The sequence below is a fragment of the Providencia sp. wls1916 genome (genome assembly GCF_009706585.1).
In the GTDB taxonomy this organism is placed as follows: Bacteria; Pseudomonadota; Gammaproteobacteria; order Enterobacterales; family Enterobacteriaceae; genus Providencia; species Providencia lanzhouensis.
In genome coordinates, this window is the sequence record NZ_WLUL01000004.1 from 1 (window position 1) to 57671 (window position 57671).

Annotated in this window: 52 protein-coding genes and 1 tRNA gene (1 of these 53 running past the window's edge); 24 read left to right on the forward strand and 29 right to left on the reverse strand. The window is 40.6% G+C overall.

From position 1 onward, the window contains the following. Window positions 1-504: 504 nt before the first annotated feature. The 4 genes from mdtG (at window position 505) to GKR61_RS01530 (ending at window position 5139) form a co-directional block, all read left to right on the forward strand. On the forward strand, window positions 505-1728 hold the full coding sequence (gene mdtG / locus GKR61_RS01515; protein WP_108479561.1) for a multidrug efflux MFS transporter MdtG: 1224 nt from the start codon (window positions 505-507) through the stop codon (window positions 1726-1728). 378 nt (window positions 1729-2106) lie between these two features. Next, entirely contained in the window at window positions 2107-3639 is a 1533-nt protein-coding gene (locus tag GKR61_RS01520; protein ID WP_036951563.1) for a peptide MFS transporter, read from the forward strand. A gap of 145 nt (window positions 3640-3784) precedes the next feature. Continuing rightward, window positions 3785-4591 (forward strand): PhzF family phenazine biosynthesis protein, encoded by an 807-nt coding sequence (locus GKR61_RS01525; RefSeq protein WP_154600303.1) that lies wholly within the window; start codon window positions 3785-3787, stop codon window positions 4589-4591. Between the two features lie 140 nt (window positions 4592-4731). Beyond that, the gene (locus GKR61_RS01530) at window positions 4732-5139 is read left to right on the forward strand and encodes an acyl-CoA thioesterase (RefSeq protein ID WP_036951567.1); all 408 of its coding nucleotides are present in this window, start codon (window positions 4732-4734) and stop codon (window positions 5137-5139) included. Window positions 5140-5232: 93 nt separating this feature from the next. On the opposite strand, the gene GKR61_RS01535 is transcribed toward GKR61_RS01530, so the two are convergent. Next, window positions 5233-6561 carry an amino acid permease gene (locus tag GKR61_RS01535; RefSeq protein WP_036951569.1) on the reverse strand — a complete coding sequence of 443 codons (1329 nt, stop codon included), beginning with the start codon at window positions 6559-6561 and terminating at the stop codon, window positions 5233-5235. Window positions 6562-7293: 732 nt separating this feature from the next. Here GKR61_RS01535 and GKR61_RS01540 point away from each other — a divergent pair. Both GKR61_RS01540 and GKR61_RS01545 read left to right on the forward strand, forming a co-directional pair. After that, entirely contained in the window at window positions 7294-7896 is a 603-nt protein-coding gene (locus tag GKR61_RS01540; protein WP_132494613.1) for a tetratricopeptide repeat protein, read from the forward strand. Window positions 7897-8107: 211 nt separating this feature from the next. Continuing rightward, window positions 8108-8545 carry a universal stress protein gene (locus tag GKR61_RS01545; RefSeq protein ID WP_036951577.1) on the forward strand — a complete coding sequence of 146 codons (438 nt, stop codon included), beginning with the start codon at window positions 8108-8110 and terminating at the stop codon, window positions 8543-8545. A gap of 224 nt (window positions 8546-8769) precedes the next feature. On the opposite strand, the gene agp is transcribed toward GKR61_RS01545, so the two are convergent. Next, complete coding sequence (agp, locus tag GKR61_RS01550) at window positions 8770-10023, reverse strand: bifunctional glucose-1-phosphatase/inositol phosphatase (protein ID WP_154600304.1); 1254 nt, start codon at window positions 10021-10023, stop codon at window positions 8770-8772. Window positions 10024-10260: 237 nt separating this feature from the next. Here agp and GKR61_RS01555 point away from each other — a divergent pair, with 237 nt between their 5' ends. Further along, on the forward strand, window positions 10261-10698 hold the full coding sequence (locus GKR61_RS01555; protein ID WP_154600305.1) for a GNAT family N-acetyltransferase: 438 nt from the start codon (window positions 10261-10263) through the stop codon (window positions 10696-10698). A gap of 10 nt (window positions 10699-10708) precedes the next feature. Here GKR61_RS01555 and GKR61_RS01560 read toward each other — a convergent pair whose 3' ends face one another. The 6 genes from GKR61_RS01560 to GKR61_RS01585 form a co-directional block, all read right to left on the reverse strand. Beyond that, window positions 10709-11242: a GNAT family N-acetyltransferase gene (locus GKR61_RS01560; RefSeq protein ID WP_230083103.1), complete on the reverse strand. Its 534-nt coding sequence runs from the start codon at window positions 11240-11242 to the stop codon at window positions 10709-10711. Window positions 11243-11375: 133 nt separating this feature from the next. After that, on the reverse strand, window positions 11376-12032 hold the full coding sequence (gene fdnI / locus GKR61_RS01565; protein WP_036951972.1) for a formate dehydrogenase-N subunit gamma: 657 nt from the start codon (window positions 12030-12032) through the stop codon (window positions 11376-11378). Further along, window positions 12025-12912, reverse strand: coding sequence for a formate dehydrogenase subunit beta (gene fdxH, locus GKR61_RS01570; RefSeq protein ID WP_195848371.1), 888 nt, complete (start codon window positions 12910-12912; stop codon window positions 12025-12027). The genes fdnI and fdxH overlap by 8 nt, the downstream gene beginning before the upstream one ends. Window positions 12913-12923: 11 nt before the next feature. Beyond that, complete coding sequence (gene fdnG, locus GKR61_RS01575) at window positions 12924-15971, reverse strand: formate dehydrogenase-N subunit alpha (protein ID WP_154639494.1); 3048 nt, start codon at window positions 15969-15971, stop codon at window positions 12924-12926. Between the two features lie 351 nt (window positions 15972-16322). Continuing rightward, window positions 16323-16646: a YnfA family protein gene (locus tag GKR61_RS01580; protein ID WP_036951590.1), complete on the reverse strand. Its 324-nt coding sequence runs from the start codon at window positions 16644-16646 to the stop codon at window positions 16323-16325. A 62-nt stretch (window positions 16647-16708) separates the two neighbouring features. Then, window positions 16709-16975 carry a DUF2798 domain-containing protein gene (locus tag GKR61_RS01585; RefSeq protein WP_036951591.1) on the reverse strand — a complete coding sequence of 89 codons (267 nt, stop codon included), beginning with the start codon at window positions 16973-16975 and terminating at the stop codon, window positions 16709-16711. 271 nt (window positions 16976-17246) lie between these two features. Here GKR61_RS01585 and GKR61_RS01590 point away from each other — a divergent pair, with 271 nt between their 5' ends. The 3 genes from GKR61_RS01590 to GKR61_RS01600 all read left to right on the forward strand — a co-directional run bounded on the left by GKR61_RS01590 (window position 17247) and on the right by GKR61_RS01600 (window position 19696). Next, window positions 17247-17801, forward strand: coding sequence for a dihydrofolate reductase family protein (locus GKR61_RS01590; protein ID WP_036951593.1), 555 nt, complete (start codon window positions 17247-17249; stop codon window positions 17799-17801). Beyond that, complete coding sequence (locus GKR61_RS01595) at window positions 17801-18394, forward strand: TetR/AcrR family transcriptional regulator (protein ID WP_036951595.1); 594 nt, start codon at window positions 17801-17803, stop codon at window positions 18392-18394. The genes GKR61_RS01590 and GKR61_RS01595 overlap by 1 nt, the downstream gene beginning before the upstream one ends. A 150-nt stretch (window positions 18395-18544) precedes the next feature. Beyond that, window positions 18545-19696 carry a beta-ketoacyl-ACP synthase III gene (locus tag GKR61_RS01600; RefSeq protein WP_036951597.1) on the forward strand — a complete coding sequence of 384 codons (1152 nt, stop codon included), beginning with the start codon at window positions 18545-18547 and terminating at the stop codon, window positions 19694-19696. A 130-nt stretch (window positions 19697-19826) separates the two neighbouring features. Here GKR61_RS01600 and GKR61_RS01605 read toward each other — a convergent pair whose 3' ends face one another. The 3 genes from GKR61_RS01605 to GKR61_RS01615 all read right to left on the reverse strand — a co-directional run bounded on the left by GKR61_RS01605 (window position 19827) and on the right by GKR61_RS01615 (window position 21636). Next, window positions 19827-20255 carry a TOBE domain-containing protein gene (locus tag GKR61_RS01605; RefSeq protein ID WP_036951599.1) on the reverse strand — a complete coding sequence of 143 codons (429 nt, stop codon included), beginning with the start codon at window positions 20253-20255 and terminating at the stop codon, window positions 19827-19829. A 193-nt stretch (window positions 20256-20448) separates the two neighbouring features. Beyond that, on the reverse strand, window positions 20449-21132 hold the full coding sequence (gene can, locus GKR61_RS01610; protein WP_036951600.1) for a carbonate dehydratase: 684 nt from the start codon (window positions 21130-21132) through the stop codon (window positions 20449-20451). A 189-nt stretch (window positions 21133-21321) separates the two neighbouring features. Further along, window positions 21322-21636 (reverse strand): hypothetical protein, encoded by a 315-nt coding sequence (locus GKR61_RS01615; RefSeq protein ID WP_036951602.1) that lies wholly within the window; start codon window positions 21634-21636, stop codon window positions 21322-21324. A gap of 201 nt (window positions 21637-21837) precedes the next feature. Here GKR61_RS01615 and GKR61_RS01620 point away from each other — a divergent pair, with 201 nt between their 5' ends. Then, on the forward strand, window positions 21838-22335 hold the full coding sequence (locus tag GKR61_RS01620) for a hypothetical protein (protein WP_154600309.1): 498 nt from the start codon (window positions 21838-21840) through the stop codon (window positions 22333-22335). 156 nt (window positions 22336-22491) lie between these two features. Here the strand turns inward: GKR61_RS01620 and GKR61_RS01625 are convergent, their stop codons facing one another. The 4 genes from GKR61_RS01625 to GKR61_RS01640 form a co-directional block, all read right to left on the reverse strand. After that, window positions 22492-23907 carry an NAD(P)/FAD-dependent oxidoreductase gene (locus tag GKR61_RS01625; protein WP_036951608.1) on the reverse strand — a complete coding sequence of 472 codons (1416 nt, stop codon included), beginning with the start codon at window positions 23905-23907 and terminating at the stop codon, window positions 22492-22494. A 508-nt stretch (window positions 23908-24415) separates the two neighbouring features. Continuing rightward, complete coding sequence (locus GKR61_RS01630; RefSeq protein WP_154600310.1) at window positions 24416-24901, reverse strand: GNAT family N-acetyltransferase; 486 nt, start codon at window positions 24899-24901, stop codon at window positions 24416-24418. Window positions 24902-24959: 58 nt separating this feature from the next. Then, window positions 24960-25505, reverse strand: a complete 546-nt coding sequence (locus GKR61_RS01635; protein ID WP_036951614.1) for a GNAT family N-acetyltransferase — start codon at window positions 25503-25505, stop codon at window positions 24960-24962. A 357-nt stretch (window positions 25506-25862) separates the two neighbouring features. Continuing rightward, window positions 25863-25950: transfer RNA gene (locus GKR61_RS01640), tRNA-Ser, on the reverse strand. A gap of 194 nt (window positions 25951-26144) precedes the next feature. On the opposite strand from GKR61_RS01640, the gene GKR61_RS01645 reads away from it, so the two are divergent. Then, complete coding sequence (locus GKR61_RS01645) at window positions 26145-26474, forward strand: TusE/DsrC/DsvC family sulfur relay protein (protein WP_036951672.1); 330 nt, start codon at window positions 26145-26147, stop codon at window positions 26472-26474. Window positions 26475-26500: 26 nt separating this feature from the next. Here the strand turns inward: GKR61_RS01645 and GKR61_RS01650 are convergent, their stop codons facing one another. Then, complete coding sequence (locus GKR61_RS01650; protein ID WP_230083104.1) at window positions 26501-26779, reverse strand: acylphosphatase; 279 nt, start codon at window positions 26777-26779, stop codon at window positions 26501-26503. 217 nt (window positions 26780-26996) lie between these two features. Between GKR61_RS01650 and hspQ the strand changes: the two genes are divergently transcribed. Then, a complete protein-coding gene (gene hspQ / locus GKR61_RS01655) occupies window positions 26997-27317 on the forward strand; it encodes a heat shock protein HspQ (RefSeq protein ID WP_006813539.1) in 321 nt (106 codons plus the stop codon). A gap of 75 nt (window positions 27318-27392) precedes the next feature. Here hspQ and GKR61_RS01660 read toward each other — a convergent pair whose 3' ends face one another. Further along, window positions 27393-27806, reverse strand: a complete 414-nt coding sequence (locus tag GKR61_RS01660; protein ID WP_108478988.1) for a CoA-binding protein — start codon at window positions 27804-27806, stop codon at window positions 27393-27395. Between the two features lie 129 nt (window positions 27807-27935). On the opposite strand from GKR61_RS01660, the gene GKR61_RS01665 reads away from it, so the two are divergent. Then, the gene (locus tag GKR61_RS01665) at window positions 27936-28394 is read left to right on the forward strand and encodes a methylglyoxal synthase (RefSeq protein ID WP_036951676.1); all 459 of its coding nucleotides are present in this window, start codon (window positions 27936-27938) and stop codon (window positions 28392-28394) included. Window positions 28395-28496: 102 nt separating this feature from the next. Here the strand turns inward: GKR61_RS01665 and helD are convergent, their stop codons facing one another. Then, a complete protein-coding gene (gene helD, locus GKR61_RS01670) occupies window positions 28497-30551 on the reverse strand; it encodes a DNA helicase IV (protein ID WP_108478889.1) in 2055 nt (684 codons plus the stop codon). Between the two features lie 123 nt (window positions 30552-30674). Here helD and yccS point away from each other — a divergent pair, with 123 nt between their 5' ends. Then, on the forward strand, window positions 30675-32825 hold the full coding sequence (gene yccS, locus GKR61_RS01675) for a YccS family putative transporter (protein ID WP_336426582.1): 2151 nt from the start codon (window positions 30675-30677) through the stop codon (window positions 32823-32825). Between the two features lie 66 nt (window positions 32826-32891). On the opposite strand, the gene GKR61_RS01680 is transcribed toward yccS, so the two are convergent. Beyond that, window positions 32892-33494 (reverse strand): TfoX/Sxy family DNA transformation protein, encoded by a 603-nt coding sequence (locus GKR61_RS01680; RefSeq protein ID WP_036951681.1) that lies wholly within the window; start codon window positions 33492-33494, stop codon window positions 32892-32894. A gap of 268 nt (window positions 33495-33762) precedes the next feature. Here GKR61_RS01680 and sulA point away from each other — a divergent pair, with 268 nt between their 5' ends. Next, the gene (gene sulA / locus GKR61_RS01685) at window positions 33763-34329 is read left to right on the forward strand and encodes an SOS-induced cell division inhibitor SulA (RefSeq protein ID WP_154600313.1); all 567 of its coding nucleotides are present in this window, start codon (window positions 33763-33765) and stop codon (window positions 34327-34329) included. 354 nt (window positions 34330-34683) lie between these two features. Then, window positions 34684-35757 (forward strand): porin OmpA, encoded by a 1074-nt coding sequence (ompA, locus tag GKR61_RS01690; protein ID WP_036951685.1) that lies wholly within the window; start codon window positions 34684-34686, stop codon window positions 35755-35757. Window positions 35758-35874: 117 nt separating this feature from the next. On the opposite strand, the gene matP is transcribed toward ompA, so the two are convergent. Further along, window positions 35875-36336, reverse strand: coding sequence for a macrodomain Ter protein MatP (gene matP, locus GKR61_RS01695; protein ID WP_108478890.1), 462 nt, complete (start codon window positions 36334-36336; stop codon window positions 35875-35877). Between the two features lie 172 nt (window positions 36337-36508). On the opposite strand from matP, the gene GKR61_RS01700 reads away from it, so the two are divergent. From GKR61_RS01700 to fabA, 3 genes are all read left to right on the forward strand, one after another. Then, window positions 36509-36685, forward strand: coding sequence for a GhoT/OrtT family toxin (locus GKR61_RS01700; RefSeq protein ID WP_071992149.1), 177 nt, complete (start codon window positions 36509-36511; stop codon window positions 36683-36685). A 197-nt stretch (window positions 36686-36882) separates the two neighbouring features. Beyond that, on the forward strand, window positions 36883-38619 hold the full coding sequence (locus tag GKR61_RS01705; protein WP_036951690.1) for an AAA family ATPase: 1737 nt from the start codon (window positions 36883-36885) through the stop codon (window positions 38617-38619). Between the two features lie 96 nt (window positions 38620-38715). Then, on the forward strand, window positions 38716-39234 hold the full coding sequence (gene fabA, locus GKR61_RS01710) for a bifunctional 3-hydroxydecanoyl-ACP dehydratase/trans-2-decenoyl-ACP isomerase (protein WP_036951692.1): 519 nt from the start codon (window positions 38716-38718) through the stop codon (window positions 39232-39234). 125 nt (window positions 39235-39359) lie between these two features. On the opposite strand, the gene rmf is transcribed toward fabA, so the two are convergent. The 6 genes from rmf to rlmKL form a co-directional block, all read right to left on the reverse strand. Next, window positions 39360-39530 (reverse strand): ribosome modulation factor, encoded by a 171-nt coding sequence (rmf, locus tag GKR61_RS01715; RefSeq protein WP_036951696.1) that lies wholly within the window; start codon window positions 39528-39530, stop codon window positions 39360-39362. 310 nt (window positions 39531-39840) lie between these two features. Further along, window positions 39841-40395, reverse strand: coding sequence for a membrane integrity-associated transporter subunit PqiC (gene pqiC / locus GKR61_RS01720; protein WP_154600314.1), 555 nt, complete (start codon window positions 40393-40395; stop codon window positions 39841-39843). Continuing rightward, the gene (gene pqiB, locus GKR61_RS01725; protein ID WP_036951701.1) at window positions 40395-42044 is read right to left on the reverse strand and encodes an intermembrane transport protein PqiB; all 1650 of its coding nucleotides are present in this window, start codon (window positions 42042-42044) and stop codon (window positions 40395-40397) included. The genes pqiC and pqiB overlap by 1 nt, the downstream gene beginning before the upstream one ends. Then, window positions 42041-43315, reverse strand: a complete 1275-nt coding sequence (gene pqiA, locus GKR61_RS01730; protein WP_071992150.1) for a membrane integrity-associated transporter subunit PqiA — start codon at window positions 43313-43315, stop codon at window positions 42041-42043. Before pqiA ends, pqiB begins: the two co-directional genes overlap by 4 nt. 34 nt (window positions 43316-43349) lie before the next feature. Further along, window positions 43350-45257 (reverse strand): ABC transporter ATP-binding protein, encoded by a 1908-nt coding sequence (locus GKR61_RS01735; RefSeq protein ID WP_036951705.1) that lies wholly within the window; start codon window positions 45255-45257, stop codon window positions 43350-43352. Window positions 45258-45269: 12 nt separating this feature from the next. Next, complete coding sequence (gene rlmKL, locus GKR61_RS01740) at window positions 45270-47378, reverse strand: bifunctional 23S rRNA (guanine(2069)-N(7))-methyltransferase RlmK/23S rRNA (guanine(2445)-N(2))-methyltransferase RlmL (protein WP_154600316.1); 2109 nt, start codon at window positions 47376-47378, stop codon at window positions 45270-45272. Window positions 47379-47476: 98 nt separating this feature from the next. On the opposite strand from rlmKL, the gene GKR61_RS01745 reads away from it, so the two are divergent. Next, window positions 47477-48598 (forward strand): YcbX family protein, encoded by a 1122-nt coding sequence (locus GKR61_RS01745; RefSeq protein ID WP_036951710.1) that lies wholly within the window; start codon window positions 47477-47479, stop codon window positions 48596-48598. 195 nt (window positions 48599-48793) lie between these two features. Here the strand turns inward: GKR61_RS01745 and GKR61_RS01750 are convergent, their stop codons facing one another. The 3 genes from GKR61_RS01750 to pepN all read right to left on the reverse strand — a co-directional run bounded on the left by GKR61_RS01750 (window position 48794) and on the right by pepN (window position 53577). Beyond that, a complete protein-coding gene (locus tag GKR61_RS01750) occupies window positions 48794-49339 on the reverse strand; it encodes a cell division protein ZapC (RefSeq protein ID WP_154600317.1) in 546 nt (181 codons plus the stop codon). Between the two features lie 303 nt (window positions 49340-49642). Next, a complete protein-coding gene (pyrD, locus tag GKR61_RS01755) occupies window positions 49643-50653 on the reverse strand; it encodes a quinone-dependent dihydroorotate dehydrogenase (RefSeq protein ID WP_154609501.1) in 1011 nt (336 codons plus the stop codon). Between the two features lie 305 nt (window positions 50654-50958). Next, complete coding sequence (gene pepN, locus GKR61_RS01760) at window positions 50959-53577, reverse strand: aminopeptidase N (RefSeq protein WP_154639495.1); 2619 nt, start codon at window positions 53575-53577, stop codon at window positions 50959-50961. A gap of 456 nt (window positions 53578-54033) precedes the next feature. On the opposite strand from pepN, the gene pncB reads away from it, so the two are divergent. The 3 genes from pncB to ompC all read left to right on the forward strand — a co-directional run. After that, entirely contained in the window at window positions 54034-55248 is a 1215-nt protein-coding gene (gene pncB, locus GKR61_RS01765) for a nicotinate phosphoribosyltransferase (protein WP_036951721.1), read from the forward strand. A gap of 234 nt (window positions 55249-55482) precedes the next feature. Beyond that, a complete protein-coding gene (asnS, locus tag GKR61_RS01770; RefSeq protein ID WP_154600320.1) occupies window positions 55483-56883 on the forward strand; it encodes an asparagine--tRNA ligase in 1401 nt (466 codons plus the stop codon). Window positions 56884-57438: 555 nt separating this feature from the next. Then, window positions 57439-57671 carry the 5' portion of a porin OmpC gene (gene ompC, locus GKR61_RS01775; protein ID WP_272537398.1) on the forward strand. It continues 907 nt past the right edge of the window, so the window shows 233 of its 1140 coding nt (coding positions 1-233); it begins with the start codon at window positions 57439-57441; its stop codon lies beyond the right edge, outside the window.

The window sequence follows — 57671 nt, forward strand, 5'->3', positions numbered from 1 at the left end:
GTTATCCCAAAATAGTTCGTGTTGCAGCTAGGCGGCAAATGAGTGGATCCCCAGGAGCATACACAAGTATGTGACTGGGGTGCGCGAATGAAGCCAACAACGCTGCGGCGCGAAGTATGAAGGGAGTGCTCCCAAAATAGTTCGTGTTGTAGCTAGGCGGCAAATGAGTGGATCCCCAGGAGCATACATAAGTATGTGACTGGGGTCCGCGAATGAAGCCAACAACGCTGCGGCGCGAAACATGACGGGAGTGCTCCCAAAATAGTTCGTGTTGTAGCTAGGCGGCAAATGAGTGGATCCCCAGGAGCATACATAAGTATGTGACTGGGGTCCGCGAATGAAGCCAACAACGCTGCGGCGCGAAACATGACGGGAGTGCTCCCAAAATAGTTCGTGTTGTAGCTAGGCGGCAAATGAGTGGATCCCCAGGAGCATACATAAGTATGTGACTAGGGTCCGCGAATGAAGCCAACAACGCTACGGCGCGAAATATGAAGGGAGAACATGAAGAAAAGTACTTACTGGAAAAAAAACCTCTACATCGTCTGGTTCGGCTGCTTTCTAACGGGCGCTGCCTTCAGCTTGATCATGCCTTTTCTTCCTCTGTATATCGAAGAACTTGGTATTACTGACCATGGCTCTTTGAATTTATGGACTGGTGCCGTTTTCAGTATTACCTTCCTATTTTCCGCTATTGCCGCACCTTTTTGGGGGCGCCTTTCTGACCGCCACGGTCGTAAATTAATGTTGCTGCGCTCTGCCCTTGGGATGGCGATTGTCATGGTGCTGATTGGCTTTGCGCAGAATATTTGGCAACTTTTGGCTTTACGGGCGCTTTTAGGCTTACTTGGCGGGTTTGTCCCGAATGCCAATGCGCTAATTGCCACCCAAGTCCCCGTGAATAAAAGTGGTTGGGCGATGGGTGTCTTGGCAACTGGCGCGGTGAGCGGCGCATTGATTGGTCCACTGATTGGTGGATTACTTGCCGACCAATATGGCTTGCGCCCAGTATTCTTTATTACCGCTAGTGTGTTGTTTATCTGCTTTTTTGTGACACTTTTCTACGTCCGTGAGCGTTTTACCCCCGTTTCACGCAAAGATGCTCTGACCGGAAAACAAGTTTTTGCCTCTTTACGTAATAAAAACTTAGTGATCAGCCTATTTTTCACCACCATGATCATCCAAGCATCGATTGGTTCGATTAACCCAGTGATCACCCTGTATGTTCGGGAGCTTTCAGACTCAATTGATAATCTTGCTTTTATCAGTGGGATTATTGCATCCATTCCCGGCGTTGCTGCACTGATTAGCGCCCCTATGCTCGGTAAACTGAGCGATCGCATTGGACCTGACCGTGTTTTATTAGCCGTACTTGCCGCCTCAATTTTTGTTCTATTTCCGATGGGGCTCGTCAGCAGTTATTGGGAATTAGGCGCTCTGCGCTTCTTACTCGGCGCCCTTAACGCCGCGCTGTTACCCGCCGTACAAACCTTAATTATTTATAATATTTCTCACCAAATCACTGGGCGAATATTTAGCTACAACCAAGCATTACGCGATGTAGGTAATGTCACGGGTCCTTTAATGGGTTCCTTTGTTGCAGCAACATACGGCTTTAGAGCCGTGTTCTTCTTCACCGCCGTATTAGTGTTGGTCAACCTCATTTACTCTTGGCTTATCATTAGGAAGCAATCCGATGGTTTAAGAGCATCTCCCTCTAAAGAGTAATGTTAATGTGTCCCTTTTACGCCAAAACATAACTTTTTATTATCTTTTCCACGAAAAGTTTATAAGCGCAAAAAACATTTTGTAACTCATTGTTTTTAATTAACTTAATCGATTCAAAAAACATTCTTTTATTGTCAATAAAAATCCGTTATTCTGTGCCCCCTTATCGTAAGAATGAGAGTTACATCGAATTTTCATCTTAAAACTGACTTTCTTACGATAAATTCATTCTGCTTATTAGCAATTTTATAATAATGTATGCCGAAAATATGTTTGCAACACAGCATTAACATATCAATAAAAAACAGTGATGGAGTTTCTGCTCCACATTCACAATTCGGCACAACCTCTTAAGTCACAACGTATTGGAGTTCACAGATGAGTCATTCTGCGACTAAAACTAAAACTTTTTTCGGGCATCCTTACCCGTTGAGTTCGCTTTTCCTCACCGAAATGTGGGAACGTTTTTCTTTCTATGGTGTTCGTCCTCTTTTAATCCTCTTTATGAGTGCAACTTTGTTGCAAGGTGGCATGGGGCTGCCGATTGAACAAGCATCTGCTATCGTGGGTATCTTCGCGGGTGGTGTTTATATCACTTCATTACCGGGTGGCTGGCTCGCGGATAACTGGTTAGGTCAGCGTCGTGCCGTTTGGTATGGTTCTTTGATCATTGCATTGGGTCACTTGTCGATTGCGCTGTCTGCATTATTTACCAATACCTTCTTCTTCGTGGGACTGCTGTTGATCGTATTAGGTACCGGTTTATTTAAAACCTGTATCACCGTAATGGTTGGAACCCTGTATAAGAAAGAAGATACGCGTCGTGATGGCGGTTTCTCTCTGTTCTACATGGGTATCAATATGGGTTCATTTATTGCCCCATTAATTATCGGCCCATTACATGAAAAATACGGCTGGCATTTAGGTTTCGGTTTAGGTGGTTTGGGTATGTTAGTTGCCCTGCTTATCTTCCGTTTCTACGCGATCCCACAAATGCGTCGTTATGACAAAGAAGTTGGCTTAGATTCCACATGGAATCACCCTACCGTTCAACGTAAAAACGTCGGTAAATGGGTTGCTGTTGCCATGGCTGCACTGGCTGTACTGGTGGTGTTAATCAATAATGGCACTATTCCATTCAACCCTTCAGTAATAGCAAAAAGCTCGGCTTACATTATTTCTACGTGTGTGGGTATCTACTTTATTTTCATGTTCTTCTGTGCAGGTTTAAACAGCAGTGAGCGCTCTCGCTTACTGGCTTGTTTGATTCTGTTAATTGCTGCGGCGTTCTTCTGGTCTGCATTTGAACAAAAGCCAACATCATTTAATATCTTTGCGCGTGACTATACCGATCGCCAATGGGGTAACTTCGAAATCCCAACCATTTGGTTCCAATCAATCAACGCCTTATTTATCATTCTGTTAGCGCCTATTTTCAGCTGGTTCTGGCCTTCTTTGGCTAAGCGTAATCTGAACCCAAGCAGTATGACGAAGTTTGTGATTGGTATCCTGTTCGCCGCGGGTGGTTTTGCGGTCATGATGGTTGCCGCTAACCACGTTCTGGCAACACAAACTGGCGTTTCACCATTCTGGTTAGTCGGCAGTATTTTATTACTAACTTTAGGTGAACTGTGCTTAAGCCCAATTGGCTTGGCAACCATGACATTACTTGCACCACAGAAAATGCGCGGTCAGGTGATGGGATTATGGTTCTGTGCAAGTGCGCTGGGTAACTTAGCAGCAGGTATCATGGGTGGTAATATCCGTAAAGACCAACTGGATTCAATGCCAGACCTGTTCTCCCACGTTTCTATCGCACTGGTTATTTGTGCTGTTGTGCTAGCGGCCCTGATTATTCCAGTCAGAAAAATGCTGCAAAACGCAGATAAAAACGAAGCAAAAGCGAAATAATATTATTCGTTATTAGATAATCGTTGTTGGCGTAATAATCTCAAAAATTATTGCGCCAACCTCTCCTCAATACTGCAAATCTCGTGCTACTCTTCCCTCACTTTTCTAATCATAATGCGTTATTTCCTTTCAAGGATCTTTTACGATGAGCACACTGTCTGTTCCGGTTTATTATGTCGATGCGTTCACTGATACCCTATTTCATGGCAATCCGGCCGCTATCGTTTTACTTGATGAGTGGCTTCCTGATGACAAGCTTATCGCTATCGCCGCCGAAATTAACTTATCTGAAACGGCTTTTCTGGTAGGTGAACATATCCGCTGGTTTACACCGGTGATGGAAGTTAAATTGTGTGGTCATGCTACCCTTGCCGCTTCATATATTTTGAACCAGTTTAAGCAGCACCCAGCAAACCCTATTGTATTTCAGTCCTTATCTGGAGAACTGACGGTTCATAAAAATCAAGAAGGCTTCACATTAGACTTCCCTATTTTAGATTGTGAACCTGCCGATTTAAGCCAATATCCACAATTAAGCGAGATCCTCGGAACCCCTATTTCTGAACTGTATTTAGCCAAAGATCGCTATATCTGTTTTGTTGATTCACCAGAACAAGTGCAGAATTGCCATCCCGATATGTTGCGTCTTGCACAATTACCTTTGCAGGGATTAACCATTACCGCGAAAAGTGCTGATAGCCCAACTCACGACGAACAATGTGACTTTGTCTCTCGCTATTTTGCGCCAGCCAAAGGTGTTAATGAAGATCCCGTCACTGGCACCTCTCACTGTGCGATTGCTCCTCTTTGGGCTAAACGCTTACAGAAAAACCCAGTATTAGGTCACCAAATTTCTGCACGTGGTGGAAAAATACACTGCTTAGTTGAACAAAATCGCGTCAAAATGACCGGAAAAGCAACACTCTTTTTAGCCGGAACGATTCACTTTTGATTAATCACTGTATTTATTTGTGATCAGGATTACACTTATCGGCAACATTAATGATATGTACATTAATGTTCCGGTAAGTAATTATCTTTCCCGGTTCAAGTTTTTAAATAGTGAGAATTCAAAGAAAGTAAGGCTTAAATATGCGTTCCGACGTTGATGATGTAATCAAACAAAAAATTGAACAATCTGTTACCCATGTTTCTAAAGTGGTATTCCCAACCACCACTAACCACCATAGCACTCTGTTCGGTGGGACTGCATTAGCATGGATGGACGAAGTTTCCTTCATTACCGCGACCCGTTTTTGCCGCAAAAGATTGGTAACCGTCTCCACAGAAAAAATCAATTTTACCCACCCTATCCCATCAGGCACCATCGTTGAATTAGTCGGGGAAGTAATCCGAGTTGGTCGCACTAGCCTTACCGTTAATGTCTCTATCTTTTTAGAAGATATGTACGCTGAGGGACGAGAAGAAGTGATCCACGGACAGTTTAATTTCGTGGCTATTGATGAAAATGGCAAACCAACCCCATTATTTGAACAGTAATCACGGATCTCTCTTTACCACCATTCATACTGGTAAATAAAAAATGTGCGCCCGATCATTAAGATAGAGCGCACATTATTCATATTCTCGACATTAAGCGAATGCTAAGAATGGAGAGATACACAGTAAAATTCCGGTAAAAATAATCAGATATAAAGAAATACCTTTATATTTATGCAACATAGGGACTTTATAGACTAAATACGCTGGAATTAAACAACCCACCATCCCGAAAATTGGACTACAGATTGATGTGAAGCTCAGCACTGGTGCGTTCAGGATAATCGCTCCCCATGCTAATAGCACAGCAAAAATCATAATGCCGTTCTTCACCCAATTTTCATTAATACGCTCAACCGGCATAATACGTTGTAATATGTTCATCACAATGCCTTGAGTGGCTTCACGGAAACCTAAATAAACCCCAAAGAATGCGGTCATGACGGCAAAGATATTTAGCATGACGCTGACGACAGTCACCCAACCACCTGGGAAGAATTTCGCTGCGATAGCCAATGCAGAAATATTCTGCTCGTAAGCTTTCACCGCTTCATCGTGCCCCATAGCTAATGTGAATGATACTGCGTAGAAAAAGACGGTACAGAATAAAACAATAAACGCGATATTCATTGCACGCAGAGCTTTATAACGAGCCACTTCACGGTTCACGTTTTGGCTACGGAATGAAATCACCATTGGGCTTAATGTTTGAATAAACAGAATCGATGTTAATGTGAAAGGTAGTGTGATGACTGCCTCTTTGAATAAGCGACCAACAGGCGGCAATGAACCCACATTATATAAGTGCCACATCCCGACCATGGAAATACCCAATGCGGCAACCACAAATAATTTAGTCAGAACCATAAAGCTTGAAAGCTTAAATAGCAGTTTTTCACCGCGAGAAGAAATGGCGACTAAAATACAAATCAGAACCAGACCATACCAAGGACTTTCAGATAATAACCCATCCGTTACACCAAAAGTCTGAAAATATGATGCACTGTCATTCGTGATTGCCGTTGAATAAACAAACATCCAAATTACCAGCATAATAAAATAGAGTGCCCCAAGCAGCATACCCCAGTTTTTACCTAGATATCCGCTGATCACACTTGGATAATCTTTACATTCAGGTGATTCCGCCAGCGTATTAATAAACAGACGCTGAAACAAATACATTGCAGGATAACCGACAACGGATGATAGCAAAAATACCCATAAACCCATCAAGCCAACTTGTACGGGGAGAAAAACAATCCCCGCACCAATCGCCATCCCGATACTCATAATCACCCAACCAACATCTGTGCCATCAAACTTAGTGGCAGCACGCCATTGTTCTTGTGTCATGCCTGCACGAGAAGCCGCCGTAGAAGCTTTTCCATCATCGACATTATCTATTGTAGGGATCGTAGCCATAATTACTCACTTAATATTGTTGAACTCTTAAAAGAGAATTTTTTTTTGTTTTAGATGCGACTTAAGTGGTTATTTCTTTCAATAACCTTAATTATTTGCAGGCTATTATAATGATTCCATCATAGAGGATATGTGAGAGAAAAATTATCTCTTTATTAACCTATAAAACCCCCAATAAAGAGAATATTTTTCTCTAAAAAGAGCAATCCGACGTAAATATCTCTATCTATCGACAGAAATAATCCCTATTAATTGTTTTTGGACGCGGTAATTATAACCCTTTGTTTTTAAAGGTGTTAGTCTTTTAATAACCCATAAGTGATTATTAACAATTCCAACAATTATCCTTTTATTTCGTGCTAAACATCACAAGACACCATGATAACCACTACTATTCTTTGCAATAATTCCGTATTTTGTATTTCTCTTGTTAATTTTCGATATAAATAACTAGTTCTCTATTAAGAGTAATATTTAATTTTTACTCATTTATCGCGTCAAAGAGAATCACCGCAGGCTTATAATGAAGAAAAATATTTTGAATATTCACCCCTGAAGAGTAAAAGGCTCGTTTACTCTGTATTTTTGATGGGGCGTTGATATTTATAAATTATAGAAGTAGAGTATTTGATGCGTTGATGGTTATATCCTGTAGTTAATAACTGTTAACACCGTTTCGAGTTTATCTTGAAATAAGGATATTCATAGCCAACTTAAGATACGGAAAGCCTTATGTTACGATTATTGACCTTTATTTCTTTATTTATATTTTCAACAAATTTAACTTTTGCAGCTCCTGTTCCTCCTGAAGTCATTAAGCAAATTGAACAACAAGCACAAAAAGGGGATGTGAAAGCTCAAGTTATGCTAGGCATTGGTTACTATGTTGGTAACGAAATTAAGCAAGATTATCCGAAAGCAAAGAAATGGCTTACGATGGCTGCCAATAAAGGCAATGCGGACGCTCAACTATTCCTAGGTGATATGTATCTTAATGGTAATGGCGTTCAATCTGATTTTGAAACAGCTTATGGTTGGATTGAGAAATCGGCGAATAAGGGAAATCCTGAAGCCATAAACTATATGGGCCAATTCTATTACCAAGGTGCTGGCGTAAAACAAAATTATCTCGTGGCTTTTGAGTGGTTCCAAAAAGCAGCCGATAAAAAATTTCCACCTGCTGAATATCAATTAGGAAAAATGCTACAAAATGGTGAGGGAACTGAGTTTAATGAAAAACTCGGCGCTGAATATATTGATAAAGCGTGTAAAGGCGGATTAAAACCAGCCTGCCCAGAAAAAGAAACCACAAAGCCTAAAGCGACTAAAAAATAATATTCTCTTTGAAAGCGGTAATACTCCCCTCATGTATTGCCGTTTTTTTATTGTCATTATTTTTATTATCCATTTTTTTATTCCCGCCAATTGCGTACTCCCGCTCACATCATTTTTAATCCAATTCAGTTAATATTAATTTATTAACAATCAATATGAAAAATGGTTAAAATGTTCTAAACTTATAATATAAAAGAAAAAAGGAGATATTATGTACAATACAATTTTAGTTCCTATTGATGTTACCGAAGACGACCTCACCAAAATGTTAGTCCCGCATGTTAATGCCATGCAGAAACTAAACAATTCTACCGTTCATTTTTTAGCTGTGACTGCACCAATTTCCAATTATTTACGCTATGGCGGCACTATTTTGCCAGGTGACTTCCCGGATGATCAAAAACAAGCTGATATCATTCTGAAAGAGTTACAAGAGAAAGTTAAACTGTTCTCTATCCCTGCAGACAAAGTGCAAGTAAAAGCAGTTGTAGGCTCAGTTAAAGATGAAATTTTGGCAACAGCTGAAGATATTAAAGCCGATGTGATTTTACTGGGCTCACGTCGCCCAAGTATGTCTACCTACTTATTAGGTTCCAATGCGGCTTCAGTTGTACGTTATGCGAAAACGAGCGTATTAGTGGTTCGCTAATCCATACGAAGGGTTAATAACCGCAGAAAGCTCTATTTTAACTCGTCGAATGGTTAGGGTTAAAGTTTGTTACACTAAAGGGCAATTCCATACAATTTATAAGCCCATTTATTCGACATTTAAGGTAAATTAGAGGCTCATAAACATTTTCGTGACTATTTCACACCCTGCTCCTCAGAGCAGGGTTTTTTATGCCTCATCCAGGCATTATTGACAGTTGGATATCACTGTTTCAACGCCGATTTCATCACATTTTCAAAATCTTCCCATGAACAATACCCATTTTTATCTATCGGGCAATTTTTCAATTCAAGGGTAACGTGTTTTGGCGGCGTTGCTAAAGAGAGGTAAGCATTGTCTCGCAACTGATCTGCGGTTTGATACACATACTCAATCTTCACATAGTCCTTTGTCTCTTTTTTATCTGTCCAACGCTGGAATACCAATTTACCGCCAATCGGTGTGTGCTCATATTGATCAGGTAATTGGTACGGTTTGAAATCCATCGCAGATAATACTGAAGCAATATTTGAATCATGTCCCACTAAGAAAATGAATTTAGCCGTTTCGCCTTTATTGACAGAAACAAAGCCTTTATCCATATAACTCAGAATTGGATGCGCCACATTTTTTGCAATGATTTTCGGTGTAAATAACGTTTCTTGATAAGCATTTTTTAAAGTATTCAGCTTTTGCCATTTTTCATCACTATTGACCATTCCCCATGCCACATCTTTTTCAGGGAAGCCTTCATAATATTGCAGATCAATTGCATCGACGGCAGAGTTCGCCATCTTCAACGGTCCACTCACACCCGGTTCTTTATCTGCTTCAATGATAAAACTGTTCTTTGGTGTGGCTAAATTACACAGTTTATCCGTCGCGCACTTCTTCGAATCTTTAATATTGAGAACATTGTCCAGCTCATCATAACCTGGCTTCAAGTTTAACCCTTTAAGGTGGGACTCCATCGCTTCAAGTGCTTGTTTTTTAAATTCAGGGGAGCTATTCGTAATGATAGGATTAAACACGGGATCCATCGTACCAATTTCCGGTTTATGATGGATATTCACTTTACAACCAGGGAATGCCCCCGCAGTAAAGAACTGCGCAGTTGCAATCGTTCGCTGTAGGCTATTCGTGTAAATATAGATATCATCGCTGCTGGTTGGACATAATTCATTCACAAATAATTTATTGCTATCGAGCCACTCTCTAAAATAGTGCCCCATATACACTTCGAGCGCCCCGCCCTTTGTCGTTAAATAGCCACTTTCTGCATCCCATGCTGGCCACTTTTTATCGGTTATTTCTGTCAGGATCCCTGTATTAACAATAGGAGTACGTAAATTATGACGACTTAGAACTAAAACTTGGTCTAATTCCATATTTTGTGCATTATCTGTACTTGCCAGAGCGGGGGCTATTGGTGCTAATAACGCCGCCGATAAACACACTGTTAGCATTTTATATTTCATCAGCATACTCCTACCATAGTTTTTAAATTGATTAACATAATCAAACAATAAACACTGCAATAAAATAAAGTATAGTGCTTATATGAATTTCGGAAACATATCCTCTAATAATGAAGCAGTTATCTTTTTTTTCTGCGATTAATATCCCAAAAATGCTCCTTAACTAAAATAACCATCAAATATTGACATTAACTAGCCATAATTTAAGATGAATTTTCACTATAAGGATAAAATGCAATGAATATTCAGCCCGCCACTGTCGAACATTACGATGAGATCATTCATCTTTGGGAGGCTTCTGTAAGAGCAACTCATGATTTTCTGCCAGAAAAGAACATAGAAATGCTAAAAACACCCATTAGGGAACAATACTTACCTAATTTGTCTGTTTTTGTGACTTTTGATCCTAACGGCAAAATAGCGGGCTTTTTAGGTACTGGTGAGAATCGTCTAGAAATGTTGTTTATTTCCCCCCTTGCAAGAGGGACAGGCATTGGTAAACAACTCCTGAATTACGCCATTACACACTTAGGTATTAATGAAGTCGATGTGAATGAGCAAAATCCGCAAGCAGTTGGTTTCTATCAACACATGGGATTTGTTCAATATGCTCGTTCCGAACTTGATGGGGAAGGAAATCCATTTCCTTTACTGCATATGCGATTAGCTAAATAGCGACAGATTGTTATAGATAATGGCTATTCATCACTGTATTCACCAGAAAATGATTAAATACGTCATACTGACTCGGCGTGAAAGGCGTATTTAAGCTTAAAATTTCCAGCTTATGCGGCGCATACTGGGCGTTATAGCATGGATGGTGATGGACATAATCATTTCTGACAAAGCCATTTTTTTCATAGAAATGAAGACGTTTTCTTGCAACTTCATCGACTAATGGGTCTATCTCCAACACTATCTGTGGGTACAACTGGCACAATGCGGTCAACGATTTTTGACCGTAACCGGACCCACGAATATGTTGGTCAATCACAAAATGTTCAATATAGAAAAAGGTATCAATAGCCCACCCACCGATAAATCCAACAAACTGATTGTTGTCTGTAATTTTATATAAATAATATTGCTCTAGAGGGAGTAATGCCGCTCGCCCTGCATAAGAACGTTTTTCATGGTCAGGAAATGAAATATCGTATAGTGCATTAATTAATTCATTATCGTGTTTATTATTTGCAGAAATTCTTACTAACTCAACCATTTCCCCTCCTAAATGACTCAATACAATCAACCTCAAATAAGACATTCTTTAAACATAAAAAAGCCACTGTCATTGTGTAACCTTCTCGGTAACGTCAACAACAGTGGCTTATATTACTTAATTGACAGCGAAATTACTGGCTTTTTTCAGCTTCCGCTTTGGCTTCTTTCGCTTCAACATCGCGATACCAACGTGGGTGATGTTTCTTCGCCCAGCGACGGCTAACTTTACCTTCAATCATGCCGTTGATAGATCCTTTAACCCAAAATGCCATATACATGTGGATTAAAATTGCATGGATCAGAATAATTGCCGCTAATGCATGAATCAAAATACTCCAACGAACCATCCAGATTGGGAATAAATGCGCGAAATAAGGTCGCCACATGATAATTCCGGTAACCAAAAGTACAAAAATCATACTCATGATACTCCAGAACATCATTTTTTGACCGGCGTTGTATTTGCCCACATCAGCCACTTTATGTTCGTTACCTTTGAGAACTTGCACAATATTCAGTAGCCAAGGAATATCTTTTCTATCTGGGATATTGTGTTTTACAAAGCGCACAAACATAAACATCAGCACGACGAAAATAAGCACACCGAAGAAAGGATGCAAAATTCGTCCCATCTGTGGCGTACCGAAAGTTTCAGTCAGCCACTTCAAGGTTGGGAAAAACAGTGCAATACCCGACAATGCGACTAAGAAGAAGCTGATAACCACTGTCCAGTGGCACGCTCGGTCAATAAATTTAGTCCGAACGATCATTTTGCTCTTTTTACTCATGGTCATCTTTCCCCTCTTCATCATCCACTTCTTTATTTGGACCAATACCCACATAGTGGAAAATCAGCCCTGCAAATGTGGCGATAAAGCCCGCTACCGATAATGGTTTCAGGATGCTTTGCCATAGATTAATTGGTGTATCAATCTGTGGGTCTTTTGGTAATCCATGATAAAGCTCAGGTTTATCCGCATGATGTAGCACGTACACCACATGAGTTCCCCCAACACCTTCAGGATCATAAATGCCAGCTTGGGCATAACCCCGTTTTTGCAGTTTTTCAACACGCTCCGCGCCGTATTCCAGCATTTCGTTTTTAGTACCAAAACGAATAGCACCTGTCGGGCAAGTTTTCACGCAAGCCGGTTCTTGCCCCACGGCAACACGGTCAACACATAATGTACATTTGTACACACGATTATCTTTTGGATTTAATCGAGGAATGTTGAACGGGCAACCCGCGATACAGTAACCACAACCAATACAGTGTTCCGATTGGAAATCCACAATACCGTTAGCATATTGAATAATCGCACCCGCAGATGGGCATGACTTCAAGCAACCTGGATCGGTACAGTGCATACAGCCATCCTTACGGATAAGCCATTCCAATTTGCCTTGCTCACTGACTTCGCTAAAACGCATCACCGTCCAAGATTTGGCACTTAAATCGGTTGGGTTATCGTAAACCCCAACGCAGTGTCCTACCTCATCACGGATATCATTCCATTCTGAACATGCCACCTGACAGGCTTTACAGCCGATACAGGATGACACGTCAATCAGTTTGCAGACTTCAAATTTATCGTCACGCGCCTGTGGTGGAGGCGTAATGCTATTGGTCGCGGAACGTTTAATAATGTCTTGAGATTGCATGGACATAGTTCCCTCCCTTACGCCTTCTCAATGTTAACTAAAAACGCTTTATACTCAGGAGTCTGAGAGTTAGCGTCCCCCACAGATGGCGTTAACGTGTTGGTAATAAAGCCTTTTTGCGTTTCACCCTCAAAGCCCCAGTGAATAGGTAGACCCACTGTTTCAATCGGTTTACCGTCAACCATCAGGGTTTGCAGACGTGGTGTTACCACGGCAATCGCTTTAATAAAGCCGCGTTTACTGCTGACTTTAACCTTATCACCCAAAACGATACCTTTGGCTTTGGCTAAGGTTTCACTGATTTCCACAAACTGCTCTGGCTGAGCAATGGCGTTTAAGCGCGCATGCTTGGTCCAAGTATGGAAATGCTCCGTTAAGCGATAAGTGGTTCCGACATACGGGAATTCCTTATGATCTCCAAGACGTTTCTTGTCATCTTCAAAAATTCGCGCAGCAGGGTTAGAGACCACATTTGGATGCAATGGGTTAGTTCCCAATGGCGTTTCAAATGGCTCGTAGTGCTCAGGGAATGGACCTTCTGCCATCTTATCAATCGCAAACAGACGACCTAAACCTTCTGGCTGCATAATAAATGGCCCAGTACCGACTTCTGGTGCCGATGCGTTAAAGTCAGGAACATCGTTTCCGACCCACTTCTTACCGTTCCACTCAATCAGAACCAGATCTTTATTCCATGGCTTACCTTTGGTATCACAAGAGGCACGGTTATAGATAACGCGGCGGTTTAATGGCCATGCCCATGCCCAACCCAATGTATTACCAATGCCGGATGGGTCGCTGTTATCGCGATTCGCCATCTGATTGCCTTTTTCGGTCCAACTACCCGTGTAGATCCAGCAAGAAGATGCCGTTGAACCATCCGCGCGTAGCAGAGCGAATGAATTCAGAAGCTCGCCTTTTTTCGCTTGTAAGTTGCCATCAGCATCATATAAGTCGACCAGTGCAACCCCGTTGTTCTCTTTCGCCACTTCTTCCGATTCAGGATGGAATTGACGTTTATAATCCCAACGCATTTGCAGCAATGGTTCGCGACCTTTACCACCTTCTTGTTCATACATCTCACGGATTTTGTGCAAAATACCCGTTAAGATCTGACCATCGTTACGCGCTTCACCCGGGGCGTCCGCCGCTTTCCAGTGCCACTGTAACCAGCGACCGGAGTTAGCAATGGAGCCATCTTCTTCCGCAAAGCAGGTTGAAGGCAGACGGAAAACTTCCGTTTGAATGGAAGCAGGATCAACGTCGTTCATTTCGCCGTGGTTCTGCCAGAAGTTCGCTGTTTCGGTGGTTAATGGGTCAACCACGATTAAATATTTCAGCTTACTTAAGCAGCTAACCACTTTGTTTTTATCTGGGAACGAGGCAACTGGGTTAAAGCCTTGGCAGATGTAGCCGTTGACTTTATCTTTGCTCATCATGTCAAAATACTTCATAACATCATAAGCTTGATCCCATTTAGGTAACCAATCAAAGCCCCATTGGTTCTCTGGTTGAGCCGCATCACCGTAGAATGATTTCATCAAGCTGACGAAGAATTTCGGATAGTTGCTCCAGTAGTTAACCTGATTGGGTAATGTGGCTTTTGGCGTATTCGCGGCTAAATAGCTATCAACATCTAACTGTTTTTCTGATGGCAGCGTTAAATAGCCCGGAAGGCTCGTCGATAGCAGACCTAAATCTGTTAAGCCTTGAATGTTTGAGTGTCCACGTAGCGCATTCACCCCACCACCACAAATCCCCATGTTGCCTAAAAGCAGCTGGATCATCGCCATGGTACGGATGTTTTGCGCGCCCACTGTATGCTGAGTCCAACCTAATGCGTACAGGAATGTCCCCGCTTTATCTGCGGCGCTCGTGGTTGCCAGAATTTCACACACTTTTAAGAAGTCTGCTTGTGATGTACCACAGATCCGTTCAACCATTTCAGGGGTATAGCGGGAAACGTGTTTTCTTAGCAGATTCCAAACACAGCGCGGATCTTGCAGCGTGTCATCACGTAATGCATGACCATTTTCATCAAACTTATAGTTCCAACTGGTTTTGTCATAACGACCTTTTTCAGCGTCATAGCCACTGAATAAGCCATCGTTAAAGTCAAAATCATCTCTAACAATCAAAGATGCGTTGGTATAGTTCTGAACGTATTCTGAATTTATTTTATTATTTTCAATAAGATAAAGTAGAACACCAGAAAGGAAGGTAATATCCGTTCCTGAACGAATTGGCACGTAATGATCGGCCACCGATGCGGTACGCGTGAAGCGCGGGTCTACCACAATCAAGGTTGCATCATTATTGTTTTTCGCTTCAATCGCCCAACGGAATCCGACAGGGTGAGCTTCAGCGGCGTTACCGCCCATCACCACAATCACATTGGCGTTTTTAATATCAACCCAGTGGTTGGTCATCGCACCGCGACCAAATGTTGGAGCAAGACTTGCTACCGTTGGTCCGTGTCAGACACGCGCTTGGTTGTCGACCGCTAACATACCGAGCGATCGTGCGAATTTTTGGGTTAACATCCCCGTTTCATTGCTAGCCGCAGAGGCGCAAAGCATCCCTGTTGATAACCAGCGATTGACAGTGGCACCTTGTTCATTTTTTTCAATAAAGTTGGCATCACGGTCATCTTTCATTAAGCGGGTAATGCGCGTAAAAGCATCGTCCCAGCTAATGCGTTCCCATTTATTCGAGCCTGGTGCGCGATATTCAGGATAACGTAAACGACTGTCACTACGAATGTAATCCAGTAACCCCGCTCCTTTCGGACACAGAGCACCGCGATTCACTGGATGATCGGCATCACCCTCGACGTGGAAGATGGCAGAGCGAGCATTCATTGCCCCATCACCCATACTATAAATCAGCAATCCACAACCCACGGAACAATAGGTACAAGTATTACGCGTTTCTTTCGAACGCAATAATTTATTTTCACGTACATTAGCCATTGCCATTCCTGGCATAAAACCTAACGCAGCTACAGTTGTACCTGCCATCCCGCCGGCGCAGATTTTAAAAAACTTTCTGCGACTGACGTTCATTATTAACCTCTTTTTATTTTTGTATATTCGCGGGAGAGAATATCAGTCACTTGTAATTAGATATTGCCTAAAATCAATGAAAGTGAAAATAAAGGTTAATTAATGTCATTTAGGTAGTTAATTAGCCATTAAAAATACCACTTAATGGGTAATTATTGTTAAATTGATTTGGATCAATTAGATAAATTATTTGAATTAAGTAACAAATTAAGTTAAATAAAGATAATGCAAATGAATTTTAATTAGATTAGAAAATGTTTTCTATATTGTGGTTTATACCTACATTAAAATAGATAACCAATCCATATATTAAGCTAGATATTTAAAATTAACTTAATATATGGATAATTATTATTTCCAACCGCTAATAATAATACCTGCACCAAGTAAAACCACCAGCGCACCAATCCAATCTGTAGCGGCAAGGGAAACACCATCAACGACTTTTAGCCAGATCAATGCCGTCACAATATAAATGCCTCCATAGGTTGCATAAATACGTCCGCTGGCTTCAGGGTGTAACGTTAACAACCAAACAAACAGCATTAAACTGAGTACGGTGGGTACTAACAGCCAAATACTTCCCTGTTTTTTCATCCATAAATAAGGGAAGTAGCAACCTAAAATTTCTGCTATCGCAGTTAAAAAAAATAATCCAATAATTTTTAATGACATAAAAATATTTTCTTCTCAATAAAATCACTATTTATGCCACCTAATAATAGGTGGCATATTGTTTAAGCTTGCTTAACAAATAGCAGAGATACACGTCTTGCAATAGGCAAAACAAATAATACTGTTGGGAATGCAATCATCCATGAAATAGCCCATGAACTAATCCAAGGCTCATAAATTTCGGAGGTGAATCCTAGCGCACGAAGAGTACTTATTAGTGAAACAATACCGCTCATCACCAAAGATAAAAAGAAAGGCACCAGAAAAAATAGGGCTCTCATAGGAAGTTTAGGTATACCTAATACATAATTACGGTCTTGATATGACATACAGTCTCCATTAATCAGCGGATACACAACAGCATATAACTGTTGGTACAACAAAGTTATATGCGTTGATTAACGTAAACGCTTACGAGTCTTAGAGACCAATTGAGAATCATTCTAATCTTTAGATATACTTTGTCAATATACCTTTTTACACCTGCACTAATCCATTTTATGCAGATTATCCTGATAAGGAATTAAGCACTTCACTATTGCAAATTCTACCTATCCATTTATTATACGCCGTATAATAAATTAGAGCGAGAATACAGTGATGACGACTGGACATGTATTTATTGCAACCAGCATTGATGGCTTTATAGCCCGTGAAAACGGCGATATCAGCTGGTTACTTCAATTAGATTCAACCGGTGAAGATCACGGTTATGATGCATTTATTGCCAATATTGATGTGATTATTATGGGTAGAGGTACCTATGAGACAATAAAACATGTTCAACCTTGGTTTTATAATCGTCCGGTCATTGTGCTATCAAAAGTACTCGCTCAAGAAACTATCCCTGAAGAATTAATAGGAAAAGTACGCTTCATTGACCTATCCCCTAAAGAAGTCATGCAGATGCTAAAAGTAGAGGGATATCATCATGCCTATATTGATGGCGGGAAAGTAGTTCAATCTTTTATTTCTGAAGGCTTGATTCATGATCTTATCATCACTCGAATCCCCATTTTATTAGGTTCTGGTCGCCCATTGTTTGGTAAAATTCCTAACGATATTCACTTATACCATACACAAACTAAAACCTTTAATTCTGGATTTATCCAATCCCACTATGAAATAAAACAATCCTCGGATGAAGGCGAATAATGATGGATAAAGCATTGGTAGCAATAACACGAACGGTAGGACGCCCAAATAAGAAACAACCAAAAATATCAGCGGAGGCAATTGTCAGTGCAGCAATAATATTTATTGATTCCCATGGATTCTCAGCACTCAGTATGCGAGCGCTCGCTAAAGAAATGGGCATTAACCCCATGACAATTTATTACTATTTTGAAGACAAAGAGTGTTTAGTCAAATCGATTGCTAACCATGTTTACGCTAAGGTAATGCCTTGTTTATCGAAAACACCCATCGAACAAATCAAGCACCTCTTAACTGAATACCGAGAATGTATTGTTCGTTACCCTGAATTAACGTTATCAATATTTAATCACCCAAATGCGTTTCCTGAAGAGGCACAGCGGATAACCAATACTCTAATCGAGCTTGCGATAGAATTAAAATACTCTTTAGAGCAAGCCACGCTCTGGATACATATTTTAATTGATTTTACTCATGGCGCTGCACTCGCTGTATCAAATAGGAACAATATGGATAATTACGTCAGCGATATAAATTATTACCACCAAAGTATTGATGCTTTATTATATAATTTAAATAATGACTATATTTAATAACATAGCTAAGATACTAAACAACGGTTTTGAATAATATTATTTATTAGTTAGTTAAATAATTTATTCCCATTTCAATTAACGTTTTCAGGTATATTTCTTTGCTCACATAAACATTTAGAATATTTAATTTAATTAAATAGAGAAAATATGAGCAAAATTAATACATATATTACAAAAACGTCTATATTCCTCCCCGGTGAAGCCGTTGATAATAAAAATATAGAACATGTTTTAGGTTATATTGGTGAAAAGGCATCCCGTTCCCTTCGAATTGTGCTGAAAAGTAATGGAATCAAAAAACGCCATTATGTCCTCAACCCTTCCTCTGGCGTGGCTAATTTTAACAATGCACAAGTTACTGCAAAATCCATTCATGGATTAGTTGATAGTGATTTTTCCCTCAATGATATTGAATGCCTAGCCACAGGCACGACGCTGCCCGATCAACTAATGCCAGGTCACGGCGTCATGGTTCATGGGGAACTTGGAAATAAACCCTGTGAAGTTGTTTCAACATCCGGCATTTGCTTAGCAGGCTTAACTTCGTTGAAATATGCTTATTTGTCCGTCAGTTCTGGAACAACTACCAATGCAGTTTCAGCCGCATCAGAAGTTGTCTCTCCCGTTTTACATGCACGTAATTTCCAAGCTGAAAATGAGGCATTGGTCGAACAATTAGTACAGCGCCCAGAAATTGCTTTTGAAAAAGACTTTCTACGTTGGATGCTTTCCGATGGCGCCGGTGCATTCTTGCTGAAAAATCAACCTAATCCACATAGCTTATCATTACGCATTGATTGGATTGATATCTCATCGTACGCGAATGAAATTCCTGCATGTATGTATGCTGGGGCAGAAAAAGACAGTGACGGAAAATTAATTAGTTGGAAGCAGTTGAAACAAGAAGAATGGATTACACGGTCAATTTTTTCCATTAAACAAGATGTACGTTTACTTAATGAAAATATCATCGCCTTAGCGCTAAAAAAACCACTACAAAAAGTCATCGAAAAATATGGAATTTCAGCAAATAATATAGACTGGTTCCTTCCCCACATTTCATCCGAATATTTTCGTCAACCGGTATCTGAATGCTTGACTGACCTCAACTTTGCGATCCCTCAAGAGCGTTGGTTTACCAATCTCTCAGAGCGAGGAAATACTGGCTCTGCCTCAATCTACATCATGATCCATGAATTATTACATTCAGGGCGTTTAAATAAAGGCGAAAAACTCTTATGCTTTGTTCCTGAAAGTGGTCGTTTCTCTGGTGGATTTATGCATCTAACCGTTGTTTAATTCACTGTTATTAAAAAAAGATATGCTAACTACCTGTTCAAATGGACAATTAAGAATAAATGCAAAAAACTAACTTCTGATAGATAGGTCGTAGAAAAACTACGACCTTGGTAATATTGAGCGGTCTAACTTATTTTTTCGTCGCTAAAATTACACTAGATGCTTTGACAATAGCGGTAACTTTACTGCCTGCCTCTAATTTCATCTCTTCAATGCTATTATTTGTCACAACGGCAGATAATTTCGTTCCGGCATTCGTTGTCAAATGAACCACAGCATTCACACTACCTGTTTCAATCCCATCAATACGTCCACTGAACTGGTTACGAGCCGAAAAAAGATACTCGTGCTCATCCGAAACTAAGACAACCCATGGCGCCTTAATAATCGCAACAGCCTGCTTACCTTTTGCCAAGCCTAACAACTGAGTGCTATTTTTCGTGATCACCGCAGAAATTGTTTCACCATTACCTAAGCTTAAAACCACTTCATCATTAACGGCACCAGCCACAACTGATTCGACCGTTCCTGTAAGCTGATTACGTGCTGAAATTGACATAGAAAACCTCATTTAATGGAAGACGAGTGAATATTGAAACGATAGTAAGCTTTTTAAATATTGTTTACAAACGACTCAATCTTCTCATTTTCACAAATGAGCAATGAATCACAACTAAGGCTTCATTCGATAACTCTATTATTTTACTGAAAAAATTTAGTTCTCAATTTAGCTGTAACGCATCTTTACTTTATTAATTTGCAGAGCAACCTGTTGTAAACGGCGCTTTTGTGGTTAAAGCCGCTATCGCTTCACGATAACAAAGCTCCAGTTTTGCTCGGCTATCTGCCGTAATATCAAGATCCACCAAATAACCATCATTAATACCGTAGATCCAACCGTGAACCATAATATCCTGCCCTCTTTTCCAAGCAGATTGTAATACGGTGGAGTGGCCCAGATTATAAACTTGCTCAATCACGTTCAATTCACATAAACGATTAATACGTTCTGTTGGTTTAAGCTCACCTAACATGCGGCTATGTTTAAACCAAATATCTCGAATATGCAGCAGCCAATTATCAATTAAACCTAATTCCTTATTGTTAATCGCAGCCTCAACACCACCACAGCCATAATGCCCACAGACAATAATATGTTCCACTTTGAGCACATCAATAGCATATTGAATAGCAGATAAACAGTTGAGATCCGTGTGAACCACCAGATTCGCTATATTTCGATGAACAAATAGATCGCCAGGGCCAACTTTAATTAATTTTTCAGAAGGTACTCGGCTATCGGAGCAACCAATCCATAAAAATTTAGGTTGTTGGTCTTTTGATAATTGTCGAAAAAAGCTAGGGTCTTGTTCTTTAATCGACGTTGCCCATTCCCTGTTATTCACAAATAATTCTTTAATTTTATCCATCGCCATGTGGCACGCTCACTTACAAATCTTGCTATATATGATATTTCAAACGTGTTTATCAAAACGTAGTCAATTTAATTAATATACCTAAATTTACCAGAAGATTACTCTCAATCGGTTAATATGCAAAAAAACACCTCATAACCAATGATAGCCTCTACATTAAATTCGTCATTAATTTGCTTATCTTTCGCTTTATTCTTCTGCTATTTGCATTTTTAGCCAAAATGCTTGCTGGCATGCGTTAAAAAACTCTTTTCTTTGAGGTAAAACAGAACACCCCGCAGAATCAATAACTTGCCAAATAATCCAACATTCAGGACATTGGCTATCATTATCGGGAATAGATAATTCGATTTCTTCAGAGCATTGAAGAATAACCCCATCATGAAATCGCCACTGCCGGATAATTTGCATAACTTCCGACTGAGCATCTTGCTGGCGCTGATCAAAAATAACTTCACATGCGGCCTGCTTTTTCATGGTGCCTAATATGTATTTTGCTAACATAGTTTCGTTTTTTTCATAAAAATATCATGCCAATCGCATGCTTAAACAACCTTTATAAACACCTAAAAATCTTAACTCCGTAAAATAATTAGATATCAATTACAAAGTCTAAATAAAACCTAAAAAATACCGTTAATCCTATATCCTCAATTAAACTTAAATTATACGTTACTTTATCATTTCAAAAACGAAAGGTTTGTTATGTTTAAAAAATTACTTTTATCGATCATTTTAAGCGGTACGGTTGTTTCTGGCGCTATGGCCAATTCGGCCTGTTTACCTGTGACTAATCAAAGTTTAACGAAAAGCGGTTTGCCAACCCCTAAAAATAGCACCTCTTTTGCAAACTACACAGAGGTCACTAATAGCGTTTTCAGTGCCATAACTAAAGATATGACCTCAGAAGAGAGAAATGATGTAGTGTGCACCAAAGATGCCTTTAGCTATTCTATCTATATGTCTAATGAGCAGAAAATCGCGAAGGTATGTGAAACAAAAAGCGGCTGTGATGATTTAAAAACCATTTTCTTGGTTATTGCTAACATCGACATTAATGAAGGAACGGAAGCAAAATTAAAAGCGGCAATGGCAAAAGCAGGTATTACAGAAACCAACATTAGAGATACTCCAGCAAAACTAGAGCAATTTATAGGTCAGTACGAAACACAGTTTACCCAGCATTTTGGCGATTTAGAGTAAGGTTACTTTCCAGTCAAACCTAATATCGTTGAAAAATTAAAAAAGAACGGCTGCATTGTTTTGATTTAATCTTAACTTTCTGTCGATACAAAAAAGCCCTCAATATGAGGGCGTTAGTATTTTTATATCAACATTAATGTCAATAACAAACTGTACTTAGAAACGATACAGGCTAAATGCTTTCGGGTTAATGATTGGCTCTTTACCTAACAGAATATCTGCGGTCATTTCAGAGGAAACTGGGCTTTCAGTCATACCCCAGCCAGTTGCTGTGTTAATAACCAGACCTGGATATTCCTTGACTTCAGAAATAATTGGGTTTTCATCTGGTGCGATAGCCATCGCTCCGCTCCACTGGTCAATTAATTTAGAGTCTTTAAATGCAGGGAACTCAGTTTTCAGTTTTTCTAGAGATGAATTCAGTTCTGGTAAGTCTGGTAATGCCGTCATATCACGGTTTTTCTCAAATGGAGAAACTTCATCTAATTTCCAGCTGGTCTCTTGGGTAAACGAGTTAATCAGCTGTTCGTTTAATGAAATATGAACAGGGAAGTCTGGCAATGCTAACAATGGCAGATATTTATAGCCATAAGTGAAGGATTCTTTAACAACAGGTGCCACTATCACGCGTGGAGAAGTTGCATAGGTTCCATCGGCTTGTTCACGGAAGTAAATATTGCCTGGCAGAGCAACGTTTCCACCCGGTGCATTTGGTGCCGCGCTAATCAATTGTTGTGATTGATAAGCTGGTAATGTTGGAACATCTACACCCAGGTTTTGCATGAACAGACGAGACCAAACACCACCCGCAACAACAACTTGAGAAGTTTTGATTGCGCCTTTTTCAGTCACAACATCAGAGATCACACCCGCTTGAGTTTCTAAGCCACGCGCTGCACAGTTGGTATAGATTTTAATACCAATTTTCTTCGCGTATTCTGCCATAACGAATGCAGTAACTTCCGCATCGAAACTACCAGAATCTTCTTCGAAACCTGCAATTTTCCAATCAGATTTAGCACCACGAAGACGCTGATTTAACTCGCTTCCTTCGATCATGCGTGTTTTGAATGGAATATCAGAACCAACGTTTTTATGGCGCTCATCCATCCACTGGCGAACGTGAACCAGATCTTCTTCATCCAAAGGAACTTCTACACGGCCTTGAGTACGGTAAGTGGTATCAACACCCACCTTCGCATTCATATCACGCCAGCGATGTTTGCCTAAATGGTGTAATAAGAAGGTTTCATCGGTCATTTTGTATGTAATTGCCTGACCATAGAATCGAGATGATTGCTCTCCCGCAATGTTCCCTTTTTCTACAATCACGACTGATAACCCACGCTCAGCAAGGTTAATCGCCGTCATAACACCTAAGATACCAGCCCCAATAACAACAACATCAGATTGCTGTGGCAATGCGCCAGGCGTTCCTTCAACAAAACCAACACGTGGTTTACCCGGAACAAATCGCCCTTCACGAGTCAACATCGGAGTTAAAATACCGGCTCCCGCTGCGACAGCGACTACAGAACCACCAATAATAAATTTTCTTCTGGTTATTGCCATTTCGACACAATTCCTTATACACGATCAATATTACTTACCTAACAATTTCACCATTTTATATTATTTGTTAATCATTCGTAAACTATTAGTAAATCATGTTTATTTTATGTGTAATCCCACTTTTTTGTCTAATTACTCAGTTAAAAATAAATAAAAACTTCATTTGTTAATTTTCAAAAACCTCATTATTCCATTGAAAACAATTGATTTAATTGTGTTTTTTCGGCGGAAATAATAGCCCTTTGATTTTAAAGGAAAACACATAATAATCCATCATTTTTAGATTATTATTCATTAGCAACTAATGCTTATAGTTATAAAATAATCTCACTTAAAGGCTAACATTATTTGATTACAGCTAAATAACTCACTATTTTGGTAAGAAAAACAGATTTTATGAGTGGCGTATGGGCGCTATATATTGGTATTGCAGAATAGAAGTTGAACTTCGTAAATGATGACTACGATACAAAAACGTTAAAAGCGACTTTTCTCATCAAAACATCTATCAATACTTCAAATCATTTAACTCTAATGCCAATCGAACCATCATTGCGTTATGAAGTAGCACTCCCTTCACAATAACTTCTCGACGTTCAACTATTTCAAATTGATGATTTTTAAAAAATTCTTCAGCTGATAAGCTGACATATGACCATAGCTTGTTGATGCTTTTCGTATTAGCCACTTCAACAAGTTTATTCATAAGTGCGGCACCAATTCCGCAGCGAGGCTTCATAACAAAAAAATGGTCAATATACCCGTCATCTTGAAGATCTGCATATCCAACAATCTCTTCATCAATATATGCAATAAACGGCTTTAATATGTCCATTTTGCTTTGCCAATGCTCACGCTCATATAAATCAGGCGCCCAAGCTTCAAGCTGTTCTTCTGTATAATACGCAGCTGCAATACGATGAACTGAGGTATAAAATATTTCATGCAGTTTTTCTGCATTCTGAGGTTGATAAGGCTTTATTTGAATTTTCATATAAATCAGATAGTCACACCTTCAATATCCTTTAAAAACAAGACATTACCCTACACCACTAGGGATGGTGTATTTTAATTCCATTTTCGGGCTTGCGCTTAAACATAATCGTCGTGGATTCAAGAATACCACCAACCGATTGAGCGAAATCAGGAATTTCACCACTTATCTGCCATCCAAGGGAATTATATAAGCTAACCGTTATCCCTTTAGTATTGGTATCCAATGTTAAAAGCCTCAATCCTAAGTTCCATGCAACTTGCTCAGCCTCTTGCATCAATTTTCTTGCAAGTCCTTTACGCCTATATTCAGGTAACACCAATAACTTACAAATTTCTCCTCGGTGTTTACCATTTGGTTTTGCGCATAATTCAAGACCAACAACCCCAACGATTTGGTTGTCTAGCTCTGCTGAGATCAGCTTAAAACTATTCGTTGATAACGAATGATTGACGTCAATCCAATAGTTTCTCATCTCATTAATTTGAGCTTCTGCATCAGTATATCCAACACTTGCACCGCCAAGGACGCACTTATAAAGTACGTTAACAAGCTCATCGATTCTATTTTCACTTAGTTTTTTATCATAGCAATTAATTATCATATTGAGGCCTCAAATTAGAGATACCATTACACAGAATATAATTAGATTTAACTATGTCTTAATTAGATTTGCTTGTAACTAAAATTCAGTGGATTGGTTTGAATTTCCCAGATAATTTGGTGTTAATTTAAGTGTAGAGGGCTGAATTAATAGGGAATGTACAATATCTTTTGGCTTGTCACGCTTAATTGCTTTATTGGCTAGTTCCATAAACCGCCAGTATTGCATAGCGAAATAGTAGCGATTTAAAACGGTATCAGTAAACGTCGGTAGAATGAAATTTTGCTAGAGTGTTTGATAAACTTTGGAATTTATTTGGAATTGAAAGATTTCAGGAGACTTGATTAGAAGTGAAGATGGCGGAGGAGGAGAGATTCGAACTCTCGGATGGTTTCCCATCGGCGGTTTTCAAGACCGCTGCCTTCAGCCGCTCGGCCACCCCTCCGCAATGACGAGCACTATAATCATCTGCGCTTTCAATGTAAACCCCTAATTTGTTCGTTCGCTTTAAAAATAGACGCACATTGATTCAATGGATGAAATTATCAACATTTTTTCCTATTCCAACAGGGTTTACTTGGGTTATTGCTGGTTTTTTGCTAAATTTGCGGTCTACTTTTGTTTGGATAGAAATTAAGTATGTTGGTTTTTAATAATCAAGAAATTGAAACAGACTCGCAAGGCTACCTACTTGATAGCCAACAATGGAGCGAAGATCTTATTCCATTACTCGCTGCGCAAGAAGAAATTGAACTCACTGACGAGCATCTCGAAATTATCCGTTTCGTTCGTGCATTCTATTTAGAATTTAATACATCACCAGCGATCAGAATGTTAGTTAAAGCGGTTTCTCAACAGTTTGGAGAAGAAAAAGGCAACAGCCGTTATTTATATCGACTGTTTCCTCAAGGTCCTGCGAAGCAAGCGACAAAACTTGCAGGTCTTCCTAAACCCGTAAAATGCATTTAAGAACCTGCTAATCATTTAAGAATACATTAATAGCGGACGGAAAAATCCGCTATTGGTTCTGTATGCCAATTTTCACTAAAGTAGTGATCGATTTTAGCACCCGGAGGCCCGCCCGCTTTCAGCCAGTCATCGACAAACTCAATATCCTGCTCGGAACCATAAATAGCTAGTTTCACACTGCCATCATCCCGGTTATAAACAAAACCTTTGACCCCATTTTGATGAGCCCAATGATAGGTTTGGTAACGAAACCCAACACCTTGGACTCGTCCATAAATATAGAAATAACGACCTGTTGCTGTCATATAAGCCTCCGATGTCATTACTTAATCAATTAAAACCCTTTGGCGCAGTTGTTTTTTATTCATTCAGCAGATAATCTGATTATTGAGGCACTGCTTTTCGTTATTACTTAAAGACAGTGTATTGCGTTATGAGTAATTGTCCACACATTGGCTTGAAAACGCACAGCACTGCCCACATGTAGTTTACAGCACAAGCAAGGCTTTTAAGGAGGTCGCTATGATGATCACCAGTAAATATGGAATCGGGCAACAAGTCAGGCACAAACTTCTCGGCTACCTTGGGGTAGTTGTTGATGTTGACCCTGAATACTCGCTCGACCAACCACATGATGATGACATTGCATCCAACAGTACATTACGCGATCTGCCTTGGTATCATGTCGTCATGGAAGATGATAATGGGGAAGCGGTTCATACTTATTTAGCAGAAGCACAGATTACTTATGAGATGACTGATGACCATCCGGAACAACCTTCTATGGATGAGTTAGCAGAATCGATAAGATCCCAATTACAAGCTCCGCGTCTACGTAACTGACCATGAACGCAATCCAGTAAAGCAGCCCACCAGCTGCTTTATTTTTTTACATTACCGTCGATAAACTCGCGATACTTATTTTTCCAAACCTAACGCTGGAATTTCTTGTTTAGGACATTTATCCATCACACACTGTAATCCCGCATTTACAGCAATCTTTTGTGCCTCTTCGCTAATAACCCCTTTTTGCAACCATAGAACTTTAGCTTTAATGGCGACGGCTTCATGAGCAACGCCGACTGCAGCATCTGCATTTCTAAAAACATCAACCATATCAATAGGGTTAGGGATTTCACTCAGTTGTGCATAAACTCTCTGCCCTAATAACGTTTGCCCCGCGAGCTTCGGACTCACCGGAATAACCTGATACCCTTGATGTAAGAGGTATTCCATGACTTCATAGCTTGGGCGGTCTGTACGGTCACTCGCGCCAACTAATGCAATTGTCTTAACGCTTGTTAGAATTTCAGCAATTTCTTGATCTCTCATCAAAATATCTCCCAAAATCAGTAAACTATTCATATGCATTATGATATATGTTGTACATCTTTGTTCACTCAATTTTTAAGATGCGTGACAACTATTTATTGTGATGCAAATCTTGTTTAAGGGAACCTCATGGAATCTACCACCCGAAAAATCGCAGCTTCAAAAAATATTGCCTTAGTTGCCCATGACCACTGTAAATCATCCTTACTCGGTTGGGTAACCCAAAATAAAACGAAATTAAGCTCACACAAACTGTTTGCAACAGGTACCACTGGGAGCTTAGTCAATAAAGAAACCGGTTTACCCGTTACTGGCATGTTGAGCGGCCCAATGGGCGGTGACCAACAAATTGGAGCCATGATTGCAGAGCAGAAAATCGACCTACTCATTTTCTTTTGGGATCCGTTAAATGCCGTTCCTCACGATCCAGATGTCAAAGCGCTTCTGCGATTAGCCACTGTATGGAACATTCCTGTTGCCACTAACCCTGCTACTGCTGATTTTCTGATTACCTCTCCTTTCTTTGATGGGAAAATTGATATTGTGATCCCTGATTATCAAAGCTATTTAAATAAACGCACTAATTAATAGTACGCCTGAAAATAGTCGTAAATAAATAAAAAACTGCGCCATCAGTATACTCAATGGCGCAGTTTTCATTTTTAAGCTCTGAACTTTAATAAGCGATTTTTAAGGTTTTTTCTGTCTAGGTACGCCCATTTGCCTTAGCTCTTCAACAAACTCGGATGGATTATCAGGGTTATACAATAACCATGCTTGTTGCTTCGCTCTCGTCAATGCCACATAAAATAGTCGTCGCTCTTCCGCATGTTCAAAATGTTCAGGTTGCGGCAGCAAAGCGTCTTCAATAATCGACTCCCGCGCAGGCGCTGGGAACCCCTCTTTGCCACCATTTAAACCACAAATAATGACATGATCCGCTTGTTGACCTTTCGATGCATGCATGGTCATAAATTGAATTTTCAATTTCGGCCAGCGTGTTTCCGCTTTATTAAGAATTTCCGGTTTTAAATAATGGTAACGAGCCAAAATTAAGATATTTTCATCATCTAAAACATAACCACTCATTTTATCCAGCAAACGCTCTAGCGCATCTTCATACAATAAAACAACTGATTTCTTATTACCTTTTGTTAGGCTATTTAATGGCTTATCTAACTGGCTTGGGTTCTGTAACACAAAACGATTCGCAACATCACCAATGCGCTCATTAAACCGGTATGTTGTATCTAATGCGCATAAATCCCCTTCACCAAAATGCGTTTTAAATGACGTCGTCAAATCCAATTCAGCGCCACTAAAGCGATAGATTGCCTGCCAATCATCACCAACCGCAAATAAACAGGTTTGCTTATTTTGTTGGCGTAATGCATGTAATAATTTGGCTCTCAGTGGCGAAATATCTTGGAATTCATCAACTAAAATATGTTTCCACGGGCTAATAAAACGCCCTTTTTCAATAATATTGACCGCTTGATGGATAAGACCGGAGAAATCAATCGCACCTTCATCTTTGAGAGCACTCTTCCAAGCTTTCAATAACGGAGCCATTAAACGAATTCGTTTTTGGAATAGCGCACGAATTTCTTCCCGCGTATTGTCGACCATCTCTTTTTGGCTACCGCCATGAGAGCGGATCAAACTCAACCAGCGCTCTAGTCGAACGACCACTTTGCGACTAATTTTTTCATCATTCCAAAATTCACCGTCAGGAATATTCCACTGTAATTCTTCTGACAGCCACTCTCGCCAACCTTTCGCTTGGGCTTTTTTACTGGAGCACTGCTCTCGCCATTCATTCAACAAAAGAGATTGGCGCTTTTCGGTATCCGACTCTAACGCACTAATTATCGGTGACTTATTGCTACCTTCGCGGATAATCTGCAATGCAAGTGCGTGAAATGTCTTCGCCTCAATCTCTTTTTGTTGTAAACGAGATTGAATCCGCTCATTCATCTCTTCCGCAGCTTTACGTCCAAACGCCAATAATAAGATTTGCTCAGGTTTAGCCAGTTCTCTTAATAGAAGCCACCCAGCCCTTGCAACCAGCACCGACGTTTTTCCGCTGCCCGCTCCCGCTAAAACTAAAACATTATCTTCGCCATTAATAACTGATAATGATTGAGAATAATTTAATGGAGAGGATTCAATATGTTGGAAAAAATCATCATAGCGTGTTAGAACTGACTGGCACCAATTCTGATTATTTTGCTTGCGGCATTGTTCACTATTCGTTAGCCACTGCTTGCAAAATTGGTAATGTGCGGCACAGTTTTCAAATAAAGGCATTCGAACGAGGGGTAAAGGAAGTGATGAAAACTGCTGAGTGATCCTTTCTTTTATCGACTGCAAGCTACGTAAACTTAACCACGCATCTTGCTGAGTTTGTTGTAAAATCGACTGAGTTAAAGACGTCAATACTTGAGCACTGACCTCGCTCATTTCAACGCTCCATTGCTGCCATTTTTCATTCAAAAAATGGTAGAAACGCTGAGTTTGTTTCCACTCTGTACCGTGCAAACGAACGACTTGTTCATCTAAAACTTCAAATTCCAGTTCCCCCCAGACGATCCCACGCTTACAGCGAATATCGACTAGTTCATTGAAGGGAATAAGATATTGATGGTTTTCACCACTAACTTCGATGCCTGCATTAAGTAAGCGAACCCGATTATAGGGATGCTGAGCCAGGCGCTGTCCAATCTGTGTCGATTTCAGTTCCATACGTTCTGCACCTGTGTGAATCATTCGTGAAAATAATCAAAGCATAATTGCTAATAGTTTTTTATTCTACGTAAACACGTTATTCTATATAGATAAGGATTTGTCTTACCACTGAGGTACTTTGTGCTAACGCTGCTAACCAGTTATCGTCGTGTGCTCTATAACAGCCATATTTTATATTATACCCGAATCTTAATTGCGCTGACAGGCACAACCTTGGTTCCATGGCTTTTAGGCCTAGAGCCTAAAGTCACGATCCCTTTAACTCTAGGCGTTGTCGCTGCCGCACTCACTGACTTAGATGATAGATTGACTGGCAGAATAAAAAATTTAATTATTACTTTATTCTGTTTTTTAATTGCCTCAGTCTCTATTGAATTACTTTTTCCTTACCCTGTTTTATTCTTTTTTGGGTTAGCATTCTCAACCTGCGGTTTTATCTTACTTGGCGCATTAGGGCAACGTTATGCCACTATCGCTTTCGGTGCCCTGCTAATTGCAATATACACCATGCTTGGCGTACCTATTTTTGATACTTGGTACATCCAGCCAGCGCTCTTATTAACTGGCGCCATTTGGTACAACATTCTCACCCTTATCGGGCATATCCTGTTCCCTGTTCGCCCACTACAAGATGCCATTACGCAATGTTATCAGCAGCTTTCGGTTTATCTTGATGCAAAGGCAAACTTATTTGATCCTGATCTTGAAGATGACTATCAGCAATCAGTCTATGATTTAGCCTTAGTTAACAGTACGTTAGTCAGTACAATGAATCAGGCAAAAATATCGCTACTCAGTCGATTAAAAGGCGATAGAGGTCAGCGAGGCACGCGTAATACATTGCAATATTACTTTGTCGCCCAAGATATTCATGAACGAGCTAGTTCATCACATATTCAATATCAACAGCTTAGCCGCCGTTTGCGCCATTGTGATATTTTATTTCGCTTTCAACGCTTATTAACCATGCAAGCAAGAGCCTGCCAGCAGGTCGCTCAATCCGTTTTATGGCGCAAACAATATCAACATAATCCGCGCTTTGAGCGTACATTTACGTATATTGAAAACTCCTTGCAGCTACTCCAGCGACAATCTCCTGAATTACATGAAATCAAAGCATTACGAAACTTGCTAAAAAATCTCAAAGGTATTGATGTCCAACTAAAAGGCTTAAGCTTAGGCCAAGCTTCTTGGCAGCAAAATAATAAGCAAATTGAACAGTTATCTGATGAATCAGTCTCGGGTATTCGTGATGTATTTGCCCGCTTCAAACATCATTTAACCCCCAAATCCTCGCTGTTTCGTCATGCAATCAGAATGTCAGTCTTGCTTTGTACTGGATACTTGATTATTCAATTATTTGATTTAGAACGCGGTTATTGGATCTTACTCACTAGCTTATTTGTATGCCAACCCAACTATAATGCGACTAAGCGCCGTCTAGCATTACGTATTACAGGCACGTTATTAGGGATCGCCATTGGCTTACCTTTACTCAATATCGTGCCATCCATTGAGGGGCAACTCACCCTAATCGTTATCACCGGGTTACTGTTCTTCATGTTCCGTAGCAGCCAATATGCTCAAGCAACACTATTTATTACATTACTGGTGCTATTTTGCTTCAATTTACTCGGTGAAGGTTTCGAAGTCGCATTACCTCGAATAATCGACACTCTAATTGGCTGTTTTATCGCATTACTTGCCGTCAGTTTTATTTGGCCTGACTGGAAATTTCGACAGTTACCACAAGTAGTTCAGAAAACGATGGATAGCAACTGCCGTTATTTAGACGCTATTTTGCAGCAATATTATCAAGGTAAAGATAATAGCTTGGAGTACCGTGTTGCAAGGCGTGACGCCCATAATAATGATGCAGAATTTGCTTCAATTGTTTCAAATATGGCATCGGATCCTAAGTCATACCAAATTACGCAAGAGCAAGCATTCCGCTTACTGTGTTTAAACCATACATTACTAGGCTATATTTCAGCACTCGGTGCCCATCGAGAGCAAATGCAAAACGAAGCGAATCTCGCCTTATTAAATGATGCAATCTGCTATATCGAATCGTCTATTCAAGTCACATCCTTAGATCCCGCAATTATTGACGAAAAATCAGAGCGCCTAAGAGTGAGCTTACTGAATCGCATTGACCGTGCATCCAGCGATGACGATGAGAAAACTGTCTTGATCATGGAACAAACTAAATTACTGGTTGAATTAATTCCTGAAATAAAATCAATGATTAAACAGATTAGCTTGTCATAAAATAAACTGATGAGCGGGCATTAAAACCTATTAATGGTCATGCCCGCTGATTTGAGAGAATCAAAATTAGTTCATGCTGTTAAACCAGTTAATGAGCTCCTGCCGAGTTCGAGAAGGTAATACTTCACTATGGCAACCCTCAATAGCCGCAGCCAATCCAATCAACTGTTTTACACTTGGTATCAGCTTCCCATGCTGTTTTAGTTTCAAGAAACACGCTTTAGCACCGATCATAATGAGGTCTTCAGCATGGAAAATCCCAATTTTCCCAAGCGCCCTCTCCATTGCCATATTCATATTTGGCAAGTCCTTGATGCGTACCGCCGCCGACTCTCTTTGTTGGGTTTCTTCCATGGCTGAACGGTAAGCTAACTCAATGATATGACTCAATATTGATGGGTTACACCAGGCCTCTTCCGGAAGTTGGTAATAGCGCATCTCTAGAGGTATACCTCTTTTACTGTATACCAACCGTTCAAACCCAACTGATTCAAAATAGCTACGAGAAAACAGGCACCCACGAACATAGAAATGTCCATCCAATACTAACCCCACCAGTGCATTATCAATACACAAACAGTATCCACCGAAATGGTTTTTCTTTTTTAGTACACCAAACTGACCCAAAATTTGTTGTAAAAGGGAACTTCTTTCATTTTGTAATGACACTTTTTCATCTCCTTATGAATAAAAAAAACACAATCGTCCTTGAGCTTCAAGCAATAAAAAAACAACTGTTTTTACATATAATTATGTTTAATCAATTTTAAAGTTTCAGTTAAAAATGCCAAGTATAACTCGCATAAAAACCACAAAGTTGCGAAGCGCTTTGTAAAAATAGCCTTGATATTGTATAAATATACAGTTACTGTATGTTCATACAGCACTTATCTCCATGAAACATTGTTCTACATGTAAAATTGTAGCGAGGTGAATTATGAGTATTTCTACTTGGAATAGCGCAACAACACATTCTCTTAATCATTTTACTAATGATAGCTTCACACATGACCGTCTTACGCATAGCAATTTAAGCAATGCAAGCCCAGCAATGAGTTTTGCAAATGGCTCAATACAACAAGGCATGGTGAGCGAGCTAGTCTATAACGAACAACACCCAATTATGGATTACATCTTGCTACCCATGTTGCGCCAGTTCGGTATTCAATCACGTTGGCTATTGTGGCTGAGCCCAGATAAAAAACTGAGTAAACACTGGTTAGAGCAAGCGGGTTTACCCACCAACAAAATCATGCAATTTAACCAAGTTAATTCAATTACGACCATTGATGCCATGGAAAAAGCATTAAGAAGCGGTAATTACAGTGTCGTATTAGGATGGTTGCCAGAAATAAATGAGCAAGATTTTATTCTTTTACAAAATGCGGCAGAAGCAGGTCATTCGATGGGATTTATTATGAGACCAGAAAAAACATATAATACAAGCTCAGCGGATATTAGACATCAAAACCTTTTAAAGATTCACGCCAATAACATTCACTAAACAATAATAAGATTTTTCTTACGAAATTTTACATTCATCAAGATAATTATAAAGAAATATATTTAAATTCTTTAAAAACAATAAGATGCGTTTATTAACAACAAAATGGGTAATATATTTATCTCTCTGATTTCAACGGTAAAAAAAGACTTTTTTTAACCTTTATTGCTTACCATACTTGTATCTTTTGGAGTTCGTTGTAGACTTTAGCCTGTTAAGCTCATGACATTATTTTTTTACTTTTCGTAAATTTTTGTGGATAATGTCAGCTGAACCTAGCAATTAAATTGAACCAATGGCAAATAATAAGGCTCACGAAGCCAAGCCAATATTGGATGATAACGAGGCGTAAAAATGAAAAAGACAGCTATCGCGGTAGCAGTGGCAGTGGCAGCATTTGCAACTGTTGCACAAGCAGCTCCAAAAGATAACACTTGGTACACTGGTGGTAAATTAGGTTGGTCTCACTACGAGCACGCTAAATTTACTTTTGAAGATGCTGCTGGAGATGAAACTTCAGTTGGTACTGGCAAAAAAACTCGTGACCAATTAGGTGCGGGTCTGTACGCAGGTTACCAATACAACCAGTACATGGGCTTCGAAATGGGCTATGACTGGTTTGGTAAAATGAAGTACAAAGGTGACAACGCAGGTAGCGTTTCTTCAATGGGCGTTTCTCTGACTACCAAACTGAGCTATCCAATCATGGATGACTTAGACGTTTATACTCGTCTGGGTGGTATGGTTTACCGTACAGAAGCTAAAGTTAACGGCGTTGGTAAAGAAACTGACACTGGCGTTTCTCCAGTTTACGCACTGGGTCTTGAGTATGCTATCACTCCAGAATTAGCTACTCGTTTAGACTACCAGTGGGTTAGCCGCATGGGCGACAAAGACAACATCGGTGTTAGCCCAGATAACGGCATGCTGAGCGTTGGTCTTGCATACCGTTTCGGTCAAGAAGCAGCTCCAGTTGTTGCTCCAGCAGTAGTTGCTGAGCCAGCAGCTCCAGTTGTTGAAAACAAACGCTTCACTCTGCGTTCAGACGTTCTGTTTAACTTCAACAAAGCGACTCTGAAACCAGAAGGTCAGCAAGCACTGAACGAACTGTACAACGAACTGAGCAACATCGACCCAACTCAAGGTCGCGTGCTGGTAGTTGGTTTCACAGACCGTATCGGTTCACAAAACTACAACCTGCCACTGTCACAAAAACGTGCTCAGTCAGTAGTAGACTACTTAGTATCTAAAGGCGTTCCAGCAAGCGCAATCGCTGCTGAAGGTCGTGGTAAAGAAGATCCAGTAACTGGTAACAAATGTGACGCAGTTAAAGGCCGTGCAGCTCTGATCGAGTGCTTAGCGCCAGACCGTCGCGTTGAAATCGAAATCCAAGGTACAACTGAAGTTGTAACTCAACCAGGCGCTTAATTTATAGCCCTAGTTTGAATTTCGAACTGAATATAAAAAGCCCCAATTTATTGGGGCTTTTTTTCATCCTTAGAAAGAAAGATCATCACAATAATCCATTTGTTCAACTATAGATCGTTACTCTTTCTCCGACTTACCTAAGATCGCTTGAAGATCATGCTTCAATAAGCTCATTTGGCTCTCATACTTATCTTTATGTTCCGCATCTTCAATTAACTGAATAATCGTCTCTGATAAGGTTTTATTCCGTTTTACTGCCAAATTAGATAGTCGTTGCCAAACCGAATAATTTAAATCAATCGACTTTTTTCGAGTATGTGGATGCTCAGCATTAAAGTGACGTTTACGACGCGCACGAATACTCTGTTTCATTCGGTTATCTAATTGAGGGGACATATGATCTGCAATCCATTTCAATACATCCACAGGCGTATTTTCCAGCTTTAACAACAGCTCAATTGCCTCTTGCTCCGCACTTCTTTCTATATATCGGGTAATAGGCTCCCCACTTCTCGCTTTATTGACTAGATATTCCCATTTCCAGCCACATTCAAGATTTTCAAGCTGCTGATATTTCATATTTTTTCCCGAAGAAAATCGTACCTATCATTATATTAGCAATAATATAAGAAAAATGCTCAAAGTGGATTTCATTTAATCGACTATCCATTGATTAACACAAAGAAAATAACAGTAAATAAAAAAATAGTGTACAATTCGCATCCACACGTTAACAAACCACTAAAATCGCATGTCCACTTTTGAACACATACTTCTTATCTATGGGATTGGAGGAGTATGTTCAGCGTTATTCGCCCTGCTAGTAACCAAAGATCCTAGTTTTTGCATGAGATTATTGAGCGCACTTCTGATTGGCTTTACATGGCCACTGAGTTTACCCGTCGCACTCATGTTTTCTTTATTCTAACTCGATATTTCGACAAATATTGCTGCAAGATTAGCGTTCAAAGGCTAATATAACAATCTTAAGCCGAAAATATTTTAAGGTAATAAATTAGCCTGAAATTGTATATAAAACAGACGGCACATAAATAAACTCAGGCATATGCGCCCTGCTGATTGGCAGGCATTTATTGATAACCATACTAATAGCAGATAATTATAGTGATCAGTCAAGAATTAACATGGCAAGGCCTAACTCCTAACTTATCGTCTTTTCAGACAAAATTTGTCTCTTCAGCGACGTTGACTCCGGCAACATTGGCTGATATTCAACCAAGATTATTCGATGGGATGCAGCATTTCATTCGTGAATATGCTCAAACGCGCTTTATGTTCATCAAGTCTGACGAAAGTGAAGAATATCTCAAACTATTTACTGACGCTATCACCCCACTATTGACTAAAACCCAATTTATTAATGGTGACTATCAATTATCTGAAGATAAGCAACGATATCAGTGGCAAAACGATGTTACTGGTCGTTTTTCCTCACATGAAAAAATCGCTTACCGCCACTGGATTGAACCAGAACAACTGTTCGGCTATATCACGCCAAATCAAAATCTAGTCCCAGGTTTGCTACACCAAATTAACGGTGGAGTCCTCGTTATTTCTGCAACCGCGTTGGTCACTCAGCCATTAATGTGGACTCGGCTAAAAAATATGGTGACTCGCCGCCAATTAGAGTGGCTGCCACATAGTGAAAATCAAACCTTACCGATTGAAATTGAGCCTCAGCCGCTTGAACTTAAAGTAATTGTTGTCGGTGATAGACTCATATTAGAAGAGTTTGAGTTTGCAGCTCCTGAGCTGTTTGATTGTTCAATATATGCAGAATATGAACCTCTCATGTTTTTCGAAGACGAAGAACAATTAAGCTTATGGATGAATTTCATTAAATTCATTGTCAACAGTAATCAGCTACCAGAAATTGCTGCTGACGGCTGGTCTGAATTTATTTTGCAAGCGACGCGTTGTTGTGAAGACAAATACAATTTGCCACTTGATATTAATTGGCTAACTCGCAATTTAACCAATGCAGCTCAATACGTTCATGAAGGCTATTTAACGGCTGAATCATTCTCTCAAGCCGAAGAAAATCGTTTATGGCGTCATTCTTTCCTTGTTGAGCGCAATCAAGACGACATCCTACAAGAGCAAGTTTTGATTAAAACTGAAGGGGAAGTTGTTGGTCAAATTAACGGGCTATCTGTCTTACAGTATCCGGGATACCCTGATGCAATTGGTGAACCATCACGGATCACTTGCGTGGCTCATCTAGGCGATGGTGAATTTACCGACGTCGAGCGCAAAGCAGAATTAGGTGGCAATATTCATGCAAAAGGCATGATGATTATGCAGGCCTACCTAAACTACGAATTAAAATTAGAGCAACCTCAGCCTTTCTCTGCCTCTATTGTATTTGAACAGTCTTATGGTGAAGTTGACGGTGATAGCGCATCATTAGCTGAACTGTGTGCCTTAATTAGCGCATTATCATTGCAGCCTATCGACCAACAAATTGCCGTCACTGGTGCGGTTGACCAATTTGGCTATGTTCAACCGATTGGCGGTGTTAACGAAAAGATTGAAGGATTTTTTGATATCTGCGATAAGCGTGAGCTAACAGGTAATCAAGGTGTCATCATCCCAATGTCTAATGTACGCCATCTATGTTTGAAACAAGAAGTTATCGAGGCAGTCAAAGAAGAGAAATTCCATATTTGGCCTGTCGAACATGTTGCTCAAGCAATTTCTCTCTTAACGAAACAACCTTACTTTGAACAACAAGTAGAAGGTGATAACGTACACTTGTTAGCTTTAATTCAAGAACGCATAAACCAAGCAAATTCACCGGATAAGTCTAGATTACCTTGGTTTTTAAAGTGGATGGGCTAAGTAAAGATTGAGTAAATATTAGCTGATCGGAGTTGTTCAGCGTACAAGTGTAAGCTATTCTGTTGACCTACACATAATAAAGGCTATCTGAAGATCATGGTTGATAAACGCGAATCCTATACAAAAGAAGATTTAGAGGCTTCTGGAAGAGGCGAATTATTTGGGGAAAATGGTCCTCCATTGCCATCAGGTAATATGTTGATGATGGATCGCATCATCAAAATGACCGAAGATGGTGGTACATTTGATAAAGGCTACGTTGAAGCTGAACTGGATATCAATCCAGATTTATGGTTCTTTGGTTGCCACTTCACGAATGACCCTGTTATGCCTGGTTGCTTAGGTCTTGATGCTATGTGGCAACTGGTTGGTTTTTACCTCGGCTGGTTAGGCGGCGAAGGTAAAGGTCGTGCGTTAGGTGTCGGTGAAGTGAAATTCACTGGACAAGTATTACCGACCGCAAAAAAAGTCACTTACCGTATTAACTTTAAACGTGTGATTAACCGTAAGTTAATTATGGGATTAGCAGATGGTGAAGTTCTGGTAGACGGCAAACTGATTTATGCTGCAACAGACCTGAAAGTCGGCTTATTTAAGGATACAAGCGCGTTCTAATCGTAGCTTGCCTTAAATGCAAACCTCCGCAAATGCGGAGGTTTATAATTTCAAGGGGATGGTATTAAATTATGCGTCTAATTAATTTCCGCAAAATAATTTAATGATCCTCGTTAAATGACCAATTAAACGGCTACTGCCGCTCTATCCTCCATCGCTTTTCGCCAACCACCTAGCCAATGCGAACGGGCATCTACTGCCTGATAAGGACATAATTCTTTGGAACGTCCGGTTAAACCTGCTTGATAACCTCTTGATAACGCTCTTTCTAAACGGTCTCGCTTCTGTCTTTTCATGCCTTACTTCCCTCATCATTTAAATGGAAAAGAAAACAGCATCTATTTTTTGTTAATAGATACACTATACAAATAGCGCCCGTCCATAAGAAATGCAAGTAAAGAATTTCATATTATTGTCATAATTATGATAAATGTGACCTACATTTCGAGATAATCACAACCTACTGATATTCAAATGATTAAAAATAAATTCATTATTTATCAGTTAATTAAGATTCATAACATCCACTTTCAAAATGAAAAATAATAAAAAAATGCACTACGTTTTACCGTAGCGCATTCATTTCACAACAAAATCATTATCAAATTATGGCTTGCTTATCTCTTGAGCAATATCTGCCGCCACTTTTTGCCAACCACTCGCTAATGTTCTGACTAATTCAGGATAACCATCTTCTTGCTGTTCTAATTGGATATCAAAGTTGCGGCGTACAACTTTGTCGCCACGCATCAATGTCCAAAATCCCTGCACTAACACTTTCCCATCATAACGACCATTAAATGCCGTTAGAGTGATGTCTAACGTCTCAGGTGAGTTCGGCAAAGGTTGTAATGAGATAAATCTATCCGGTAGAGCAGAAGATAGCTCACGCACCATTGATTGCCCTAATTGTTGCTCTAACGGACTTGCCCATAAATGCGCACTCGCATTTGAATAAGCAACATCGGACGTTTGGTAAGTTATCCCATTTGATGTCAGCACATCCGCCAGCGTAATACGCTGTAACCAGATTTGTCCTTTATCCATCACGGCCACAGATTGAACTTCAGGGGCCTTCATCGGTAATTGATAATACATTTTGTCTGGGGTGCTACTACAAGCCGCCAGGAGAAAAACGCCTATCGCTAATAGATATCTCATTATTTTTTCACTCCTTTAGGCACAACGTCCTTGCTTGGTTCTGCTTCAAACACGAGCGCATTGCTCTTATTATTCAGCGTGCGCAGTAGTGGTTGTACTTCACGCAGTACTTGATCTAAACGCTGCATATCATCAACCATCTTATTATAAGCTGGTGAGCCTGGTTGGAAGCCTTGCATCGTTTTGTTTATCTCTTTCAGTGATTTTTGCATGTCAGCAGGTAAACTCTGGAACTCTTTGCTAGACATCAATTTATTCAACTGTGTAAACATCACATTTGCTTCTTGAACCAGTTTTTGACCTTCAGCTAATGTTTGCGTTGTTTGTTTCAACATAGGCTCAATTGGCATATTGTTGATTTTATCCAGTACGGCAATCACTTTCTGTTGGATCTGCGCTAAACCACCACTGTGTGTTGGAATAATTTTATAGCCAGCAATAACATAAGGACCTTTGTACTCTGGCACATCTGGAATAAAGTCGAGGTCGATATACAGTGCACCCGTTAATAAATTACCGGACTTTAACGAGGCTCTTAAGCCATTTTTCATCGCCAGATTCAGTTCATTTTTCAGGTTAAAATCTTTACCAACATCCTTAGAAAAACGCTCTGGTTCGATATGAATAAGAACAGGAATGCGGAAGTTATTATCCAGTGATTGATCCAGACCCGCCGTATAGAATGGCACTTGTGCCACTGTACCTAAGCGAATACCGCGGAATTCTACTGGTGCCCCCGGCTGTAGACCGCGTACAGAATCAGAGAAGAACAGCACAAAATCTTGGTATGTGGTGTATAACGAATCTTGAATACTTGATTGAGTATCAAACAGTTCGAACTGTGCATTCTCTTTAACTGTTTCTCCTGGTACCCACCCTTCAGGCACATCAAAACTCACGCCACCAGTTAATAATGTCGCCACCGACCCCATAGAAACATGTACCCCTTGGGAAGACATATCAAAGGCAATACCGCTATCTTTCCAGAAACGCACGTTGCTGCTAATTAACTTGTCATACGGTGCATTGATAAACAGCTGATAACGCATATCGCGTTTATCCATATCAAAATTACTGGTTTCAACGGATCCAACACGATAACCACGGAATAATACAGGATCGCCAGCATTTAACTGCCCTGCTTTGTCGCTGGTTAAAATAATCCGTTTACCTTTAGCATCAGGGGACGCCAAAGGTGGCGTATCTAATAACGTAAACTCAAAATGTTCTTTTGCCGCTAATCCCGGCTGCAGTTCAATATATGCCCCTGATAACAGAGTACCTAGCCCTGTTACCCCATCACGACCTATCGTAGGTTTCACTATCCAAAAGGCAGAATCAGAGCGCAGCAAACCTTCCATTTCAGGATTCAAGCGGGCTTTAATAATCACGCGGCTAAAATTAGCATCGAGGGTGACGCTTTCAACCACCCCAATATCCACGCTACGGCTTTTAATTTTGGTTTTACCTGCTTCAACCCCTTCCGCACTGTAAGTGATTAACGTCACTTCTGGGCCTTGATGGCTGAAATGGTAAAACATGATCCAAGCACCGATGAGTAGAGTCACAATCGGGATCACCCAAACCGGTGACCAGCTCTTTAACTTACTCACTTTAGCATTGGCCTGTGGTGTTTCTTGATCTGTCACCCTGCGGCTCCTTCTTGTTCAACAGTCTTAACTGCATCTCTCTTTTCACAACGATCCCATGTTAAGCGAGGATCAAATGTCATTGCAGCAAACATCGTTAAAATCACCACTACACCGAAGAAAATAACTCCCAGTGCCGGTACGATGTTCATTAGCTGCCCCATTTGAACCAATGCAGTCAAAATGGTAATCACAAACACATCGATCATTGACCAGCGACCAACATACTCCACCAGCTCATAAATAAAATGCATTCGATGAGGATCACGGTTACCAAACCCTTTAGAGTCGAGGCATAGCCACGCTATACCAATCATTTTCAAGGAAGGCACCATAATACTGGCAATAAAAATAATCATGGCGACGGGGAATGAACCATCTTCCCAAAGAAGGATCACACCATCCATGATAGTAGAAGGCAACCCACTACCTAAGGCGTTTGTTGTCATCACCGGCAGAACGTTTGCGGGAATATAAAGCAAAATAGAAGTTAACAATAATGCCAAAGTCCACTGCAAACTTTGCTTTTTACGTACGCTACCATGAGCATGGCAACGCGGACATTCATGTTGGTCTGCAGGCAAAATTGCCGTACAAACTAAACATAAACGCACATCTTGGCTAATTCCTGTTTTCCCAACAATCAGCGGCTTATTGAGTTTGGGCGCCTCTTCAATTCGGTTCCATAACCAATGTCGATCTAGGCACTGGAACGCTCGCACTTGCATCATACAAAATGCGCAATAAGGGAGAAAACTCATCCCAATGCCAATATCACCATAAGCAATTAACTTAACAAAACTAACTAATACCCCCGCCAAAAAAATCTCCGCCATACACCATGATTTCATCTGAAAGAGAATTCGGGTTATAAGCACTTTGATTGATTTGGGAAGGTGAACCTGCAGCCCTAACAAGATGATAGTCACCATGCAAAATGCAGGAATAATCAAAGAAAATAGGAGAAAAAACAGCGCTAAACCGCTGTAACGCGTCCCCATAATAATCTCGATGATTTGAAACATGGAGATTTCATTCTCAATGCCTGCTGCACTCATTTTTACAAATGGGAAAAGACAGGCAATTACCAACATAATTAATGCACTAAATGCATATGCTGCGGGTTGCCTGTATGGATAACGCCACTTGGATATGAGTGTTGTTTCACAACGCGGACATGTGGCTTTATTTCCTTGTTCCAATTCAGGAACAGCAACCATCATGTCGCACTGCGGACAGAGCACATGTTCATGGGACTCATGAGAACACAAGGTGTTTTCTCTCCTTTTGATTCAAGCCGTCATATCAACCGTTTTTCAACAGCTCTAGCTCCTGCCAACGATCAAACGCCTGTTCTAACTCTTGTTCTTTAGCGGCAAGTTCAGTTAACGCTTGCTCAGTCACATCATGTGGCTGATTAAAGAAATCTGCATCGCCAATTTGTGCTTGAAGAGTTTCAATTTCCCCTTCAAGTTGCTCTAATTTCGCCGGTAATTGCTCTAATTCACGCAATAAATTATAGCTAAGCTTATTTGCACGTTTAGGAGCTTCTTTTGGCTTAGCTTCTTTTTCTGGCGCAGCTACTTTACTGGTTTGCTCCGATTTCAGACGTACGGTTTGTGCTCTTTGCTGTTGAGCATCATTATAGCCCCCCACAAAGCGGTTAATTTCGCCGTTACCTTCGAAAATCCAGCACTCTGTTACGCTGTTATCCACGAATTCTCTATCATGGCTAACTAATAAAACGGTACCTTGATACCCATCCACCAGCTCTTCCAGTAACTCTAATGTTTCAACATCAAGGTCGTTGGTTGGTTCATCCAGGATCAGCAAGTTACTTGGTTTTAAGAATAAACGCGCTAATAATAAGCGGTTACGCTCACCACCGGATAACGCTCTTACAGGCGTCATCGCGCGTTTTGGCGGGAACATAAAGTCTTGCAGGTAACCCAATACATGACGAGGTTTACCATTAACCATGACCTCTTGCTTACCTTCCGCAAGGTTATCCATAACAGTTTTATCTGGGTCGAGTGCTGCGCGGTGCTGGTCGAAATACGCAACTTCAAGTTTAGTCCCACAGTGAACGCGTCCACTATCTGCTTGTAAATCGCCGAGCATTAAACGTAACAGTGTGGTTTTACCACAACCGTTAGGTCCCACCAATGCAATTTTATCGCCACGCATCACTTGCGCAGAGAAATCTTTCACTAAAACTTTATTATCAACTTGATAATTAACGTTTTCTAACTCAAATACAATTTTACCGGAACGCGCTGCTTCACCCACTTGCATACGCGCAGTGCCCATCACTTCACGACGTTCCGAGCGTTCTACTCGCAATGCTTTCAGCGCGCGAACACGGCCTTCATTACGGGTACGACGCGCTTTGATCCCTTGGCGGATCCAGGCTTCTTCCTGTGCTAATTTGCGATCAAACTCCGCATTTTGCATCTCTTCAACACGCAGCGCTTCTTCTTTATTGATCAGATAATCATCATAGTTACCCGGCCAAGAAGAGAGCTGACCACGGTCTAAATCGATAATACGGGTTGCCATATTACGAATGAAAGAACGGTCATGGGAAATAAAGACGATGCTACCTTGGAAATCTTTCAAAAAGGTTTCTAACCATAAAATGGTTTCAATATCTAAGTGGTTAGTCGGCTCATCTAAGAAAAGCACGCGAGGATTGCTGACCAAGGCACGTCCTAATGCCGCTTTACGCAACCAACCACCAGATAATGAAGATAACTCCGCATCCGCCGGTAAACCCAGTTTTTTGAGCACATCATTAATACGCGAGTCTAATAACCAGAGATTTAAGTTATCCAGAACCTCTTGTAAATCCGCCAGTTTATTTAAATTTTTCTCACTTGGATCAGACTCCACCAGCTTAGCAACATGGTGATAATCTTTTAAATATTGTGCTTGTTCAGCAACACCTTCGGCCACAAAGTCAAAAATAGTGCCTTCCACGTTACGCGGTGGATCCTGCTGTAAGCGAGCAACAATTAAATCTTGTTCATAAGTTAATGAACCATCATCCAGTGGCTGCTCTTTCGTCAAGACACGCATCAGGGTCGATTTTCCTGCCCCGTTGCGACCCACTAAACAGACACGTTCATTATCTTCAATATGAATTTCAGTATTGTCTAACAGAGGCGCATCACTAAACGCGAGGTATGCACCCGATAAATTAATCAAAGCCATTAATTCTGTTCCTTACTCTGCGTGGCTAATTAACCAGCAGTTGTGAATTTGACGGTTACGTGCGAAGTCTTCTGACAGTGTCTTAGCGGTGATTTCTTGTGCTTTTAGGCCAAGTTCAGTCAGTGCTTCGAGATCCATTTTGAATCCGCGCTTGTTGTTGGAGAACATCACGGTACCACCGCGACGCAGCATACGTTTCAAATGGGTGATTAATTGCACATGGTCACGTTGAACGTCAAAGGTTCCATCCATACGTTTCGAGTTTGAGAACGTCGGTGGATCGATGAAAATCAAGTCAAATTGCTCATCAGTATTGGCTAACCAATTCAAACAATCCGCTTGCATTAAACGGTGCTGGCGACCTGTAAGCTGGTTGGCTTGCAAGTTTTTCTCTGCCCACTCTAAATAGGTACGAGACATATCCACAGAGGTTGTGCTCTTCGCACCACCTAGCCCCGCATGAACGGTGGCAGTACCGGTGTAGCAAAAGAGGTTTAAGAAGTCCTTACCACGGCTCATTTCACCTAACATACGACGAGCAATACGGTGGTCGAGGAATAACCCAGTATCCAGATAGTCAGTTAAGTTAACTAACAATTTAGCGTTATATTCATTCACTAAAAAGAAATCATCTTTCTGTGCTAATTTTTCGTACTGTTGTTTACCTTTTTGGCGCTGACGCGTTTTCAATACTAATTGATTCGAGGTTAACTCAAGGACATTCATTGTCGCGGTGATCACATCGAACAGGCGCTGACGCGCTTTACGCTCATCAACGGTTTTTGGCGGTGCGTATTCTTGGATAACGACTTTGTCGCCATAAATATCCACAGCCACATTGTATTCAGGTAAATCTGCATCATATAGACGGTAGCAATCAACACCTTGCTGCTTCGCCCACTTCGTCAGTTTTTTCTGGTTTTTACGTAAACGGTTAGCAAAATCTGGTGAAATTTCCGCAATAGTTTCTGATGGCGTTTCCGCTAATTGATAGTTTTTCTGTACACAATCCAGTGGACCATTTTTCGCTTTAAATTCACGTTCAGAACGTAATTGTAAGCAGCTTAATAATTCAGGGGATGCACTGAAAATCGATAAACGCCAGCCTGGGAAACGCGCTTTCACAATACGACCAAATTGGCTATGTAATGCGATTAATGCCGGTTCACTTTCCAGACGCTCACCGTATGGTGGGTTACTGATAATGGTTCCCTTGATATCCGTTTTAACTGGATTTTCCAACGCCGCTGCATCACCATGATTGAAAGTGATTAAATCTTGCAATCCTGCACGACGAGCATTGGCACGCGCCATATCCAGCACACGCTTATCAATATCAAAGCCATAGAAACGGGAAGTGGTATCTTTCAAGCCTTGGCGGAAACGTACCTGAGCTTCCGTGACAACTTCACGCCATAATTCAGGGTTATGTTTCAACCATGCATTGAATCCCCAATGCTGGCGATATAATCCCGGCGCTCTATCTGCGGCAATCATTGCCGCTTCAATTAATAGTGTTCCAGAACCACACATTGGGTCGACCATTGGAGTATTTTTCTGCCAACCTGAACGACTAATAATTGCTGCTGCTAATGTCTCTTTTAATGGTGCTTGTCCGGCAAGGTCACGATAACCACGAATGTGCAGTGAATCTCCGCTCAAGTCGAGTGCCACACTTGCGCGTTCTTTATTTAAGTAGACGTTAATACGAATATCTGCTTCTTGGCGAGCAACATTCGGGCGCTGGTCTAATTTACGCACAAAGCTGTCGACGATGGCATCTTTCACTTTCAATGCCCCGTATTGGCTATTGCGGATCTCTTCGTTGGTTCCAGTGAAATGCACCACAAATGTGTCATTCACATCGAAGATTTCAGACCAATCAATCGCTTGAACACCCAGATATAAATCAAGGTCGCTATAGACATCGAAATCATTCAGCGGTAATAAAATACGGGATGCCAGTCGACTCCACAGCAGACTTTGATACATCACACGGTCATCAGCCTGAAAATAGACGCCCCCTTGTGCCACTTTGCACTGGCTAGCGCCTAGCGCTTCCAATTCAGTTTTCAGTAGTTCTTCCAGGCCTCGAGCTGTGCTGGCAAACAGAAAATTCATAGTATTTATTACCGATTTCGATGAAAAATTGTTGCGCATTATAGCTAATCTCATGCACTTGTCATAAAGTTGCTGCACAACAATTATAGGATTAAAAAATGATTACGCTTTCGCGCCTGTATACACACCCAGTCAAGTCAATGAGGGGCATTCGTCTATCTCATGGTTACGCTGATATCAGCGGATTGACGTTTGATCGTAACTTTATGGTCACCACATTAGAAGGTAAGTTTATCACTGCGCGTAAATATCCGCAGATGTTATTATTTACCCCGGCTATGCTCAATAATGGGCTTTATCTAAAAGCACCTAATGGTGAAAGCGCCACCGTATTGTATCAGGACTTTAATGAGAAGCAGAGTCCTACAGAAGTTTGGGGCAATCATTTTCATGCACTTATTGCACCTGATGAGATAAATAGTTGGTTAAGCAGCTTTTTTGACGAGCCAGTCCAACTAAGATGGTTAAGTCCTGAACTATCTCGTCGAGTCAAAAAGCACCAAGACGTTCCCTTATCTTTCGCCGATGGCTACCCATTTTTACTTATCAATGAAGCCTCAGTACAAGAGCTACAACGCCGCTGCCCTGCCAGCGTAAAACTCGAACAATTTCGCGGTAACTTAATTATTACCGGTGCTAAGCCGTTCGAAGAAGATAGCTGGAAACGCATTCAAATTGGTGATGTGATCTTTACCTTAGATAAGCCTTGTAGCCGCTGTATTTTGACCACGGTCAGCCCAGAAAAAGGGATCAAACACCCCCATGCAGAACCGCTTGCTACACTGCAAACCTTCCGTATGGATGACACCGGTGATGTGGATTTTGGACAAAATGCATTAATCGAAAATACGGGGATTATCCGCGTAGGAGATACCCTCACTGTATTAGAAACTAAGCAGCCAAAACAGTATCCATTACGCGATAGAGAAGCGCCTATTACTCAGGCTACAAAGCCAACTCCAACCACCGTAAACCTAGTTTTTGAAGAGATAGAATATAGTGGAAACACAGAGCATGTGATCCTTGAACAGCTTGAATCTCACGGGCTTTCAATCCCTTATTCATGCCGCGCGGGAATTTGTGGACGTTGCCGAATTTCACTGCTTGAAGGAGAAGTCACCCCACTAAAACAAAGCGCTATCAAAGATAATGGGGATATTTTAGCTTGTAGCTGTATTCCCAAAACTGCCATCAAGCTTGCTTTTAATCAAGCTGATTAAATAAAAATAAAGCCTCAACTAAGAAAATAATTTTTTAGTTGAGGCTCTTAATTAAAGATAAATTCTTCCCATATTCTTCAGCTACATTTATCGTAAAAATTTTATCATGCCTATTTTTCATTTTATTTATTTTACATGGAAAACTTTATTCCGCACATAAGTAATCGAAATACGAATATGATCATCAGTGATCAATTACATAGCATTTCCATATAATAGACGCTTGGTTCTCGATTGATAATGCATCATTCGATCGTTCATGATCTTAATTGGATCACAGAATCGTAAAGTACGATCCGGTAATTCTAATGATGGCTCAGCTAATAAACATAAGCTTGCTGAGTGACCCGCTTCTGCAATAATAAATGTTGAATAAACATTGGTATTTTCTAAGCACACTTGAATTAACTGACCACGTTCTGGCGTACTCATAAAATGGAAACTGGAAAAATACCAACTTTTTGGCATTTGGGGCTTTAAGAAGCGGTAAGCAACTAGGCTATTTAAGACTAATTCCGCTCTCTCTTCATAACTAATATTTAATCTCTTGGCTTGCTCATCAAATAAATAAAACTCTGCTGCATCTTCAATACTAAAAGGCATTTCATTTTGCGCAGAAACAGTCAACATTTTAGCTGGAAAACAAGACCGAAATATCATGCCGTTGGCGAGATCTAACATCACTCTGTCATGGTCACGATCAAAATACCAACGCCAATGATCATCAGGTTTAATATTCATAAACGATCCTTTAGCGATGTTATAAGCAAATAAGCTTTGTTTGGATCCTTTATTAAGATCCCTTTAAACATATCTCTGTTATATCCTAAAGCTTAAAAGAAAAAGATACACGACAGACTGATCAATATTAAGCAAACGTCAATGTCGGCTTTTTTAAAAACGAATTAATCAGATGAGCGAAAACTATATAGTGCACAACTACACGTATAACTTGTCATTTAATGGATATAATTTATGTTCAATCTTAATATAGGATAAAAGGGGGAATAAATAAACCCCCCTTGTATAATTAATCACCATTTTTTAGATGTGATTAACAATATCCTTTATTAATTTTGGTCCGTGGTAAATAAAACCAGAATAAATTTGGATTAATGATGCCCCTGCTTCCATTTTTTCTCTGGCTGCAGTTAATGAATCAATACCACCAACACCAATAATTGGTAACTTTCCATTTAATTCACGGGAAATAAGTTTAATGACCTGGGTACTTTTTAATTGCACCGGACGACCACTTAAACCACCCGCTTCATTACAGTAATTTAAACCTTGAACTAAAGAACGATCCAATGTGGTGTTCGTCGCAATAACGCCATCAATATTATGTCTCACTAAACTGTCAGCCACTTGCACAATTTCTTCTTCAGTTAAATCCGGTGCAATTTTGACCGCAACAGGAACATATTTCTGATGGAGTGATTGCAATGCTAATTGCTTCTCTTTGATGCCACTTAATAAATCATCCAGCGCTTCCCCATATTGTAATGTGCGTAATCCAGGGGTATTTGGTGATGAAATATTAATCGCGATATACCCTGCGTGGGCATACACTTTATCCATACAAATTAAATAATCGTCTTTACCATGCTCAACGGGCGTATCTTTATTCTTACCAATATTAATCCCGATAATCCCGCCGTAGGTTGATTTTTTAACGTTCTCAACAAGGTTATCAACCCCTTTATTGTTGAAACCCATGCGGTTAATAATCCCTTCCGCTTCAACAACTCTGAATAATCTTGGTTTGTCATTTCCATCTTGAGGACGTGGTGTAACGGTTCCAATTTCTACAAAACCAAATCCCATAGCACCAAACGCATCAATGCACTCGCCATTTTTGTCGAGTCCTGCGGCTAGGCCTAATGGATTTTTAAAGGAGAGTCCCATACAGGTAACGGGTTTGGTTGCAATGGATTGACGAAGGAGGAATTGGAGAGGAGAGTGGTTTAAACGCTGAAGCTGACGAAACGTTAATTCATGGGCCTTTTCAGGGTCGAGCTGAAACAGTGCCTTTCGGGCAAGGTGATATAACATAGCTATTAACCTACTTTCTGTCTAAGTACGATTGAATATGCATTTCTCTACACGACACACTCAAACTCAGCGCGTGCAAAAATACCCCCAAACCTGTTTTACCAAATAGGGTTTGTGAGTATACAAGTGAGATTGGCTTGATAAAACGGCACATATGCTACCCCAACTGTGGGGTAATAATCCATGAAAATATCACTAAAAGTGCTAATTGTTTTGATCTTCTACCATAAAAAAGCCCTTAGACTCGAAAATCTAAGGGCTTACATGCATTTATTCTCAGAATTAACTGCCTACTATCCTAAGAATTAACTTTCTAGCGCTTTAGTTATCTTCTCAAACAGATCCCCAGAAAGGTTTTCTAACCCTTTGAGTTTTTCCAGAACCTCACGCATTAAACCTTGGCGCTTCGCATCATAACGTTTAAAACGGATTAATGGCTCAATTAATCGCGATGCCACTTGTGGATTGCGAGTATTCAGATCCACTAAGATCTCATACAGGAATTGATAACCGCTGCTATCTTCTGCGTGGAAGTTCACCGGGTTGCCTGCTGTAAATGAACCCACTAATGCACGAACACGGTTCGGGTTAGTCATGCTAAATGAGCGATGATTTAATAATTCACGTACTTTTTCCAGAGTGTTTTTAGCTGGATTGGTGCCTTGCAGCGTAAACCATTTATCCATCACCAAGCCATCATGGTGCCAACGATCGTCAAAATCTGACATCAGCTCAGCGTGACATGGCAAGCCCGCTTCGTTTGCAGCGATTAATGCCGCGAGTGAATCGGTCATATTATCCGCACTGCGATATTGAGCTTCCACCAGCTTATTCGCTAACTCACGATCGTCCGCTGCCGCCAAATATTGCAAGCATGTATTACGCAGTGAACGCAGTGCAATATCACCGTGATCTACACGATATCCATCAATTTTAATCGAACGATAAACAGTTAAGAATTCATCGTGCATTTCATTTGCTAGTGTAGAGTGGATAAAATCAATCGCGTTATGGATTGCCACAGGATCAATAACGGTAAACAGCTCGGCAATTTCATTTTCTGAAGGCAGAGTCAAAATTAAAGCAGCTAATGCAGGGTCAATATTGTCACTGAGCAATACAGCGCGGAATGCATCCACAACATGCTCAGGCAGGACCAGCGCTTCCCCTTTATGCAGTTTTTCCACGTTAATTTTGGCATAGTTATTAATCAGTTGCTGCGCCGCATCCCAGCGAGAAAATTCATTACTCGCATGCTGCATTAAAAATGCCAATTGTGCATCTGTATATGGATAATCCAATTTTACTGGCGCAGAAAATTCACGTAATAAAGAAGGCACTGGGCGAGAAGTCACATGGTCAAATACAAAATTTTGTGACGCTTGAGTGACATTTAAGACTGAGTTCACCAAGCTTCCATCACGCTTAAGTGGGATCACTGCACCATCTTCACCGTACAATTCGATATCCAATGGAATATGCAGAGGCTGTTTTTCTGCTTGGTCGGCAGTTGGTGGCGTCATTTGGCTGACATGCAGCGTATATTGTTGCTTCTCTGGCGAGTATTCATCACGAACGGTCAAAACTGGCGTTCCTGATTGGCTATACCAGCGACGGAACAGGGACAAATCCACGTTCGATGCATCTTCCATCGCCTGCACGAAATCATCACAGGTTGCAGCGCTACCATCATGGCGATGAACATACAGCTGGATCCCTGCTTGGAACATCTCTTCTCCAAGCAAAGTGTGGATCATGCGGATAACTTCAGACCCTTTTTCATACACTGTCAGTGTATAAAAGTTGTTCATCTCGATCACTTTTTCAGGGCGGATCGGGTGAGCCATTGGACTTGCATCTTCCGCAAACTGCGCCGCCCGCATGACTTTGACATTATTAATACGGTTAACTGAACGTGAACCTAAATCAGAGCTAAATTCTTGATCTCGGAATACGGTCAACCCTTCTTTTAAACTTAATTGGAACCAGTCACGACAAGTAATACGGTTGCCTGTCCAGTTATGGAAATATTCGTGACCAATCACAGATTCAATATTCAGATAATCTTTATCTGTGGCAGTTTCGCTTTTCGCTAAAACGTACTTCGAGTTAAATACATTCAGACCTTTATTTTCCATTGCACCCATGTTGAAGAAATCAACGGCAACAATCATATAAATATCAAGGTCATATTCTAAACCGAAACGCTCTTCGTCCCATTTCATTGCATTTTGCAGGGATTTCATAGCCCATGGCGCACGGTCTAAGTTGCCTTTATCAACAAACAGCTCTAATGCGACTTTGCGACCAGTGCGAGTCACAAACTCATCGCGTAACACATCAAAGTCCCCTGCGACCAGTGCAAATAAGTAACTTGGTTTCGGGAATGGGTCTTCCCATTTTACCCAATGGCGACCATCGTCCAATTCACCTTCCGCGATGCGGTTACCGTTAGAAAGTAAATAAGGATAGCGAGATTTGTCTGCTGTAATTTTGGTGGTGTAACGCGCTAAAACATCGGGGCGATCTTGGTAATAAGTAATGTGGCGGAAACCTTCTGCCTCGCACTGAGTACACAAAGCTTCACCAGAAACATATAAACCTTCTAACGCACTGTTTTTCTCAGGGCTAATCTCATTAACAATACTCAGTGTAAACGCCTCTGGTAGCGATTCAATGATAAGCTTGCCTGATTCTTCTTTATAGTTTGTCCACGCTTTACCATCGACTTCAAGGCTAATAAGAGTTAAATCTTCACCAAATAATTCTAAGGTGGAAGATTGCGGATTAAGGCGTTTCACCTTACTGATAGCGGTCACTTTGGTTTTGGCGGGATCAAGGTCAAAATCAAGGAATATTTCTGTAATTGTATAATCAGGTACTTGATAATCTTGACGATATTTCGCTTGTCTTAACTGAGTCATAGGTAACCTTTTTATTCGTTATATCCGTGTCATAGTCTCTTTCTACTGTATACAATACTATAAGATGAACTAATGTGAATGGACTTGAGAAACATTTTCATCACAAATTGCGATATTTTTCTATTATTTCCCATCAAATTTATGAGAGTAGTATCCAACTTCGTGGGCATGCGGTTTGCCTGTTGGTGCTATAGATCTATTAAATCTAAATTTACATGTTAGTATCATTCAGTGATTATTGTTCTGAGTATGTTATCGAACAGTAAATGAAGATTCGTTTAGAATAATGACCACGTTGAACGCGTTTAACTCAACAGTTAATTGGGTGGATTAAAGTTGAATTATCTTCCAACAACATACAGATAGAATAAAACTTCTATCTTTTGTTAAAGCGGGTATACTTTTTCAACTTTAACGATTTAGCAATTAGTCAGCTCCGCGAGGAACTCTGCGCGCATGAATTTAGACGTAACACCGATTATTACATCACTGCTGGATACCGATGCTTATAAGCTTCATATGCAGCAAGCCGTTTTTCACCGCTACAACCAAGTTCCCGTTGTCGCTGAATTTCGTTGCCGTAGCAGTGATATTTTAGGTGCCTATGCCAATGAGATTGAACAACAGATTCAATTGATGGCACAGCTCTCTCTTTCGGATGATGAATATCAGTACCTGCGTACTCTGCCCTTTTTCACCGAAGACTACCTCTCATGGCTAAAAACATTCCGCTTTAATCCTGAGCAAGTTGTCATCAGCGTCGCTGATAATGGTCAACTGGCCATACGCATAAGTGGTCCATGGCGCGAAGTGATTATGTGGGAAGTGCCACTGTTAGCGTTAGTGAGTGAAATTGTTCAACGTGACAGACACCCTACCATTACCGCTGATGATGCCGTTAACCAACTGCATAAGTTACTGGAGCTATTTTATCAAGAAGCCAGCGAACGCCAATTGAATCTATCGGGTTTTAAGTTGATGGATTTCGGTACTCGCCGCCGTTTTTCCTATAAAGTGCAAGCGGCTATCGTGGGTATGCTCAAGCAAGAATTCCCTTATTTAGTGGGTACCAGTAACTACAAATTGGCTCGTGAATTGGGCTTAATGCCTGTAGGCACTCAAGCGCATGAATGGTTCCAAGCTCATCAACAGATAAGCCCTGAACTCGCCAATAGCCAACGTGAAGCCCTACAAAGCTGGCTGGATGAGTACCCAAATCATCTAGGTATCGCCCTCACCGACTGTATTACGATGGATGCTTTCTTGCGTGATTTTGACCGCGAATTTGCTAATCGTTACCAAGGATTACGCCACGATTCTGGGGATCCTATTGAATGGGGTGAAAAAGCCATCGCCCATTATCAAAAATTGGGCATTGACCCACTGAGTAAAACGTTGGTGTTCTCCGATAATTTAGACCTGCAAAAAGCCTTAGAGCTATACCACTATTTCCATAAACGGATCAATTTAGTGTTTGGTATTGGCACAAGACTCACTTGCAACATTCCGAACGTGGTACCGATGAATATCGTGATCAAGCTGGTGGAATGTAATGGCAAGCCCGTTGCTAAATTATCCGATAGCCCCGGAAAGACCATCTGTGAAGATGATGAATTTGTGAATCAGCTACGCAAAGCCTTTGACCTTCCTAAAATGGAAAAAGCCTGCTAAAAACAAATTAATAACCCGATAGCGATTTTTTACTTGTTTCCTGCCAAATGGCAAGTAACATAGCAGATTACCCCTGAAATATGGGATTTCGGAAAAGATGTCGGGTTATCGCTTTTTCTTATCGTGAGTTTTCTTCTTATATAGTGTTTCTTTGTAAACCCTTAAGCAGTCAACCCCAATAACGCATACTCGTCATCTCATATCGTTAATATTATTTAAAAGAGAGTAATTTTTATGATCGTTGCGCCTGTAGTCGATGTACTGCAAGGCCGTGTGGCGGTGGGCTCTGAAGTCACCGTTCAAGGCTGGGTACGTACAAGGAGAGATTCAAAAGCTGGTTTTTCTTTCCTCGCCGTTTATGACGGTTCATGCTTTAACCCATTACAGGCTATCATCAATAATAATTTATCTAATTATAATGACGAAGTCCTGCATTTAACCACAGGCTGCTCTGTGGAAGTCACCGGTGTCGTGACCGAATCTCAAGGTCAAGGCCAATCTTTTGAATTGCAAGCAACGTCCGTGAAAGTCGTTGGTTGGGTCGAAGATCCTGATACTTACCCAATGGCAGCCAAACGCCACAGCGTCGAGTTTTTACGTGAAGCCGCTCACTTGCGCCCACGCACTAACTTAATCGGTGCTGTTGCACGTGTTCGCCACACATTAGCGCAAGCTCTGCATCGTTTCTTTGATGAACAGGGTTTCTTCTGGGTTTCTACCCCACTTATCACTGCATCAGATACTGAAGGTGCGGGTGAAATGTTCCGTGTTTCTACACTGGACTACAACAACTTGCCACGTAATGACAAAGGCGAAGTGGATTTCAGCGAAGATTTCTTCGGTCGCGAAGCCTTCTTAACGGTTTCTGGTCAGCTGAACGGCGAAGCTTATGCGACTGCATTAAGCAAAATCTACACCTTTGGTCCAACTTTCCGTGCTGAAAACTCCAACACCAGCCGCCACTTGGCTGAATTCTGGATGTTAGAGCCTGAAGTCGCATTTGCTGACTTAGATGACATCGCAGGTCTTGCTGAAGAAATGCTGAAATATGCATTCAACGCGGCATTAACCGAACGTCGTGATGACCTTGAATTCTTTGCTGAACGTGTCGATAAAGATGTGATTAACCGTCTGGAACGTTTTGTGAGTTCTGATTTTGCTCAAGTTGACTATACCGATGCGATCAAAATCCTCGAAACCTGCGGTCAGAAATTCGAAAACCCAGTTTATTGGGGTGTCGATATGTCTTCAGAACATGAGCGTTACTTAGCAGAGCAGCACTTTAAAGCGCCAGTTGTGGTTAAAAACTACCCGAAAGATATTAAAGCTTTCTATATGCGCCTTAATGAAGACGGTAAAACCGTTGCTGCGATGGATGTCTTAGCCCCTGGCATTGGTGAAATCATCGGTGGCTCTCAGCGCGAAGAACGTTTAGATAGACTGGATGCACGTTTAGAAGAAATGGGCATGAATAAAGAAGATTACTGGTGGTATCGTGATCTGCGCCGTTACGGCACCGTGCCACACTCCGGTTTCGGTCTTGGTTTTGAGCGTTTAATTGCTTACGTCACTGGCGTCAGCAACGTACGTGAAGTGATCCCATTCCCACGTACCCCAAGAAACGCGGCATTCTAATGACTATTGCCCGTTATACGGCTTAAATGGTTATTCATATCGGGTCACTAAGTGGCCCGATATTGTTATCTCTACTGTTTATTATTAACTATTGGCCCTGATTGAATATTTTGAGAGCACTGTCACAGTTTTCCTTTTACTACCCTATTTTTTGCTTTTTTATTAACGATTCCTATTCCGACTAAGAATAATCTGCTTTAAGCGTGTTCCCATTCTTATTTGTCAGTACACTTTTCCCTCATCAATGAATGATATCGTTCGAAAAAAGTTCAATTTGTCTTTCAAAAAAGTTCCCTCTTTTTTGTAAAATTTTTTCAACTGGTAGGATGAGTGATTATTTTTTACTCTATTTTTTACATTTAGAAACACCTTGTTACCATTTGTTTCAGAATCTTCGTTTTTGTAGCATTTTGGGGGTAGATAAATTTATCTACCAATGGAACACTGGACGCCGACTAAAGACGACACTAATCTCTCATAAATAGTTCAAAAGAAATTTATGGATTATTTTTGGCAGTGGCAGGTGTCCGAATAACACCAATGAGGGTAATAATAATGATGAAACGCAATATTCTTGCAATGGTTATCCCAGCTCTGTTAGCTGCTGGTGCAGCAAACGCAGCTGAAATCTACAACAAAGACGGCAACAAATTAGACCTGTACGGTAAAGTTGACGTTCGTCACTACTTCGCTAACTCAGAAAGCGGCGAAGACGGCGACGATTCACGTGTTCGTTTAGGTGTTAAAGGTGACACTCAAATCACTGACCAACTGACTGGTTTTGGTCG

Bases quoted from the DNA above. Each gene is read 5' to 3' on its own strand.
- mdtG (WP_108479561.1), top strand. From the start codon at position 505: ATGAAGAAAAGTACTTACTGGAAAAAAAACCTCTACATCGTCTGGTTC.
- GKR61_RS01520 (WP_036951563.1), top strand. From the start codon at position 2,107: ATGAGTCATTCTGCGACTAAAACTAAAACTTTTTTCGGGCATCCTTAC.
- GKR61_RS01525 (WP_154600303.1), top strand. From the start codon at position 3,785: ATGAGCACACTGTCTGTTCCGGTTTATTATGTCGATGCGTTCACTGAT.
- GKR61_RS01530 (WP_036951567.1), top strand. From the start codon at position 4,732: ATGCGTTCCGACGTTGATGATGTAATCAAACAAAAAATTGAACAATCT.
- GKR61_RS01535 (WP_036951569.1), bottom strand. From the start codon at position 6,561: ATGGCTACGATCCCTACAATAGATAATGTCGATGATGGAAAAGCTTCT.
- GKR61_RS01540 (WP_132494613.1), top strand. From the start codon at position 7,294: ATGTTACGATTATTGACCTTTATTTCTTTATTTATATTTTCAACAAAT.
- GKR61_RS01545 (WP_036951577.1), top strand. From the start codon at position 8,108: ATGTACAATACAATTTTAGTTCCTATTGATGTTACCGAAGACGACCTC.
- agp (WP_154600304.1), bottom strand. From the start codon at position 10,023: ATGAAATATAAAATGCTAACAGTGTGTTTATCGGCGGCGTTATTAGCA.
- GKR61_RS01555 (WP_154600305.1), top strand. From the start codon at position 10,261: ATGAATATTCAGCCCGCCACTGTCGAACATTACGATGAGATCATTCAT.
- GKR61_RS01560 (WP_230083103.1), bottom strand. From the start codon at position 11,242: ATGGTTGAGTTAGTAAGAATTTCTGCAAATAATAAACACGATAATGAA.
- fdnI (WP_036951972.1), bottom strand. From the start codon at position 12,032: ATGAGTAAAAAGAGCAAAATGATCGTTCGGACTAAATTTATTGACCGA.
- fdxH (WP_195848371.1), bottom strand. From the start codon at position 12,912: ATGTCCATGCAATCTCAAGACATTATTAAACGTTCCGCGACCAATAGC.
- GKR61_RS01580 (WP_036951590.1), bottom strand. From the start codon at position 16,646: ATGTCATTAAAAATTATTGGATTATTTTTTTTAACTGCGATAGCAGAA.
- GKR61_RS01585 (WP_036951591.1), bottom strand. From the start codon at position 16,975: ATGTCATATCAAGACCGTAATTATGTATTAGGTATACCTAAACTTCCT.
- GKR61_RS01590 (WP_036951593.1), top strand. From the start codon at position 17,247: ATGACGACTGGACATGTATTTATTGCAACCAGCATTGATGGCTTTATA.
- GKR61_RS01595 (WP_036951595.1), top strand. From the start codon at position 17,801: ATGATGGATAAAGCATTGGTAGCAATAACACGAACGGTAGGACGCCCA.
- GKR61_RS01600 (WP_036951597.1), top strand. From the start codon at position 18,545: ATGAGCAAAATTAATACATATATTACAAAAACGTCTATATTCCTCCCC.
- GKR61_RS01605 (WP_036951599.1), bottom strand. From the start codon at position 20,255: ATGTCAATTTCAGCACGTAATCAGCTTACAGGAACGGTCGAATCAGTT.
- can (WP_036951600.1), bottom strand. From the start codon at position 21,132: ATGGCGATGGATAAAATTAAAGAATTATTTGTGAATAACAGGGAATGG.
- GKR61_RS01615 (WP_036951602.1), bottom strand. From the start codon at position 21,636: ATGTTAGCAAAATACATATTAGGCACCATGAAAAAGCAGGCCGCATGT.
- GKR61_RS01620 (WP_154600309.1), top strand. From the start codon at position 21,838: ATGTTTAAAAAATTACTTTTATCGATCATTTTAAGCGGTACGGTTGTT.
- GKR61_RS01625 (WP_036951608.1), bottom strand. From the start codon at position 23,907: ATGGCAATAACCAGAAGAAAATTTATTATTGGTGGTTCTGTAGTCGCT.
- GKR61_RS01630 (WP_154600310.1), bottom strand. From the start codon at position 24,901: ATGAAAATTCAAATAAAGCCTTATCAACCTCAGAATGCAGAAAAACTG.
- GKR61_RS01635 (WP_036951614.1), bottom strand. From the start codon at position 25,505: ATGATAATTAATTGCTATGATAAAAAACTAAGTGAAAATAGAATCGAT.
- GKR61_RS01645 (WP_036951672.1), top strand. From the start codon at position 26,145: ATGTTGGTTTTTAATAATCAAGAAATTGAAACAGACTCGCAAGGCTAC.
- GKR61_RS01650 (WP_230083104.1), bottom strand. From the start codon at position 26,779: ATGACAGCAACAGGTCGTTATTTCTATATTTATGGACGAGTCCAAGGT.
- hspQ (WP_006813539.1), top strand. From the start codon at position 26,997: ATGATGATCACCAGTAAATATGGAATCGGGCAACAAGTCAGGCACAAA.
- GKR61_RS01660 (WP_108478988.1), bottom strand. From the start codon at position 27,806: ATGAGAGATCAAGAAATTGCTGAAATTCTAACAAGCGTTAAGACAATT.
- GKR61_RS01665 (WP_036951676.1), top strand. From the start codon at position 27,936: ATGGAATCTACCACCCGAAAAATCGCAGCTTCAAAAAATATTGCCTTA.
- helD (WP_108478889.1), bottom strand. From the start codon at position 30,551: ATGGAACTGAAATCGACACAGATTGGACAGCGCCTGGCTCAGCATCCC.
- sulA (WP_154600313.1), top strand. From the start codon at position 33,763: ATGAGTATTTCTACTTGGAATAGCGCAACAACACATTCTCTTAATCAT.
- ompA (WP_036951685.1), top strand. From the start codon at position 34,684: ATGAAAAAGACAGCTATCGCGGTAGCAGTGGCAGTGGCAGCATTTGCA.
- matP (WP_108478890.1), bottom strand. From the start codon at position 36,336: ATGAAATATCAGCAGCTTGAAAATCTTGAATGTGGCTGGAAATGGGAA.
- GKR61_RS01700 (WP_071992149.1), top strand. From the start codon at position 36,509: ATGTCCACTTTTGAACACATACTTCTTATCTATGGGATTGGAGGAGTA.
- fabA (WP_036951692.1), top strand. From the start codon at position 38,716: ATGGTTGATAAACGCGAATCCTATACAAAAGAAGATTTAGAGGCTTCT.
- rmf (WP_036951696.1), bottom strand. From the start codon at position 39,530: ATGAAAAGACAGAAGCGAGACCGTTTAGAAAGAGCGTTATCAAGAGGT.
- pqiC (WP_154600314.1), bottom strand. From the start codon at position 40,395: ATGAGATATCTATTAGCGATAGGCGTTTTTCTCCTGGCGGCTTGTAGT.
- GKR61_RS01735 (WP_036951705.1), bottom strand. From the start codon at position 45,257: ATGGCTTTGATTAATTTATCGGGTGCATACCTCGCGTTTAGTGATGCG.
- rlmKL (WP_154600316.1), bottom strand. From the start codon at position 47,378: ATGAATTTTCTGTTTGCCAGCACAGCTCGAGGCCTGGAAGAACTACTG.
- GKR61_RS01745 (WP_036951710.1), top strand. From the start codon at position 47,477: ATGATTACGCTTTCGCGCCTGTATACACACCCAGTCAAGTCAATGAGG.
- GKR61_RS01750 (WP_154600317.1), bottom strand. From the start codon at position 49,339: ATGAATATTAAACCTGATGATCATTGGCGTTGGTATTTTGATCGTGAC.
- pyrD (WP_154609501.1), bottom strand. From the start codon at position 50,653: ATGTTATATCACCTTGCCCGAAAGGCACTGTTTCAGCTCGACCCTGAA.
- pepN (WP_154639495.1), bottom strand. From the start codon at position 53,577: ATGACTCAGTTAAGACAAGCGAAATATCGTCAAGATTATCAAGTACCT.
- pncB (WP_036951721.1), top strand. From the start codon at position 54,034: ATGAATTTAGACGTAACACCGATTATTACATCACTGCTGGATACCGAT.
- asnS (WP_154600320.1), top strand. From the start codon at position 55,483: ATGATCGTTGCGCCTGTAGTCGATGTACTGCAAGGCCGTGTGGCGGTG.